Source organism: Plantibacter flavus (assembly GCF_900177615.1).
GTDB lineage: Bacteria > Actinomycetota > Actinomycetes > Actinomycetales > Microbacteriaceae > Plantibacter > Plantibacter flavus.
The window spans coordinates 860,635-918,305 of record NZ_FXAP01000001.1 but is presented as its reverse complement, the minus strand read 5'-3'; the positions used below and the strand labels follow the sequence as shown (position 1 = coordinate 918,305).

The 57,671-nt window shown below is 69.4% G+C and carries 52 protein-coding genes and 2 tRNA genes (2 of these 54 only partly in view); 14 read left to right on the top strand and 40 right to left on the bottom strand.

Annotation, left to right across the window (positions count from 1 at the left end; all coding sequences use genetic code 11):
- Positions 1–310, top strand: the final stretch of a protein-coding gene (locus B9Y95_RS04360; RefSeq protein WP_079705778.1) for a thymidylate synthase. Its footprint begins 500 nt before the window's first position; only the last 310 of its 810 coding nucleotides appear in the window; its start codon lies off the left edge, out of view; its stop codon occupies positions 308–310.
- Entirely contained in the window at positions 307–831 is a 525-nt protein-coding gene (locus B9Y95_RS04355) for a dihydrofolate reductase (protein WP_085510737.1), read from the top strand. Before B9Y95_RS04360 ends, B9Y95_RS04355 begins: the two co-directional genes overlap by 4 nt.
- A 38-nt stretch (positions 832–869) precedes the next feature.
- Here the strand turns inward: B9Y95_RS04355 and B9Y95_RS04350 are convergent, their stop codons facing one another.
- A complete protein-coding gene (locus B9Y95_RS04350; protein WP_064293656.1) occupies positions 870–1,340 on the bottom strand; it encodes a peroxiredoxin in 471 nt (156 codons plus the stop codon).
- A gap of 241 nt (positions 1,341–1,581) precedes the next feature.
- Here B9Y95_RS04350 and aceE point away from each other — a divergent pair, with 241 nt between their 5' ends.
- The 6 genes from aceE to B9Y95_RS04320 all read left to right on the top strand — a co-directional run bounded on the left by aceE (position 1,582) and on the right by B9Y95_RS04320 (position 9,316).
- Positions 1,582–4,308, top strand: coding sequence for a pyruvate dehydrogenase (acetyl-transferring), homodimeric type (aceE, locus tag B9Y95_RS04345; RefSeq protein ID WP_085510736.1), 2,727 nt, complete (start codon positions 1,582–1,584; stop codon positions 4,306–4,308).
- Positions 4,309–4,324: 16 nt separating this feature from the next.
- Positions 4,325–5,569: a PucR family transcriptional regulator gene (locus tag B9Y95_RS04340; RefSeq protein WP_175484370.1), complete on the top strand. Its 1,245-nt coding sequence runs from the start codon at positions 4,325–4,327 to the stop codon at positions 5,567–5,569.
- A gap of 112 nt (positions 5,570–5,681) precedes the next feature.
- On the top strand, positions 5,682–6,605 hold the full coding sequence (locus B9Y95_RS04335) for an ACP S-malonyltransferase (protein WP_085510735.1): 924 nt from the start codon (positions 5,682–5,684) through the stop codon (positions 6,603–6,605).
- Between the two features lie 20 nt (positions 6,606–6,625).
- Entirely contained in the window at positions 6,626–7,630 is a 1,005-nt protein-coding gene (locus B9Y95_RS04330; protein WP_079705772.1) for a beta-ketoacyl-ACP synthase III, read from the top strand.
- A 59-nt stretch (positions 7,631–7,689) separates the two neighbouring features.
- Positions 7,690–7,938 (top strand): acyl carrier protein, encoded by a 249-nt coding sequence (locus B9Y95_RS04325; RefSeq protein WP_056006457.1) that lies wholly within the window; start codon positions 7,690–7,692, stop codon positions 7,936–7,938.
- A gap of 139 nt (positions 7,939–8,077) precedes the next feature.
- Positions 8,078–9,316: a beta-ketoacyl-[acyl-carrier-protein] synthase family protein gene (locus B9Y95_RS04320; protein WP_071260783.1), complete on the top strand. Its 1,239-nt coding sequence runs from the start codon at positions 8,078–8,080 to the stop codon at positions 9,314–9,316.
- Positions 9,317–9,515: 199 nt separating this feature from the next.
- Here B9Y95_RS04320 and B9Y95_RS04315 read toward each other — a convergent pair whose 3' ends face one another.
- Positions 9,516–10,019 carry a DUF3145 domain-containing protein gene (locus B9Y95_RS04315; RefSeq protein WP_064293650.1) on the bottom strand — a complete coding sequence of 168 codons (504 nt, stop codon included), beginning with the start codon at positions 10,017–10,019 and terminating at the stop codon, positions 9,516–9,518.
- A gap of 216 nt (positions 10,020–10,235) precedes the next feature.
- Between B9Y95_RS04315 and B9Y95_RS04310 the strand changes: the two genes are divergently transcribed.
- A complete protein-coding gene (locus B9Y95_RS04310; protein WP_085510734.1) occupies positions 10,236–11,138 on the top strand; it encodes an ROK family protein in 903 nt (300 codons plus the stop codon).
- 231 nt (positions 11,139–11,369) lie between these two features.
- Here the strand turns inward: B9Y95_RS04310 and B9Y95_RS04305 are convergent.
- The 3 genes from B9Y95_RS04305 to B9Y95_RS04295 form a co-directional block, all read right to left on the bottom strand.
- Positions 11,370–11,444, bottom strand: a tRNA-Ile gene (locus tag B9Y95_RS04305).
- Between the two features lie 40 nt (positions 11,445–11,484).
- Entirely contained in the window at positions 11,485–12,765 is a 1,281-nt protein-coding gene (locus B9Y95_RS04300; protein WP_412458814.1) for a glycosyltransferase, read from the bottom strand.
- A 122-nt stretch (positions 12,766–12,887) separates the two neighbouring features.
- Positions 12,888–13,868: a DMT family transporter gene (locus B9Y95_RS04295; protein WP_085510732.1), complete on the bottom strand. Its 981-nt coding sequence runs from the start codon at positions 13,866–13,868 to the stop codon at positions 12,888–12,890.
- Positions 13,869–13,938: 70 nt separating this feature from the next.
- Between B9Y95_RS04295 and def the strand changes: the two genes are divergently transcribed.
- Positions 13,939–14,505 carry a peptide deformylase gene (gene def / locus B9Y95_RS04290; protein WP_064293647.1) on the top strand — a complete coding sequence of 189 codons (567 nt, stop codon included), beginning with the start codon at positions 13,939–13,941 and terminating at the stop codon, positions 14,503–14,505.
- Between the two features lie 199 nt (positions 14,506–14,704).
- Here the strand turns inward: def and B9Y95_RS04285 are convergent.
- From B9Y95_RS04285 to dusB, 5 genes are all read right to left on the bottom strand, one after another.
- Positions 14,705–14,777 (bottom strand) — tRNA-Asn (locus B9Y95_RS04285).
- Between the two features lie 94 nt (positions 14,778–14,871).
- Positions 14,872–15,720 carry an ATP-binding cassette domain-containing protein gene (locus tag B9Y95_RS04280; RefSeq protein WP_085510731.1) on the bottom strand — a complete coding sequence of 283 codons (849 nt, stop codon included), beginning with the start codon at positions 15,718–15,720 and terminating at the stop codon, positions 14,872–14,874.
- Positions 15,721–15,822: 102 nt separating this feature from the next.
- Complete coding sequence (dnaG, locus tag B9Y95_RS04275) at positions 15,823–17,697, bottom strand: DNA primase (protein WP_085510730.1); 1,875 nt, start codon at positions 17,695–17,697, stop codon at positions 15,823–15,825.
- An 88-nt stretch (positions 17,698–17,785) separates the two neighbouring features.
- Complete coding sequence (locus tag B9Y95_RS04270) at positions 17,786–19,033, bottom strand: deoxyguanosinetriphosphate triphosphohydrolase (protein ID WP_085511054.1); 1,248 nt, start codon at positions 19,031–19,033, stop codon at positions 17,786–17,788.
- Positions 19,034–19,058: 25 nt separating this feature from the next.
- Complete coding sequence (dusB, locus tag B9Y95_RS04265; protein WP_085510729.1) at positions 19,059–20,219, bottom strand: tRNA dihydrouridine synthase DusB; 1,161 nt, start codon at positions 20,217–20,219, stop codon at positions 19,059–19,061.
- A gap of 51 nt (positions 20,220–20,270) precedes the next feature.
- Between dusB and B9Y95_RS04260 the strand changes: the two genes are divergently transcribed.
- Positions 20,271–20,789, top strand: a complete 519-nt coding sequence (locus tag B9Y95_RS04260; protein WP_085511053.1) for an aminoacyl-tRNA deacylase — start codon at positions 20,271–20,273, stop codon at positions 20,787–20,789.
- Here the strand turns inward: B9Y95_RS04260 and B9Y95_RS20615 are convergent.
- The 4 genes from B9Y95_RS20615 to recO are packed head-to-tail and all read right to left on the bottom strand — an operon-like array spanning position 20,780 to position 23,190.
- Complete coding sequence (locus tag B9Y95_RS20615) at positions 20,780–20,929, bottom strand: hypothetical protein (protein WP_159453327.1); 150 nt, start codon at positions 20,927–20,929, stop codon at positions 20,780–20,782. The genes B9Y95_RS04260 and B9Y95_RS20615 overlap by 10 nt on opposite strands.
- A complete protein-coding gene (locus B9Y95_RS04255; protein WP_085510728.1) occupies positions 20,926–21,606 on the bottom strand; it encodes a DsbA family oxidoreductase in 681 nt (226 codons plus the stop codon). Before B9Y95_RS04255 ends, B9Y95_RS20615 begins: the two co-directional genes overlap by 4 nt.
- Positions 21,607–21,634: 28 nt before the next feature.
- The gene (locus B9Y95_RS04250) at positions 21,635–22,456 is read right to left on the bottom strand and encodes an isoprenyl transferase (RefSeq protein WP_085510727.1); all 822 of its coding nucleotides are present in this window, start codon (positions 22,454–22,456) and stop codon (positions 21,635–21,637) included.
- Positions 22,453–23,190, bottom strand: coding sequence for a DNA repair protein RecO (gene recO / locus B9Y95_RS04245; protein ID WP_085510726.1), 738 nt, complete (start codon positions 23,188–23,190; stop codon positions 22,453–22,455). The genes B9Y95_RS04250 and recO overlap by 4 nt, the downstream gene beginning before the upstream one ends.
- A gap of 83 nt (positions 23,191–23,273) precedes the next feature.
- On the opposite strand from recO, the gene B9Y95_RS04240 reads away from it, so the two are divergent.
- Positions 23,274–23,942 carry a trimeric intracellular cation channel family protein gene (locus B9Y95_RS04240; protein WP_079705760.1) on the top strand — a complete coding sequence of 223 codons (669 nt, stop codon included), beginning with the start codon at positions 23,274–23,276 and terminating at the stop codon, positions 23,940–23,942.
- Between the two features lie 6 nt (positions 23,943–23,948).
- On the opposite strand, the gene B9Y95_RS04235 is transcribed toward B9Y95_RS04240, so the two are convergent.
- The 15 genes from B9Y95_RS04235 to hrcA all read right to left on the bottom strand — a co-directional run bounded on the left by B9Y95_RS04235 (position 23,949) and on the right by hrcA (position 41,208).
- Positions 23,949–25,361, bottom strand: a complete 1,413-nt coding sequence (locus tag B9Y95_RS04235) for an ABC transporter permease (RefSeq protein WP_085510725.1) — start codon at positions 25,359–25,361, stop codon at positions 23,949–23,951.
- Positions 25,358–26,116 carry an ABC transporter ATP-binding protein gene (locus B9Y95_RS04230; protein ID WP_085510724.1) on the bottom strand — a complete coding sequence of 253 codons (759 nt, stop codon included), beginning with the start codon at positions 26,114–26,116 and terminating at the stop codon, positions 25,358–25,360. Before B9Y95_RS04230 ends, B9Y95_RS04235 begins: the two co-directional genes overlap by 4 nt.
- 109 nt (positions 26,117–26,225) lie before the next feature.
- On the bottom strand, positions 26,226–26,915 hold the full coding sequence (locus tag B9Y95_RS04225; RefSeq protein ID WP_079705757.1) for a response regulator: 690 nt from the start codon (positions 26,913–26,915) through the stop codon (positions 26,226–26,228).
- Positions 26,912–28,096 carry a sensor histidine kinase gene (locus tag B9Y95_RS04220; RefSeq protein ID WP_085510723.1) on the bottom strand — a complete coding sequence of 395 codons (1,185 nt, stop codon included), beginning with the start codon at positions 28,094–28,096 and terminating at the stop codon, positions 26,912–26,914. The genes B9Y95_RS04225 and B9Y95_RS04220 overlap by 4 nt, the downstream gene beginning before the upstream one ends.
- A 126-nt stretch (positions 28,097–28,222) precedes the next feature.
- Positions 28,223–29,983: a 2-isopropylmalate synthase gene (gene leuA, locus B9Y95_RS04215; RefSeq protein ID WP_079705755.1), complete on the bottom strand. Its 1,761-nt coding sequence runs from the start codon at positions 29,981–29,983 to the stop codon at positions 28,223–28,225.
- A 147-nt stretch (positions 29,984–30,130) separates the two neighbouring features.
- Positions 30,131–32,620 carry a bifunctional lysylphosphatidylglycerol flippase/synthetase MprF gene (locus B9Y95_RS04210; protein ID WP_159453326.1) on the bottom strand — a complete coding sequence of 830 codons (2,490 nt, stop codon included), beginning with the start codon at positions 32,618–32,620 and terminating at the stop codon, positions 30,131–30,133.
- A gap of 35 nt (positions 32,621–32,655) precedes the next feature.
- Positions 32,656–33,927 (bottom strand): alpha/beta hydrolase, encoded by a 1,272-nt coding sequence (locus tag B9Y95_RS04205; RefSeq protein ID WP_085510721.1) that lies wholly within the window; start codon positions 33,925–33,927, stop codon positions 32,656–32,658.
- A gap of 176 nt (positions 33,928–34,103) precedes the next feature.
- The gene (gene era, locus B9Y95_RS04200; protein WP_085510720.1) at positions 34,104–35,012 is read right to left on the bottom strand and encodes a GTPase Era; all 909 of its coding nucleotides are present in this window, start codon (positions 35,010–35,012) and stop codon (positions 34,104–34,106) included.
- Complete coding sequence (locus tag B9Y95_RS04195) at positions 35,009–36,313, bottom strand: hemolysin family protein (RefSeq protein ID WP_064293632.1); 1,305 nt, start codon at positions 36,311–36,313, stop codon at positions 35,009–35,011. The genes era and B9Y95_RS04195 overlap by 4 nt, the downstream gene beginning before the upstream one ends.
- Positions 36,313–36,780 carry an rRNA maturation RNase YbeY gene (gene ybeY, locus B9Y95_RS04190; RefSeq protein ID WP_079705750.1) on the bottom strand — a complete coding sequence of 156 codons (468 nt, stop codon included), beginning with the start codon at positions 36,778–36,780 and terminating at the stop codon, positions 36,313–36,315. The genes B9Y95_RS04195 and ybeY overlap by 1 nt, the downstream gene beginning before the upstream one ends.
- On the bottom strand, positions 36,777–37,790 hold the full coding sequence (locus B9Y95_RS04185) for a PhoH family protein (protein ID WP_234993996.1): 1,014 nt from the start codon (positions 37,788–37,790) through the stop codon (positions 36,777–36,779). Before B9Y95_RS04185 ends, ybeY begins: the two co-directional genes overlap by 4 nt.
- Positions 37,791–37,866: 76 nt before the next feature.
- Entirely contained in the window at positions 37,867–38,220 is a 354-nt protein-coding gene (locus B9Y95_RS04180) for an HIT domain-containing protein (RefSeq protein ID WP_064293856.1), read from the bottom strand.
- 50 nt (positions 38,221–38,270) lie between these two features.
- Positions 38,271–39,008, bottom strand: coding sequence for a 16S rRNA (uracil(1498)-N(3))-methyltransferase (locus tag B9Y95_RS04175; protein ID WP_085510718.1), 738 nt, complete (start codon positions 39,006–39,008; stop codon positions 38,271–38,273).
- Between the two features lies 1 nt (position 39,009).
- On the bottom strand, positions 39,010–40,131 hold the full coding sequence (dnaJ, locus tag B9Y95_RS04170) for a molecular chaperone DnaJ (RefSeq protein ID WP_064293629.1): 1,122 nt from the start codon (positions 40,129–40,131) through the stop codon (positions 39,010–39,012).
- Between the two features lie 54 nt (positions 40,132–40,185).
- Positions 40,186–41,208, bottom strand: coding sequence for a heat-inducible transcriptional repressor HrcA (gene hrcA, locus B9Y95_RS04165; RefSeq protein WP_085510717.1), 1,023 nt, complete (start codon positions 41,206–41,208; stop codon positions 40,186–40,188).
- A 216-nt stretch (positions 41,209–41,424) separates the two neighbouring features.
- Here hrcA and B9Y95_RS20970 point away from each other — a divergent pair, with 216 nt between their 5' ends.
- Positions 41,425–41,982 carry a DUF4870 domain-containing protein gene (locus B9Y95_RS20970; RefSeq protein ID WP_234993956.1) on the top strand — a complete coding sequence of 186 codons (558 nt, stop codon included), beginning with the start codon at positions 41,425–41,427 and terminating at the stop codon, positions 41,980–41,982.
- Between the two features lie 66 nt (positions 41,983–42,048).
- Here B9Y95_RS20970 and hemW read toward each other — a convergent pair whose 3' ends face one another.
- Genes hemW through lepA form a run of 3 tightly spaced genes read right to left on the bottom strand, consistent with a single transcriptional unit; the run spans position 42,049 to position 45,777 of the window.
- Positions 42,049–43,275: a radical SAM family heme chaperone HemW gene (hemW, locus tag B9Y95_RS04155; protein WP_085510716.1), complete on the bottom strand. Its 1,227-nt coding sequence runs from the start codon at positions 43,273–43,275 to the stop codon at positions 42,049–42,051.
- Between the two features lie 10 nt (positions 43,276–43,285).
- Complete coding sequence (locus tag B9Y95_RS04150) at positions 43,286–43,930, bottom strand: DUF1990 family protein (RefSeq protein ID WP_085510715.1); 645 nt, start codon at positions 43,928–43,930, stop codon at positions 43,286–43,288.
- Positions 43,927–45,777, bottom strand: coding sequence for a translation elongation factor 4 (gene lepA / locus B9Y95_RS04145; RefSeq protein ID WP_079705746.1), 1,851 nt, complete (start codon positions 45,775–45,777; stop codon positions 43,927–43,929). Before lepA ends, B9Y95_RS04150 begins: the two co-directional genes overlap by 4 nt.
- Positions 45,778–45,996: 219 nt before the next feature.
- On the opposite strand from lepA, the gene rpsT reads away from it, so the two are divergent.
- Positions 45,997–46,257: a 30S ribosomal protein S20 gene (gene rpsT / locus B9Y95_RS04140; RefSeq protein ID WP_064295571.1), complete on the top strand. Its 261-nt coding sequence runs from the start codon at positions 45,997–45,999 to the stop codon at positions 46,255–46,257.
- 119 nt (positions 46,258–46,376) lie between these two features.
- Here the strand turns inward: rpsT and holA are convergent, their stop codons facing one another.
- The 8 genes from holA to cydD form a co-directional block, all read right to left on the bottom strand.
- Entirely contained in the window at positions 46,377–47,432 is a 1,056-nt protein-coding gene (gene holA / locus B9Y95_RS04135) for a DNA polymerase III subunit delta (RefSeq protein ID WP_071260815.1), read from the bottom strand.
- A gap of 65 nt (positions 47,433–47,497) precedes the next feature.
- The gene (locus B9Y95_RS04130) at positions 47,498–49,870 is read right to left on the bottom strand and encodes a ComEC/Rec2 family competence protein (protein WP_085510714.1); all 2,373 of its coding nucleotides are present in this window, start codon (positions 49,868–49,870) and stop codon (positions 47,498–47,500) included.
- A 47-nt stretch (positions 49,871–49,917) separates the two neighbouring features.
- Complete coding sequence (locus tag B9Y95_RS04125; protein WP_085510713.1) at positions 49,918–50,619, bottom strand: ComEA family DNA-binding protein; 702 nt, start codon at positions 50,617–50,619, stop codon at positions 49,918–49,920.
- 164 nt (positions 50,620–50,783) lie between these two features.
- Positions 50,784–51,203 (bottom strand): hypothetical protein, encoded by a 420-nt coding sequence (locus tag B9Y95_RS04120; protein ID WP_143736322.1) that lies wholly within the window; start codon positions 51,201–51,203, stop codon positions 50,784–50,786.
- A 152-nt stretch (positions 51,204–51,355) separates the two neighbouring features.
- Positions 51,356–53,917: a leucine--tRNA ligase gene (gene leuS / locus B9Y95_RS04115; RefSeq protein ID WP_085510711.1), complete on the bottom strand. Its 2,562-nt coding sequence runs from the start codon at positions 53,915–53,917 to the stop codon at positions 51,356–51,358.
- Between the two features lie 116 nt (positions 53,918–54,033).
- Positions 54,034–55,386 (bottom strand): aminodeoxychorismate synthase component I, encoded by a 1,353-nt coding sequence (pabB, locus tag B9Y95_RS04110; protein ID WP_085510710.1) that lies wholly within the window; start codon positions 55,384–55,386, stop codon positions 54,034–54,036.
- On the bottom strand, positions 55,386–57,056 hold the full coding sequence (gene cydC, locus B9Y95_RS04105; RefSeq protein ID WP_085510709.1) for a thiol reductant ABC exporter subunit CydC: 1,671 nt from the start codon (positions 57,054–57,056) through the stop codon (positions 55,386–55,388). Before cydC ends, pabB begins: the two co-directional genes overlap by 1 nt.
- Positions 57,049–57,671 carry the final stretch of a thiol reductant ABC exporter subunit CydD gene (cydD, locus tag B9Y95_RS04100; RefSeq protein ID WP_085510708.1) on the bottom strand. The gene runs 1,084 nt beyond the window's last position, so the window shows 623 of its 1,707 coding nt (coding positions 1,085–1,707); the start codon falls outside the window, past its right edge — the gene reads right to left on this strand; it ends in the stop codon at positions 57,049–57,051. Before cydD ends, cydC begins: the two co-directional genes overlap by 8 nt.

The window sequence follows — 57,671 nt, the reverse complement described above, 5'->3', positions numbered from 1 at the left end:
GCTCTACCAGCGCAGCGCAGACCTCTTCCTCGGCGTCCCCTTCAACATCGCCAGCTACGCGCTTCTCACCCACCTCGTCGCCGAGCAGGTCGGCCTCGAGGTCGGCGACTTCGTGTGGACGGGCGGCGACTGCCACATCTACGACAACCACGTCGAGCAGGTGACGGAGCAGCTCACGCGTGCCCCGTTCCCTTACCCGAAGCTGCGTATCAACACGAAGCGCGACAGCATCTTCGACGTGGAGTACGACGACCTCGAGATCGTCGACTACCAGCACCACCCCGCCATCCGCGCGGCCGTCGCCGTATGAGCCTGGCGCTCATCTGGGCCCAGGCCCACGACGGCGTCATCGGCGCCGACGGCGACATGCCCTGGCACGTCCCCGAAGACCTCGCGCACTTCAAGGCGCTCACCGGGTCTGACGCGGTGATCATGGGACGCCGTACCTGGGATTCGCTCCCCCCACGGTTCCGTCCGCTCCCAGGACGCCCGAACATCGTCGTCACCCGCGACCACGCGTGGTCCGCCGGCGGCGCGATCGTCGCGCATTCCCTGGAAGACGCGTTCGAAGCGGCACAGCTCGCCGGCAACGGCCAGGCCTGGGTCACCGGCGGCGCGGGTCTCTTCACCGAGGCGCTCGCGATCGCGGACCGGCTCGAGGTGACCGAACTCGACCTCGACGTCGCGGGCGACACCTTCGCACCGACCATCGGCGAGGAGTGGGTGCCGGTCACGATCGATCCGGCGCACGGCTGGTCGGAGTCACGAACGGGAGTCCCGTACCGGTTCATCCGCTACGAGCGCGCACCCGAGGTAACGATCACCGGCTGAGACGCTCGGCGACCGGATCGACCAGCGCGAGCCGCGGCTCAGGCCGGCTGACGCAGCTCTTCGAGCGCGGCGCGATAGGCCGCGAGCGAGCGAGCCTCGCCCGGTGCCGTGATGAAGCTCTCACGGATGATGCCCTGCTGGTCGATGAGGAAGGTCGCACGGTTCGCGAACCCCTTCTCCTGCAGGAACACGCCGTACTCCTTGGCGACCTGGCCGTGCGGCCAGAAGTCGGCGAGCAGCTGGAAGCCGTACTGCTCCTGCTCCGCCCACGCGCGCAGCGTGTGCTTGGAGTCGACGGAGATGCCGACGAGCGTGACCTGGTCGTCCGTGAACAGGCTGAGGTTGTCGCGCAACTCGCACAGCTCCCCCGTGCAGGTACCGGAGAACGCCAGCGGGAAGAAGACGAGGGCGACAGCCGAACTGCCGCGGAACTGACTCAACCTGACGAGTTCACCGAACTGGTTCGCCAGTTCGAAGTCGGGTGCCAGGGTGTCGTTCTCGAGTGCCATGAGGGTCCTTTCAGGCGGGTTCGCCTGCTCCGGATCGCCCGAGCGGTGGACGGGTCCGATCCGGTCACACATCCTAACCCCGCACCGCAGCAGCACAAACCGGGAAGGGTGCGCCGCTCGGTCACCGTTCCCTGGGGTGACCGGATAGGGTGAAAGGTGGCGCCCGCGTCCATACCCATCAGGACGCATGGAGTTCACCATCACAACCCAGGCACGATCTGCCACGAGAGAAAGGTCGACGGTGACTGTTCACGACCAGGATCCATACTCGTCCAACCACGTAGACGCCGATCCTGAGGAGACGTCCGAGTGGAATGAGTCCCTCGACGCCCTCGTCGACGAACGTGGCCGCGGTCGCGGCCGCGACATCATGCTGAGCCTCCTGAAGCGCTCGAAGGAGCTGCACCTCGGCGTGCCGATGGTGCCGACCACCGACTACATCAACACCATCGCCTCGGAGAACGAGCCCGACTTCCCGGGCGACGAAGACATCGAGCGCCGCTACCGCGCCTGGATCCGCTGGAACGCGGCCATGACCGTGCACCGCGCGCAGCGCCCCGGCATCGGTGTCGGCGGACACATCTCCACCTACGCGTCGTCGGCCGCGCTCTACGAGGTCGGCTTCAACCACTTCTTCCGCGGCCAGGACGCCCCGGGCGGTGGCGACCAGATCTACATCCAGGGCCACGCCTCCCCCGGCACCTATGCCCGCGCCTTCCTCGAGGGCCGCCTCAGCACCGACCAGCTCGACGGCTTCCGTCAGGAGAAGTCGCACGCGCCGCACGGGCTCTCCTCGTACCCGCACCCGCGCCTCATGCCGGACTTCTGGCAGTTCCCGACGGTCTCCATGGGTCTCGGCCCGATCAACGCGATCTACCAGGCGCACCTCGCCAAGTACGTCACCAACCGTGGCATCAAGGACGCCAGCGACCAGCAGGTCTGGGCGTTCCTCGGCGACGGCGAGATGGACGAGGTCGAGAGCCGCGGTCAGCTCCAGGTCGCCGCGAACGAGGGCCTCGACAACCTCAACTTCGTGATCAACTGCAACCTGCAGCGCCTCGACGGCCCCGTCCGCGGCAACGGCAAGATCATCCAGGAGCTCGAGAGCTTCTTCCGCGGCGCCGGATGGAACGTCATCAAGGTCATCTGGGGCCGCGAGTGGGACGACCTCCTCAACCGCGACACCGACGGCGCGCTCCTCAACCTCATGAACGTCACGCCCGACGGCGACTTCCAGACGTACAAGACGGAGGACGGCGCCTACGTCCGCGAGAACTTCTTCGGCCGCGACGAGCGCGCCCTGAAGCTCGTCGAGGGCTACACCGACGACGAGGTCTGGAACCTCAAGCGCGGCGGCCACGACTACCGCAAGGTCTACGCGGCGTTCAAGGCGGCCAGTGAGCACAAGGGCCAGCCGACGGTCATCCTCGCGCACACCATCAAGGGCTACGGCCTCGGCCCGAGCTTCGAGGGCCGCAACGCGACCCACCAGATGAAGAAGATGACGCTCGACAACCTGAAGACCTTCAGGGACACGATGCGCATCCCGATCACCGACTCGCAGCTCGAAGAGAACCCCTACCTCCCGCCGTACTACCACCCGGGCGAGGACGACGAGGCGATCCAGTACCTGCACGAGCGTCGCCGCGCACTCGGCGGCTACGTCCCCGAGCGTCGCAGCAAGTACACGCAGCTGAACCTGCCCGACGACTCCGCGTACGCGGCAGCGAAGAAGGGCTCCGGAACGCAGGAGATCGCCACCACCATGGCGTTCGTCCGACTGCTGAAGGACCTCCTCCGCGCCAAGGACTTCGGCAACCGGATCGTCCCGATCATCCCCGACGAGGCACGTACCTTCGGTATGGACGCGTTCTTCCCGAGCGCGAAGATCTACAACCCGAACGGTCAGCACTACACCTCGGTGGACCGCGAACTGCTGCTCGCCTACAAGGAGAGCCCGCAGGGTCAGATCGTGCACGTGGGCATCAACGAGGCGGGCGCCGTCGCGGCCTTCTCCGCGATCGGAACCTCGTACTCGGTGCAGGGCGAGCCGCTCATCCCGGTCTACGTCTTCTACTCGATGTTCGGCTTCCAGCGCACCGCCGACGCCATCTGGGCGGCCGGCGACCAGATGACCCGTGGCTTCATGATCGGCGCGACCGCCGGTCGCACGACGCTCACGGGTGAGGGCCTCCAGCACGCGGACGGCCACTCGCTGCTGCTCTCGTCGTCGAACCCCGCGGTCGTCAGCTACGACCCGGCCTACGGCTACGAGATCGCGCACATCGTGCGCAGCGGTATCCAGCGCATGTACGGCGGTGAGCACGAGGACCCGAACGTCATGTACTACCTCACGGTGTACAACGAGCCGATGGTCATGCCGGTCGAGCCCGAGGGCGTGGACGTCGACGGCATCGTGCGCGGTATCCACCGCATCAGCACGAGCGACAAGCAGGGTCCGAAGGCTCAGCTCATGGCCTCCGGTGTCGCGGTCCCGTGGGCGATCGAGGCGCAGCAGCTGCTCGCCGACGACTGGGGTGTCTCCGCAGACGTCTGGAGCGTCACGAGCTGGACCGAGCTCCGTCGCGACGGGCTCGCCGCCGACCAGCACAACTTCCTGCACCCGCAGGAGGAGCGTCGTGTGCCCTACGTCACGGAGAAGCTGAGCGGTGCCGCAGGTCCGTTCGTCGCCGTGACCGACCACATGCACGCCGTGCCGGACCAGATCCGTCAGTTCGTGCCGGGCGACTTCGCGACGCTGGGGGCCGACGACTTCGGCTTCTCCGACACGCGCGCCGCCGCCCGTCGCTTCTTCAAGATCGACGGCCCGTCGCTCGTCGTCCGCACCCTCCAGCAGCTCGCTGCTCGGGGTGAGGTCGATGCGAGCCTCCCGCAGCAGGCGATCGACCGCTACCGCCTCCACGACGTGAACGCCGGCAACACCGGTAACGCGGGTGGCGAGAGCTGATTCCATCGCTACCACGGTGACGAAGACGAAGACGAAGGCCGAGACACTCGACTGGCTCCGCCGGATCTCGGGTGAGCTCGCGACCGCGACGCTCAAACGCCTCGAGGACACCCTTCCCTGGTACGCCGAGATGCCACCAGGCCGCCGCTCAGCGGTCGGCCTGGTGGCCCAGGCGGGCATCAGTTCGTTCATCTCGTGGTTCGACGATCCCCGGTCGACGCCGTGGATCGCCGCCGACGTGTTCGGGGCGGCTCCTCGCGAGCTGCTCCGTTCCGTCAGCCTGCAGCAGACGCTGCAACTCATCAAGGTCACCGTCGAGGTCGTCGAGGAACGCGTCGCGTCCGGCAGCGTCGACCTCCGCGAGGCGATCCTCCTCTACTCACGCGACATCGCATTCGCCTCGGCCGACGTGTACGCCCGTGCGGCCGAAGCCCGCGGACTCTGGGACGCCCGCCTCGAGGCCCTCGTCGTCGACTCGATCCTCAGTGGCGAAGCCGACGACGAGCTGCCCAGCCGGATCGCCGCCCTCGGGTGGCACGGTCACGGCGAGGCCTGCGTCCTGGTCGGGACGACCCCACGGGTGCTCGATGTCGACATGCTCCGCCGGACCGCCCGACACCTCGACGCCGACGTGCTCATCGGCGTCCAGGGCAACCGGCTCGTGCTCGTCCTGGGGCGCGCTGAGCTGCCCAGCACCGAGCCCGGAGACGGCGAGCCCGTCGACGAGGCCGAACAGGCCGCCGCAGACGCCCGCACCAGCTCACAACTGACCTTCCTCGACATCGCCGCCAAGCTCGAGCACGGTTTCGGGCCGGGGCACCTGGTGCTCGGTCACGCCGTGCCCTCCCTCATCGAGGCGTCGCGCAGCGCGAAGGCAGCCCTTGCCGGCTTCGCCGTGGCGAAGTCCTGGCGACACGCGCCACGTCCGGTCGCCGCGGACGACCTCCTTCCGGAGCGCGCCCTCGCCGGCGACAACCTCGCGAAGACCACGCTCATCGAGCGGGTCTACCGCCCGCTCAAGGACTACTCCGGCGAGCTCGTGACGACGCTCTGGTGCTACCTCGACAACGGCCGCTCGCTCGAAGCGACGGCGCGTGAGCTCTTCGTGCACCCCAACACGGTCCGGTACCGCCTCAAGCGGGTCTCCGAGGTCATCGGCTGGGACGCGACCGGGGCTCGCGAGTCGCTCATCCTGCAGGCGGCCCTCATCCTCGGCGCCATCGCTGAGCCTGAGCCGTCCCGACGTCGGCTGACCTCCTGACGCTCGCTGGGCCGCTCGACCGGTCGGTTTTGTGGACTCCACACAACACATTTTCCAAAGGTTCGTGGTGTTGCTCCACTGCTGGGCGTCCTCCGGTTGGCAGACTAGAGCGGTGATCGTCATCGCCTGCCCTGGACAGGGCTCCCAAACCCCCGGCTTCCTCGACCCCTGGTTGCAGGACGCCTCCGCGAAGGACGCGCTCGCGCGCTTCTCCGACGAAGCCGGACTCGACCTCGTCAAGCACGGCACCGTCTCCGACGCCGACACCATCCGCGACACCGCGGTGGCCCAGCCGCTCATCGTCGCGGCCGGCATCGTCGCCTTGGACGCCCTGCGGAAGGCCCTCCCCGCCGACGCCGCGCCGTTCGGCGGCATCGCCGGACACTCCGTCGGCGAGATCACCGCGGCCTACGGCGCCGGCATCCTCTCGGACAGCGACGCGATGAGCTTCGTGAGCGAACGCGCTGTAGCAATGGCCGAAGCCGCCGCCACCACCCCGACGGGCATGAGTGCCGTCCTCGGTGGCGACCAGGACGCCGTCGTCGCGCACGTCCGCTCCTTCGGGCTGGAGCCCGCAAACTACAACGGTGGCGGCCAGATCGTCGTCGCCGGTGCGCACGACGCCCTCGCCCGCCTCGCCGACGAGCCGCTCAAGGGCACGCGGGTGATCCCGCTGCAGGTCGCAGGCGCCTTCCACACGAGCTACATGCAGTCGGCCCGCGACTGGCTGGCCGGGGCGAGCCGCACGGTCGAGCCCCAGGACCCGACCCTCCGCATCTGGACGAACCACGACGGCACCGAGGTCACCTCGGGTACGGCGTTCTTCGACCTCCTCATCGGTCAGGTCGCCTCCCCGGTACGCTGGGACCTGTGCATGGACGCGTTCAGCGCCGCAGGGATCACCGGACTCATCGAGCTCGCCCCCGCCGGGGCGCTCACCGGACTCGCACGTCGCGGCCTGAAGGGCGTGCCGACGGTCGCCATCAAGACCCCCGACGACCTGCCGGCAGCCCTCGACCTCATCGCCCAGCAGTAGCGCAGACGGAGAACCAGTCAATGACCACCCCCACCCTCAAGCAGTCGCGCGGTCCCGAGTTCACCCGCATCCTCGGCCTCGGCGCAGCTCGCGGAGACCTCAGCGTCCCGAACGACGACCTCGTCGGTCCGATCAACTCGTCCGACGAGTGGATCCAACAGCGCACCGGCATCGTCACCCGCACGCGGGCGTCGGCCGACGTCAGTGCCGTCGACCTCGCAGCCGAAGCGGGTGCCGAGGCCATCGCGGCCGCGGGCATCTCGCCCGAGCAGGTCGACCTCGTCCTCATCGCGACGATCAGCAACGTCCAGCAGTCCCCGTCGATGGCGGCCGTCGTGGCCGACCGCGTCGGAGCGAACCCCGCTGCCGCCTACGACCTCAACGCCGCATGTGCCGGATACGCCTACGCGATCGCCCAGGCCGATGCCCTCATCCGATCGGGCGCGGCCCACTACGCGCTCGTCATCGGCGCCGAGAAACTGTCCGACATCGTCGACCCGACCGACCGGTCGATCTCGTTCCTCCTCGGCGACGGTGCAGGCGCGGCCGTCGTCGGTCCGAGCGACTTCCCCGGCATCTCCCCCACCGTGTGGGGGTCCGACGGCTCGAAGGCCGACGCCGTCGGCATGAGCGGCACGCTCACCGAGTTCCGCGACGGCACCGCCGCCTGGCCGACCCTGCGTCAGGAGGGCCAGACGGTCTTCCGGTGGGCGGTCTGGGAGATGGCCAAGGTCGCCAAGCAGGCCCTGGAGGAAGCGGGCGTCGAAGCCTCCGACCTCGCTGCTTTCATCCCCCACCAGGCCAACATGCGCATCGTCGACGAGTTCGCCAAGCAGCTCAAGCTGCCGGAGACCGTCGTCATCGCGCGCGACATCGAGACCACCGGCAACACCTCGGCGGCGTCCATCCCGCTCGCCACCCACCGGCTCCTCCAGGGGCACCCCGAGCTCAGCGGCGGCCTCGCCCTGCAGATCGGATTCGGTGCCGGACTGGTCTTCGGCGCTCAGGTCGTCGTCCTGCCGTAGCAGGACGCCCGACGCGACTACACTCGACTACGGTCAAACCTCACCCAAGGAGTAGAACAATGGCACTGTCCACCGAAGAAGTCCTCGCCGGCCTGGCCGAGCTGATCAACGACGAGACCGGCATCGCGACCGACACCGTCGAGCTGGACAAGTCGTTCACCGACGACCTCGACATCGACTCGATCTCCATGATGACCATCGTCGTCAACGCGGAGGAGAAGTTCGACGTGAAGATCCCGGACGAAGAAGTCAAGAACCTGAAGACCGTCGGCGACGCCGTCGACTTCATCGTCAAGGCTCAGGGCTAGTCCCAGCGCAGTGCTGAAGGGTCGGCCGGCAGTTGGCCGACCGGCCCTTCAGCGTTCGAGGCGGCTCGTCCGTCCGGACACGGGCTCGACCGCCGCAGCGCTCGGACCCCCTCGTCGTCTCCACAGAAGGTTTGACTGAATGACCACCAAACGCATCGTCATCACCGGCATCGGTGCCACCACTCCCCTCGGCGGGAACGCCACCGACTCCTGGGACAACCTCCTCGCCGGCAAGAGCGGTGCGAGCCGTCTCGAGCAGCCATGGGCCGAGGAGCTCGAGCTGCCCGTACGCTTCGCCGCGCAGGCCGCCGTCCCCACCGCCGACATCCTCGATCGTCGTGAGGTCAAGCGCCTCGACCCGTCGAGCCAGTTCGCTCTGATCGCCGCGCGCGAGGCCTGGCAGGACGCCGGCGCCCCCGAGGTCGACCCGGAGCGACTCCTCGTCGACTGGGCCACCGGTATCGGCGGCGTGTGGACGCTCCTCGACGCCTGGGACACCCTGCGCGAGAAGGGCCCCCGCCGCGTCCTCCCCATGACCGTCCCGATGCTCATGCCGAACGGCCCGGCAGCGGCGATCGGCATGGACCTCGGTGCCCGAGGCGGAGAGCGCACCGTCGTCTCCGCCTGCGCTTCCAGCACCGAGTCGCTTGCCAACGCCTACGACCACCTCCAGGCCGGCCTCGCCGACATCGTCGTGGCCGGTGGCTCCGAAGCCGCCATCCACCCGCTTCCGCTCGCATCCTTCGCAGCGATGCAGGCGTTGTCCAAGCGCAACGACGACCCCGCCATCGCCTCGCGTCCCTACGACGTCGACCGCGACGGATTCGTCCTCGGTGAGGGCGCCGCAGCGCTCATCGTCGAGACCGAGGAGCACGCCAAGGCCCGTGGCGCCCGCATCTACGCCGAGCTCCTCGGTGGTGCGGTGACGAGCGACGCGTACCACATCACCGCTCCCGACCCCGAGGGTTCGGCTGCGGCCCGCGCCATGCGTGCGGCCGTCGAGAACGGTGGAGCGTCGCTCGACGACGTCGTGCACGTCAACGCACACGCCACGAGCACCCCCGTCGGCGACATCGCCGAGTACAACGCGCTGCGTCGGGTCTTCGGTGCCCACCTCGACGACATCGCCGTGACGGCCACGAAGGCGTCGACAGGCCACCTCCTCGGTGGCGCGGGTGCCATCGAAGCGGCCTACACGGCGCTCGCCCTGCACCACCGGGTCATCCCGCCGACCATCAACCTCGACAATCAGGACCCGGAGATCCCGCTCGACGTCGTCACGACGCCGCGTGAGCTCGGGTCCGGCGACCTGCTCGCCATCAGCAACTCGTTCGGGTTCGGCGGCCACAACGCGGTCGTCGCGTTCCGGAGCTACTGAGCCGTCCGCGACGGAGACGACGACGGGTCGTGGTGCATGCACCACGACCCGTCGTCGTCTACTGACCAGGGTGCCACCGTTTCGTCACCTCATGTCTGCCGGGAGTGTCACCGACCTCGCACGGTCCACGCCACGTGGGCACCCTGTCGTCTGTGAAGTTGTCTCGCGTGCGCGGTGCCGCCGCGCCGGCGGGGCCGGATCAGCCCACGTTGTGCAGCCAGATGACGGAGGACCCGTCGCCGGCGTGACGGAACGGCTCGAGTTCGTCGTCCCATGGCTGGCCGAGCGCGACGCGGAGTTCGCGCTGGAGTTCGGCGGCGTTCCCGGCACCGACCTCCATGGCGTACCGGATGCGATCCTCCGGTACGACCACGTTGCCGATGCTGTCGGTCTGTGCGTAGAAGATCCCGAGGTCGGGCGTGTGCATCCACCGGGCACCGTCGACACCCTGGGCCGGGTCTTCGCTCACCTCGTAGCGGAGGTGCTCCCAGCCGCGCAGGGCTGAGGCGAGTGCGGCTCCGGTGCCGTGCGGGCCTTCCCAGAAGACCTCGGCACGCTGCGCACCGCGGAGGATCGGCTGGTCTTCCCAGTCGAAACTGATGGCACGACCAAGAGCGCGACCTGCCGCCCATTCGAGGTGCGGGCAGAGCGCGCGAGGCGACGAGTGCACGAACAGCACACCCTTCGTCATCGGTGTCGACATGATTCCTCCACTGCGTCCGGGTGCGTCTTCCCCAACGACCCATGCAGTGTGATCCATGTCGGTGTCCGGCTGACCGGACCTCCGTGTATGCAGTTGTTCGGCTCGCGCCGATACGAGCATTATGCCCCATGACCTGGAGGAATGACAACCGTGTCGTTCCCAGTACGCTGGATCGGGAGCCGGCCCGGATTGACGGCCCTCCAGGATGGAGCGGTGATGCACGAGGCCCTCGCGATCGACATCGGCGGCACGAAGGTCGAAGCGGCCGTCGTCGACGCCGAGGGACGGATCCTGCCCGGCACCCGGTTCCGCGGTCCGACGGGCGCCGCGGCCACCCGCGAGGAACTCGTGGCGTCGATCCTCCAGACCGCCGAACGGAGCGTCGCGGCCCATGGCGGGCCGGTGTCCGGTGTCGGGATCGGTTCGGCGGGCCCCATCGGCAGGGCCGACGGCACCGTCTCGCCGATCAACCTCCCCCGACTCGCCGACTTCCCCGTCGTGGCGGAGCTCCGGCGCTTCACGTCCGGTCCGGTGGAACTCCGACTCGACGGCACCTGCATCGCCCTGGCAGAACACTGGCAGGGCGCGCTCCGCGGAACCGAGAACAGCATGGGCATCGTCGTCTCGACCGGGATCGGTGGCGGGATCATCCTCGGATCCCGACTCGTCCCCGGCACCTCGGGCAACGCCGGCCACCTCGGACAGATGCAGCTCCGCAGGCGCGAACCGGATGCCGTCGGCACACCCTGGACGTTGGAAGGCATCGCGTCGGGAACCGCGACGGTCGCCTGGGCCAGCGCGCAGGGATGGACCGGCACGACGGGCGAACAGCTCGGGGCCGACTATGCGACCGGAACGGAGATCGCCGTCCGCGCCGTCCGGCGTTCCGCCGCCGCGGTCGGGGAAGCCCTCTGCAGCATCACGACTCTGCTCGACCTGGAACGCGTCGCGATCGGAGGCGGCTTCTCGCGGGTCTCCCCCGACTACCTCGACCTCGTCCAGGAGGCTGCGACCTCCGCCGCACTGCACGCCTACGCCCGGGAACTGCGCGTGGTCCCGGCCGGACTGGACGCCGACGGCCCTCTCATCGGTGCCGCCGCCCTCGTCCTCGCGGACTGAACGCGCCCATCCCGGTCCTGAGCCGACCCACCCGGTCCCCGAGCCCCACCCAGTCCCCGAGCCGCCCATCCCGGTCCCTGAGCCGCCCATCCCGGTCCCTGAGCCGCCCATCGCGGTCCCTGAGCCGCCCATCCCGGTCCCTGAGCCGCCCATCGCGGTCCCTGAGCCTGTCGAAGGGCGCCCTTCGACAAGCTCAGGGACCGGAACCAAGGCTCATGGGCCGGATCTCGGTAGGGCGGGTGGGACTTGAACCCACGCATCGTTCGGTTATGAGCCGAATGCCTTCACCAGCTTGGCTACCGCCCCGTGCGGAACCCAGTGTACCGAGTGGCCCGCCGGGCGGGAATCAGTCGCGCGATTCCTGGCGGTCTGCGGTCGCCGTGTGACGCTCGGTCGTCGGGTCGACGACCTGCTCCCCGCGGTAGAGCGCTTCGAAGGTGTCGAGCGTGCGCTCGATGTCGTGTGCGGAGACGAGCTCCAACGAGGCGTCCTGTAGCCGGCGGTACTCCTCGGGCGAGGCGCTGAGTACCGTCGCGAGCCGCTCGGCCAGGGCGTCGACGTTGCCCGGCTCGAACAGGTACCCGTTGACCTGATCGTGTACGAGGTGAGGCAGCGCCATGGCGTCGGCCGCGACCACCGGGAGACCGGAGGCCATGGCCTCCATCGTCGCGATGCTCTGCAGCTCGGCGATGGACGGCATCGCGAAGACGGTGGCGTTCGTGTAGGCCTGCTTCACCTCATCGTCGGACACCTTGCCGAGGAATCGGACGCGGTCGCCGATGCCGAGCTGCTGGGTCAGCTGCTCGAGGTTCTTCGCCTGGTCGCCGCCACCGATGACGTCGACGTGGGCGTCGAGTTCCTTCGGGAGTTTCGTGAGCGCGCGCAGGAGCACGTCGATCTGCTTCTCGCTCGTGATGCGACCCACGAAGAGGATGGTGTTGCGCTTCCGCGGTTCGAACGACGGCGTGTACTGCCCTGCCTCGATGCCGCAGGAGATCGCGTGCACGCCGGTCAACCCACTGAACTGCTCGAGGAAGTCGGCCGCCTTGCGTGTGGGCGTGGTTACGGCGAACGCCCGGTCGAACACCCGCCGTGCTGCTGCCCACTGCGTGCGGATGAGCCACTCCTGGGTGCGCTTGGGGATGACGGTGAAGTCGAGGATGTTGTCGGGCATGATGTGGTTCGTCGCCACCATGCGGATGCCGCGCTGCTCGGCCTCGATCGAGAGGCCACGACCCACCACGATGTGCGACTGCAGGTGCACGACGTCGGGCTTCACGCGGTCGAGGATCTTCCGGGCGTTCCGTCGCATCGACCACGGCATCGCGAAGCGCAGCCAGTCGTGCGGGTACCACCGGAGGCTGAAGAGGCGGTGCGCCGTCATCGTCTGACCCTCGTGGGTCTCCTTCCAGGTGCCGAACTTGCGCGAGCCCGCGGGCGCCACGATGTGGACGTCGTGGCCTCGGCGGACGAGTCCGGCTGCGAGGCGTTCGGCGAAGCGTGCGGCGCCGTTCACGTCGGGCGAGAAGGTGTCGGCACCGATGACCACCCGCAGCGGTTTGTGGGTGTCGGCGCTCGGCGTCGTGCTGGACGCCTTCGCGAGGTGCTGGTCGTCGGGAGAAGTCAAGGTATCGGTGATTCCTCTGTGCTTGGCCAGTGATGTGAGGGGTGCGGGCGGTCGCTCACGACCCTGATACGGCGCGGAACGCCATGCTCAAGCATACCTGCAGCCCGTTCGGGCTCCAGGGCTCAGGCGGGCGCGTCGCCGGTCGCGAGGGCCTTCGCGGCTGCTGCGGCCGCCGGCGTCTGGCTCACCTGCGGGTGATGGCGGGCGAGCTGGAAGACACCCCACACGGCGATCGCGCCGGCCACGACGAAGCCGAAGCCCGCCCAGAACGGCGCGTTGCTCGCCTCCCCCAGCACGATGATGCCGATGCCGACCGCGATCATCGGATCGATGACGGTGAGGCCTGCGATGACCAGGTCGGGAGGCCCAGAGGAGTAGGCGGTCTGCACGAAGTAGCCGCCGAGCGCACTCGCGGCGATGAGGCCGAGCCCGCAGAGGACCGTGAGCCAGTCGAACTCGCCCTGCTGCAGCCGTCCGATGATGACCTTGGCGAGCGTCGCGACGAAGCCGTAGAGCACCCCGGTCCCGACGATGTAGAAAATGGCCGTGAAGCGGGAGCGGAACACCATGAAGCCGAGTCCGAACACGATGAGCACGATGCCGAGCATCACCAGGATCGTGACGAGCTCGGCTTCGGTGATCCGGTGCTCGCCCGTGAAGACCGCCGCAATCGTGACGAACAGGCCGACGCCGCCGACGCAGGCGACGATCGCGATGACCGATCGACGGTTCAACCGGACGCCGCTGATCCTGCTGTTCACCACCGCCGTGATGACGAGCGCGACCGCGCCCAACGGTTGGACGAGGGTGATCGGTGCGAGTGACAGACTGCCGAGCTGGAGCACGATCGCGAGCCCGAGCATGACCGTTCCGGTCACCCAGGACGGCCGACTGAGCAGCGCCAGGAGCTGGACGACATTGAGCCCCGAGGTTGCGTCAGTGCCGCTCGACGACTCGACCTTCGCCACACCCCGGTGCTGCAGCTGCGCTCCGAGCGAGAGGAAGACGGCACCGAGGAGCGCGAACGGGATGCCGAGGAGCTGGGAGGGGTTGCGCGTGAAGTCGTCCGCGAGGTCGGCGATGTCGATGGCGGAAGGGATCACCCGTCGAGGCTACCCCGCGGCCCCGCCGATCCCGGCGCGCCAGGCCGAGCCCAGCGGATAGGCTCGAGCAATGGCAATTCTCGAGATCCACGTGACCGGTGACCCGGTGCTCCACTCCGTCGCCCGGCCGGTCACCACCGTGGACGACGACCTCCGGCGGCTCGTCGCCGACATGTACGAGACCATGGATCTCGCTCCCGGGGTCGGGCTCGCGGCCCCGCAGGTCGGCGTCCCGCTGCGCCTCTTCGTCTACAGCTACGAGGACGACGACGGCCAGCCGTGGCGTGGCGTCGCGATCAACCCGGTGCTGTGGATCAGTCCCCCGCCGGTGGGCGAGCTCGACGAGGAGGCCGAGTCGGAGGGCTGCCTCTCCGTCCCCGGCGAGCGGCACCCGCTCCGTCGCGCGGAAGCAGCCATGCTCATCGGGACCGACCTCGAGGGAGACCCCGTCGAGCTGCGGGTCGTCGGCTGGCGCGCACGCATCCTGCAGCACGAGTTCGACCACCTCAACGGCGTACTCTACGTGGACCGCCTCGAACTGCCGCACTCGCGCCGAGCGGCGAAGGCGATCCGCAAGGCTGGCTGGGGCGTGCCCGGGATCTCCTGGCTGCCGGGTCGCGACGACCTCGAGGGCTGAACCACCTCGACGGACACGACGCCAGCACGATCGGCACGGCATCACCTCGACCGACGCAGGGTGTCCGGACATGCAACGAGGCCCGAAGAGTGGAGTCTTCGGGCCTCGTGGTCCAGTCTACGGCGTCCCGGCCGGTTTCGTGAAACCGGCATCAAACGACGAATCCCTCGGTCCGTATGGACCGAGGGATTCTGTGCAGCTCCTCGAGTTGGACTCGAACCAACAACCTATCGATTAACAGTCGATTGCTCTGCCAATTGAGCTATCGAGGAATACGTGCTTCGACCGGCCGGACGAATCCGGCCTCTGCGTTGCAGCGCGTATCTACTGTAGCAAAGGATTCGCAGACTCCAAATCGACACGCGATCAATCGATGCCGACGGCCTCGGGCGTCTCGTACTGGGTCTCGGTGCCGCCCGACTGGGCGAGCGCCGCAAGGAACTCGTGCGGCGGATCGGCGAGCATCGCGTCGATCGGGCCGTAGCCCACGACCCGCGATTGGTGGAGCGCCAGAACGTCGTCGGTCACCTCGCGGAGCATCGCGAGGTCGTGTGTCACGACGATGACCGTGCCGCCGTCGCGTCGGAACCCGTCGAGCAACTCGGTCACCGTGTGCCGGACCGTGATGTCGATGCCGGCCATCGGTTCGTCGGCGATGAACACCTTCGGGCCGAGGACGAGGGCGCGTGCGATGGCGATGCGCTGTCGCTGACCGCCGCTCAGCTCATAGGGGTACTTGTCGAGGCTGGAGAGCGGCATCTGCACGGCGTCCAGCAGCGTGGCGACCCGGACGCCGAGCGCCCGCTCGCTGAACTTCTTGTCGCGCTCGAGGACCGGTTCCGAGATGAGCTCCGTGACGGTGAGCTCGGGCTTCAGATGCGCACCGGCCTCCTGCTCGAGCAGCGACACCTCGAACGTGAGCTTCGTGAGTTCCCTGCGGCCCACCTTGCGCATGGAGCGACCGAGCGTGCTCGCGTCGCCGCCGGACACGAACGGACGTGAATCCGCTCCGCTCAGGTGGCGACCGGACAGCACCCGCAGGAGCGTGCTCTTCCCCGAGCCCGAGCTGCCGATGACCCCGAGCGAGCCGCCGACGGGCAGCTCGAAGCTGATGCCGTCCAGCGCTCGATTGCTCGGACTCACGCCGTGCGCGGCGTAGTCGACGCTCAGATCACTCGCCCGGACCGCCGGTCCGTCCTGCTCTGGGTGCTTCATGAGACCTCTCCTTCCGGTGCACGGGGAGCCACCGGATCGCCATCGAGTGTATCCGGCGATCCCGGCGGCGCCACGTGCCACGCTCGGAGGAGGCCGTCCGCGTCAGGCCTCGGCGCGGAGCGCACGCCGTTCCGCCTCCACGTCCGCGAGCTGCCGGGTGATCTCCCGATGGGACTCGTCGCGGGGGTCGGTGCGACGCAACGACCCGAGCAGCGCCGCCTTGCGGCCGAGGAGGTCGCGGTCGATCAGCGCCCGCGCGATGTCCCGGACGTAGCTCGGCAGCTTCTCCTCGTTCGTCTCGGGGAGCGGGGACACCCCGAGCTCACGCACCAGTCCGTCGAAGCCGGGTGGGACCTGTGCGATGACGGTCTCGAGCCAGGCGTTCGTCCCGAGGTGGTCCAGGCTCACACTCATGGCGTCGCGCACCACGGCGAGGGAACTGTTGGCGACCGAGCTCTGGACCGCGCGCTCCAGCATGGGGCGTTCGAGGTGCTGGGGCAGCTGCAGGATCGCACGGAGCGCGTCTTGCTCGAGGCGCGTCGACGGATCCTTGGGCAGGTCGTTGAGCGAGGCCTGTCGCTCGCGCGGCGGCTCTGCAGCTGGTGCGCCAGGGCCCTGCTGGCGGGCGTCTCGTGCGGAGTTCTGCGAGCCACCTGCGGCGGCACCACCAGCGGCCCGCACGGCGCGGGCCACCTCGTCGAGTTCCATGCCGAGCTGCTTCGCGAGCACCCGGGTGTACCCGGGACGGAGCGAAGGGTCGCGGATCTCGGCGACGACCGGCGCGGCCGCGCGGAGTGCGCCGACGCGACCCTCGACCGTCTCGAGGTCGAAGCCCGCCAGCGTCCGCCGGATGATGAACTCGAACATCGGCTCGCGGCCGTCGACGAGCTTCCGGATGGCGCCGTCGCCGCGGTTGAGGCGGAGGTCGCAGGGATCGAGGCCGTCGGAGGACACGGCGACGTACGTCTGGGCGGAGAACCGCTTCTCCTCGCCGAACGCACGCGTCGCGGCCTTCTGCCCGGCCTCGTCAGGGTCGAACGTGAAGATGACCTCGCCGGTGGCGGAGTCGTCGCCCATGACGCGGCGGATCATCTTGATGTGGTCGACCCCGAACGAGGTCCCGCAGGTCGCCACCGCAGTGGTCTCCCCCGCCAGGTGGCAGGCCATGACGTCGGTGTACCCCTCGACGACGACGACGCGCTTGCCGCGCGAGATGTCGCGTTTGGCGAGGTCGAGTCCGTAGAGGACCTGCGCCTTGTGATAGATCGCCGTCTCGGGGGTGTTGAGGTACTTCGGCCCCTTGTCGTCGTCGCGGAGGCGCCGGGCGCCGAAGCCGAGCACCTGCCCGGTCGTGTCGCGGATGGGCCAGATGAGGCGTCCGCGGAACCGGTCGTAGACCCCGCGGTCGCCGCTCGACACGAGCCCGGCCGCGAGCATCTCCTCGTCGGAGAATCCGCGCGACCGCAGGGCCTTCATGAGATGGTCCCAGCCGGCAGGCGCGAACCCGATCCCGAAGTGGTCGGCGGCGGCGGCGTCGAAGCCGCGTTCGCCGAGGAACCGCCGCCCGAGGTCGGCGTCGCCGTCGTGGAGCTGCTGCTGGAAGTATTCGGCGGCAGCCTGGTTGGCGGCGAAGAGCCGCGCCCGGTTGCCGTGGTCGACCTTGCCGCCGCCCTCCTCGTAGCTGAGCGGGTACCCGATGCGCTGCGCGAGACGTTCCACCGACTCCGCGAACGTCACGTGGTCCATCTTCTGCAGGAAGCTGTAGACGTCGCCGCTCTCGCCACAGCCGAAGCAGTGGTACAGCCCGACCGTGGGGCGCACGTGGAAGCTCGGGCTGCGTTCGTCGTGGAAGGGGCACAAGCCCTTCAGCGAACCGACGCCGGCGGACTTCAGCGAGACGTAGTCGCCGACGACGTCGCCGATGTTGGTGCGTGCCTTGACCTCTTCAACATCGCTCTGTCGAATCCGTCCGGCCATGCTTCGATCCTAGTCTCGTGCGTCCATCGTCCATCCCTGAGAGCCTCCGCGCAGTGGAGTCGGAGACCCGCTCCCGTGTGGAGGAGCGTCAGGCGCCGACGTGCCGTTCGTGCCAGGAGAGGGCGCTCTGATCGGTCAGGCTCGCGATCTGGTCGACGACGACGCGACGGCGTTCCGCATCGGACCCGGCTGCCCGCCAGTCCGCCGCGAAGCCGACGTCGAGGGCCGACTCCCCGAGCGCGAACACCGCGTCCGACAGTTCGATGAGGATCTCCCGCTGCCGGACGTACAGCGGCTGGCGGGAGTCGCTGTACATCACGAACGCGGCCACGATCCCCTTGAGGAGGGCGATCTCGGCCTGGATGCCGTGAGGCACCACGACGTCAGCCCCGAAACGCACGAGGCTGGCCTGCGGGAACGCCTCCCGGGTGGCCGCGGTCGCCGCACCGGCGAACCGACCGATCATCTGGCTCGTGAAGTTCTTGAGCCGACCGAGGTCGCGCCGGGAGCCGTCCCAGGCGGTGATCCAGGTGTGCGAGGACTGCAGCCGGTCGAAGGCGGCGGCGAGGTCGTCGTGGGTGAAGTCGTCGCCGGCCCAGGACAGCGCGGTGTCGATGAGGCGGTCGTGTCCTGCGCGGGCGTTCAGGAACGCCGGGTCGATGTACTCCCCGACCACGGCGTCCTCGAAGTCGTGCACGGAGTAGGCGATGTCGTCCGCGAGGTCCATGACCTGCGCCTCGACGCAGCGGACGCGCTCGGGAGCACCGGCTCGCAACCAGCGGAAGGCCGCCGAGTCCTCGTCGAAGAACCCGAACTTGGCGCGACCACCGGGATCCGGCACCGACTGCGCGGCCGGCCACGGGTACTTGCAGCTGGCGTCGAGGCTCGCGCGGGTGAGGTTCAGACCGTACGGCTCGCCGTCGGGACCGAAGACCTTGGATTCGAGGCGCGTGAGGATCCGCAGGGTCTGCGCGTTGCCCTCGAACCCGCCGATCGCGGCGGACCAGTCGTTGAGGGCTCGTTCGCCGTTGTGACCGAACGGCGGGTGACCGAGGTCGTGTGCGAGGCACGCCGTGTCGACGACGTCCGGAGCGAGGTCGAGGCTGGCCGCCAGCTCGCGACCGACCTGAGCCACCTCGAGCGAGTGCGTCAGCCGGTTCCGGGCGAAGTCGACCCCACTCGTCGGGCTGAGCACCTGGGTCTTGGCGGCGAGTCGCCGGAGGGCACTGGAGTGCAAGAGCCGTGCACGATCGCGGGCGAAGTCGGAGCGTCGCGTCGAGTGGTGCTCGGGCATCCAGCGTTCTTCGTCGTGCAGGGTGTAGCCGTCCCGGTCCATGGAGACGCTCCCCTGCTCGATGATGCTATCCGCCACTGTGGTCCAGTTCCGCTCCCGCGATCTCGGTCTGCTCGTCGGCTCCCAGCGACTGCGAGTCGAGCCAGCCGTACGGTAGTGCCGGTCGTTTCGGCGTACCGGCGCGCCCGCGCTGGCCTTCGGCCGCGGCGCCCGGGTACGGGGCCGTCCAGTCGAGGGTCGCCAGCAGGTCGTCGAGCTGGTCGAGCGACTCCACGGTCGCGAGGCTCGCGCGGAGGTCGCCGCCGACCGGGTAGCCCTTGAAGTACCAGGCGACGTGCTTCCGGATGTCGCGGCAGCCGCGCTCCTCGCTCTCGAAGAACTCGGCCAAGAGCTCGGCATGACGCCGGAACGCGGCCGCGACGTCGCCGAGGGACGGCTCCGCCTTGCCGCCCTCGCCGGCGAACGCCGAGCTGAGGTCGCCGAAGAGCCAGGGGCGACCGAGGCAACCGCGGCCCACGACGACGCCGTCGCAGCCCGTCTCGTCGACCATCCGGAGCGCGTCCTCGCCCGACCAGATGTCGCCGTTCCCGAGGACCGGCACCGAGGTGACCGTCTCCTTGAGCTTGGTGATCGCCGACCAGTCCGCGTGGCCGGAGTAGAACTCGGCGGCGGTCCTGGCGTGCAGCGCGATCGACGCCACACCGGCGCCCTCGGCGATCCGGCCGGCCTCGAGGTAGGTGAGGTGGTCGGAGTCGATGCCCTTGCGCATCTTGATCGTGAGCGGGACGTCGCCGGCGGCACGGACAGCGCCCTCGACGATGTCGCGGAAGAGCCCGGTCTTCCAGGGCAGCGCCGCTCCCCCGCCCTTGCGGGTGACCTTGGGCACCGGGCAGCCGAAGTTGAGGTCGATGTGGTCGGCGCGATCCTCGGCGACGAGCATGGTGACGGCCTCGGCCACCGTCTTCGGGTCGACGCCGTAGAGCTGGATGGAGCGGAGCGTCTCGCTCTCGTGGTGCTGGATGAGCCGCATGGTCTCCGGCGTGCGTTCGACGAGCGCACGGGAGGTGATCATCTCGCTGACGTACAGTCCGGCTCCGTATTCACGGCACAGACGACGGAACGCCGTGTTGGTGATCCCGGCCATTGGGGCGAGCACGACCGGCGAGTCGAGCACGATGGGCCCGATCGCGAGGCTCGGGCGCTGCGAGAGCGTGGTAGGAAGAGACATCACCCTCGATTCTCCCAGATGATCGGCGCTCCCGCGCCCAGTGAGGACCACATGTCAGACGTCGTCCCGCCCGCCGACCTCCAGCCACCCGGCCGCGAGCGCGTCCGAGCAGCGGCCGCCGCACTCGGTCTCGACGTGGAGCTGGTCGAGCGACCGCCCGCGCGCAGTCTCCACGAGGCGGCGGAGCTACTCGGCATCGAGCCAGCGGACATCGTCAAGACGATCGTCGTGAAGCGTCGCAGCGGCGACTACCTCTTCGCCCTCGTGCCCGGCGGCCGCAAGATCTCCTGGCCGCCGTTCCGCACGCTGCTCGGTGTGAACAAGCTCGCGATGCCGGACGCGGCGACCGCGTTCCAGGCGACCGGCTATGAGCGCGGCACCATCACCGTCCTCGGTGCGAGCGCTCCACTCCCCGTCTACGCGGACGAGCGCATCCTCGAGCGCGGTGGGCGCATCTCGATCGGCGCCGGCGAGCACGGGTGGAGCGCCTTCGTCGACGCGGCGGAGTACCTCACCGCCGTCGGCGCCGTCACCGCGGACCTCACCGAGCCGGAGGACCCTCAGTCCTGAGCCTGCTCCGGCGGGAGCACGAGGCAACTGTCGCCCTCGCAGACGACGGCGTCGCCCCCGAGGAGTCGGAGCGCCGGCCGGACCGTCGCCGGCGGCTGATCACCGACGCTGCGCTCAGGGGACGTCGTCTCCGTGCTCACGCCTGCACCGGCTCGGTGCTCGCGCGTTCGGTCCAGACCTGCTCGAGGACCTGGGTGAACGCGGCCGCCTCCTGCGCCCCGGACACCCCGTAGGCGCCGTCGATGACGAAGAAGGGGACGCCCTGGATGCCGTACCCCTGTGCCGTCGCCTGGTCCTCGCGGACCGCCTGCGTGTACTGGCCGGATTCCAGCGCCGAGACCACGGCGGACCGGTCGAGCCCCACCTCGACGGCGAGGTCGGCGAGGTCCTCGATGCGACCGACATGGCGGCCCTCGGTGAAGTAGGCCCGCAGGAGGCGCTCGGTCATCTCGAGCTGCTTCCCCTCCGCCTTGGCGAGGTGCAGCAGTTCATGCGCCTTCACCGTGTTCGTGTGCTGGAGGATGCCGAAGTCGTACTCGAGACCGGCGTCCGAGGCGATCCCCGTCACCCGATCGAGCATCTGCTGCACCTGGTCGGCCGGCATGCCCTTGTGCTTCACGAGGAAGTCGATCTCGGTGCCGTCGAAGTCGACCGGGGTGTCGGGTGCCAGCTCGAAGGAGTGGTACTCGACCTCGACCTCGCGTCCGTCGCCGAGCTGTGCGAACTCCGCCGCACCCCGCTCGAACTTGCGCTTGCCGATGTAGCACCACGGGCAGGCGATGTCGGACCAGATGTCGATCTTGATGGGTTCACTCATGTCAGGGCCAACCACCGACACCTGCCGGTCATTCCCCCGAAGGCGTCGGGGCGTCGGGCACGTCGCGCGCCCCGCCGAAGCGGCGGTCGCGTCCGGCGTACCGCTCGACGGCCTCCCAGAGCTGACGCCGCCCGAAGTCGGGCCAGAGGGTGTCGAGGAAGACCATCTCCGCGTAGGCCGACTGCCACAGCTGGAAGTTGCTGGTGCGCTGCTCCCCGGAGCTCCGGACGAAGAGGTCGACATCCGGGAGGTCGGGTAGGTAGAGCCGGCTCTGGACGAGACGCTCCGAGACGGCCGACGGCTTGATGCGGCCGGCGGCGACGTCGTCGGCGATGCTGCGGACCGCGTCGACGATCTCGTTGCGCCCGCCGTAGTTGACGCACATGGTGAGCGTCAGGCGGTCGTTGCCGCGCGTCAGCTCTTCCGCCGTCTGGAGCTCCTTGATGACCGAGGTCCACAACCGCGGCCGACGCCCCGACCAGCGCACGCGCACGCCCCACTCGTTCAGTTGGTCGCGCCGTCGATGGAGCACCTCGCGGTTGAACCCCATGAGGAAGCGGACCTCGTCGGGCGAGCGCTTCCAGTTCTCCGTCGAGAACGCGTACACCGACAGGTGTTTGATGCCGAGTTGCAGGGCACCGGCCACGACGTCGAGGAGTGCGGCCTCGCCAGCCTTGTGCCCTTCGACGCGCGTGAGTCCGCGTCGGTTCGCCCACCGGCCGTTGCCGTCCATGACGATCGCGACGTGCGACGGCACCTCACCCTTCGCGAACTCGGGCGGGACCTCGCCCGTCCAATCGATCGGTTTGAACGGCACCGCGTCGCGGTGGGTGTAGGGCTTCGGGGTCATCCGCGGCTCCGATCCTGTTCGAGGTGCGCGAGCGACCGCAGGCCGCGCTCCAGATGCCACTGCGCGTAGGCGGCGGTGAACCCGCTCGCCCGTGAGGCCGTCTGCTCGGCGGCGCCCTCCGCGTACTCCCAGTCGCCGGAGAGCAGTGCTCCGAGGAGCGAGAGGGTGTCGGTGTCGAGGCGAGGGCTCCCCGAGGGCGCGCAGTCGTCGCACACGACCCCGCCGAGCTGCACGACCACGTGCGAGTACTCACCCTCCGTGCCGCACCTCGAGCAGGCGCCGAAGCTCGGTGCCCAACCGGCGAGCGAGAACGCCCGGAGCAGGTAGGAGTCGAGGGTGAGCCGCGGACCGTGCTCATGCTTCGAGAGCGACCGCAGAGCGCCGACGAGCAGCAGGTATTGCTGCAGGGAGCCCTCGGACTCCGTCAGGCGATCGGCCGCCTCGACCATCGCGCTGGCGGCCGTGTAGCTCCCGTAGTCGGCGCTGATCTCGGCGCCGTACGAACCGAGCGACTCGGCCTGGGTGATGGTGTCGAGGCTCCGGCCCTCGTAGAACTGGACGTCGGCGACCATGAACGGCTCGAGCCGGGACCCGAACTTCGAGCCGGTGCGACGGACACCCTTGGCGACCGCCCGGATCTTGCCCCTGCTGCGTGAGAGCATGGTGACGATGCGATCGGCCTCGCCGAGCTTGTGGGTCCGCAACACCACCACTTCGTCTCGATATACCGGCACGCATCGATTATCCCGCCTCGCACCGACAACGTGACCCGGGAACCGCCGTCGGGGATCGAAGGAGTGCCTGGAGAGATGAAGCCGTGAACGAGGTCCTCTTCGTCGTTCCGCTGTGGGTCGACCTCTCGGCGGTCGCGATCGGCGCTGTCCAGGGCGCGATGTTCGCGGCCAGATTCCAGGATCGTCAGCTCGACTGGCTCGGCGTCGCCATCATCGGCGTCGTCGTCGGACTCGGTGGCGGTCTGATCCGCGACATCCTCCTCGGACAGGTGCCGGCGTCCCTTCAGAACAACTGGTACCTCCCCGTCGCCTCGGGAGCCGCACTGCTCGGGATGTTCCTGCTGCGCACCATCACGAGGCTCGGGCCCGTCATCATCGGTCTCGACGCCCTGACGATCGGCATGTTCGGAGCGATCGGCTCCACCAAGGCTCTGGCAGCCGGCTTGCCGGTCATCCCGGCGATCTTCGTCGGAACGGTCTCAGCCGTCGGCGGATCGGTGCTCCGCGACGTCATGCTCGGTGTCCCCGTCGCCCTCATGCACGTCGGGTCGCTCTACGCCGTGGCGGCCGCGGTCGGGACCGCCCTCCTCGTCCTCGCCGTGACTTTCGGTGCGCCGCTCGGGATCGCGGCCATCGTCGGCGTCTCCTCGACCGCGGTGATCCGCCTCCTGGCCGTCCGGTTCGGGTGGACGTTGCCGGAGCAGCGCCAGATCGGCGGATGGCGGATCTGGCGCCGCTCGACCCGCGGCTGAGTCGTCTCACTCGACCGCGAGTGCCGCCACGGGTGCGATCCGGGTCGCCCGACGGGACGGTGCCACCGAGGCCACAGCCGTGAGGAGTGCGGCGAGCACGACGATCACGGCGACGATGGCCCACGGGATGACCGGGAAGATCAACCCGGGTGAACCGTTGATCGCGCCGAGCATCGACTGGGCACCGGCCCAGCCGTAGAACGTCCCGAGGACCAGGCCGACGACGACGGCCGCGATGGTCAGCTGCGCCGCCTCGATCACGATCATCCGACGGATCTGCGCCGCCGAGAATCCGAGTGCGCGAAGCAGTCCGAGTTCGCGGGTGCGCTGCAGGACGCTGAGCGAGAGGTTGTTGACCATCCCGACCGCGGCGATGAGCGCGCTCAGCCCGATGAGGGCGGAGAAGACGCCGACGGTCGTCGCGACCACGGCCTGCGTGCCCTCGTAGACCTCCGGATTCGCAGCCTGTGCGTTCAGCACGAACTCCTGGAAGTTGGTCGCTGCGACCGCGAACATGGTCACGAGGGTCACGCCGATCACGAGTCCGATCGTCGTGCGTGAACTGCGCTCCGGGTAGCGGACGGCGTTCTCGGCGGCGAGTCGAGCCGTCGCGGAGGTGCCGAACAGCCGGCCGACCAGCCGCAGTGCCGGCGGCATCACGAGGTGCGCACCGAGCACGAGGCCTGAGAAGGAGACGATCCCGCCGACGATGCCGATGAGCACGCCGAGCGGAGACACGAGCCCGACGCCGACACCGGCGAGCAGGAGCAGGACACCGACCACGAAGAGACCGATCGCGACCGCGTTCCGGGCGGGCCGCGCGGTGGCCTCCTCCCGGCTCAACTCCTGCGATCCTCCGATCGCCTGCATCGGGGTGACCGTCAGGACGCGACGTGCGCCGATCCAGGACGCGAGCCAGGTGGTCAGGACGACTGCGACGACGGGCAGGAGCACGGCCGGTTCGACGACCGCGTACGGCAGCTCGGGCAGCACACCGGTCGCGACCCCGATTCGCACGAGCGCGAAGGTCGCCAGGAGCCCGAGGATGAGCCCGGCTCCCCCGCCGAGCAGGCCGACGACGACGCCCTCCTTCGCGACGGCGCGACGCTGCGATCGCGCCGTCGAACCGATCAGGCGGAGCAGCGCGATCGTCCTCGTCCGCCCGGCGACGATCGTGGCGAACGTGTTCGCCGTGACGATCGCACCGACGTACACCGCCAACGAGACGAACACCGCGGCCGCGAGGATGAGCATGATGACCACGGTGCCGCTGGACCCCGTGACGTCATCGGCCAGGATGAAGGTCGAGAGCACACTCGTCACCATGAGCAACAGGACGCCGAACGAGGCGCTCAGCGTCGCGACGAGGAGGCTCGCGCGATGCTCGCGGGCCCGGGGCCCGAGATCCGCCCGGCTCATGCCGCACGCTCCATGCCGAGCATGAGCGCGGAGATCTGCTCGGCGGTCGATCGGGGCCGGTCCTCGACCACCCGGCCGTCCGCGAGGAACACGATCCGGTCCGCGTAGCTCGCGGCGATCGGGTCGTGTGTCACCATCGCGATGCTCTGCCCGTACTCGGTGCTGGCCGCCGCCAGCAGGGCCAGGACGCTCCGCCCGGTGCGGGAGTCGAGGTTGCCGGTCGGTTCGTCCGCGAACAGCAGCTCGGGTCGCGTCGCCAGGGCACGCGCGATCGCGACGCGCTGCTGTTGTCCGCCCGAGAGTTCGTGCGGGCGGTGCCCGAGTCGGGAGGCGAGTCCGAGCGTGCTCACGAGGACGTCGATCCAACTCTGCTCCTCACCGGTCGGACGGCGGGCGTCGAGTTCGAAGGGCAGTCGGATGTTGGCCGCGACGTCGAGGGTCGGGACCAGGTTGAAGGCCTGGAACACGAACCCGACACGACGCCGACGAAGGATGGTGAGCTGCCCGTCGTCGAGGTCCGTGATGTCCTGGTCGCCGAGGCGCACCCGCCCCGCGGTGGCCTGGTCGAGGCCGGCCATGATGTGCATGAGCGTCGACTTGCCCGAGCCGCTCGGGCCCATGATGGCGGTGAACCGGCCCCGCTCGATCTCGAGGTCGACGCCGTCGAGGGCGACGACCTGGTTCTCGGCGGGTCCGTAGCTCTTCCGGAGTCCGTGGACGCTGGCGACGACGGACGGCTGTGCTGAAGTGGTCATACTCCGAAGCTACGGAGAGAGCTGCCGGGTGCGCGTCGGGCGCACGAGCGACCCGGGTACATCGCGGGGATGATCCTCGATCACTCCGCGGGTGCGTGCCGAACCGCGGTCAGACCAACCCGTGCTCGAAGGCGAACACGACGAGCTGGACCCGGTCGCGCACCTCGAGCTTCGCGAAGATCCGGCTGATGTGGGTCTTCACGGTCGCCTCGCTGAGGAACTCGGCGGCGGCGATCTCGGAGTTGCTCAGCCCGCGCGCCGCGAGGAGGAAGATCTCGCGCTCGCGCGCAGTGAGCTCGGCATAGCGCTGCGGTGCGGCCGGAGCGGCCGGCGCCTGCTGGAAGTGCTCGAACAGCTCGCGGGTGGCCGACGCGGCGATGACCGCGTTCCCGGCGTGGACGGTGCGGATCGCTGCGAGCAGGAACTCCGGCTCCGCGTCCTTGAGCAGGAACCCGCTCGCGCCTGCTCGGATGGCCGTCGCGGCCGCCTCGTCGAGGTCGAAGGTGGTCAGTACGACGATCCGAGGACGCTCGCCCCCGCGCGCGTCCGCCTCCGCCAGGATCGTCTTCGTCGCCTCGATCCCGTCCATGACCGGCATCCGGACGTCCATGAGGATGACCTGCGGACGTGTCCGTGCGGCCAGCTCGACCGCTTGACGCCCGTCGGAGGCCTCGCCGACGACGCGGAGGTCCGGCTGCGAACCGATGAGCATGCGGATCCCGCCTCGGAACAGCGCCTGGTCGTCGACCAGCGCGATCGTGATCGCCCCCGCTGCCGTCGCGTCACTCGGATCGGTCATCTCGTCACTCCCACCGTCGCGTACGGGATCGATGCGTAGACGGTGAAGAGACCGTCCACCAGGGTCGTCCCGAACCTGCCGCCTGCCAGCGTAGCGCGCTCGTTCATCCCGGCGAGTCCGTGCCCCGTGCCGGCCTTCGGCGGTTCGACCTTCGCCCGGTTGACGACCCAGAGCTGCAGCTCGGGTCCGGTCCAGTCGAGATGGACGTCGATCGGCCCACGATGGTCGCCGTGTCGGAGCGCGTTCGTGAGCGCTTCCTGGATGATCCGGTACACGGCCAGCTGCGCGCCGGTCGCGACCGGTCGTTCCTGGCCGTGACTCTGGACCACCACGTCCAGTCCGGCTCCTCGCAGCTGCTCGTAGAGCCGGTCGAGGTCGGCCATGACCGGCTGCGGGCCCTCGGTCTGTTGGAACCGCAATTGCGCGAGCAACACCCGGACGTCCGCGAGGGCCTCGCGGGAGATGCTCGAGATCGTCCGCAACGCCTGGTCGGCTGAGTCCGGGTCTGCGGCCAGCGCATATCGGGCACCGTCGGCCTGCGCGATGACGACGGCGAGGGAGTGCGCGACCACGTCGTGCATGTCGCGCGCGATCCGGTTGCGCTCCTGCTCGACGGCGACGTCGCGCTCGGCCAGCAGCTGCGCCTGTCGGCTCTCGCGGGCGAGCCGCCAGGTGCGCATGAGCACACCTGCGGTCCAAGCGAGGCCGAAGAAGGCGGCGAACGCGAGGAACATGAACAGCCCGACCGTCACCTGCGCGACCGGTGTCATGTCGTTCGCCAGACCGAAGGTGCTGATCTCAGCGGAGAGGTTGGAGGTCCAGCTCGGGACGACGATCACATAGAACGCGATGAGCGCGGCTCCGACGAACGCGGAGGCGAAGGAGATCCAGCGCAGGGCCCGTCCGCCGTAACTCGCCGCGGCGTAGAGCACGACCGGGATCGCGAAGTTCGCGGGGTCGGGTGCCAGGAGGAGCAGCATCTGCGCCAGCGCCGTGACCCAGGCGACGGCGAGGGATATCCCGGGAGCCAGGCGGCGGAGGGCGAGCGCCACGCACATGCCGAGCAGGACGATGACGTACTGGGTCGGCCGAGCGGCGTATGCCGCGAACGTGACGAGGAACAGCACCGAGGGCAGCGCGATGTCGAGGGCAAGTTGGCCGGGTCGGAGCGAGCGGAGCATCCCCCAACCGTACGACCTGGCGGTCGCTCACCCCGTCCTGACGCGGGAAGATCATCCTCCGGGTGTACGCCGGAGGACAGCGCTGCGCCGGATCGACCCGAAGGCCGACCCGGCGCAGTGGGTTCGTCAGATGGAGGCCAGTTCCCGGGCCTCGACCTGCGTGCGCACGGCGCGATTGACTGCCGAGACGACGGCCTTGAGCGAGGCGGTCGCGATGTCGCCGTCGATGCCGACGCCCCAGAGGCGCTGGTCGTTGACCTGGAGCTCGACGTAGGCGGCCGCCTCGGCGTCGCCTCCGGCGCTCAGTGTGTGCTCGACGTAGTCGTACAGCGTGACCTCGATGCCGCGGCCGGAGAGCAGGTTGAGGAAGGCCGCGATCGGGCCGTTGCCGGTCGACGTGCGCTCCTCGACCTGCTCGCCGTCGCGAAGGGCGACCTCTAGGACCACGGTGCCGGCGAGGTCGCTCGACGTCTTCGTGGACTGCAGTTCGAACCGACCCCACTTGGCGTCCGCGACCGCTGCCGGAAGGTACTCGTCCTGGAAGATCGACCAGATCTGGCCGCTCGTCACCTCGCCGCCCTCGGCGTCGGTCTTCGCCTGGACGACGCCGGAGAACTCGATCTGCAGGCGACGCGGCAGGTCGATCGCGTGATCGGTCTTGAGCAGGTAGGCGACGCCGCCCTTGCCCGACTGCGAGTTCACCCGGATGACCGCCTCGTAGCTGCGCCCCAGGTCCTGCGGATCGACCGGCAGGTACGGCACGGCCCACTCGAGGTCGGCGACGTCCTTGCCCTGCGAGACGGCGTCGACGGACATCGCCTCGAAGCCCTTCTTGATCGCGTCCTGGTGCGAACCGCTGAACGCGGTGAAGACGAGGTCGCCCGCCCACGGGCTCCGCTCGTGCACCGGCAGCTGGTTGCAGTGCTCGGCCGTCCGCTTGACCTCGTCGATGTCGCTGAAGTCGATCTGTGGGTCGACACCCTGCGTGAACATGTTGATGCCGAGCGCGACGAGGTCGACGTTGCCGGTCCGCTCGCCGTTCCCGAAGAGGCACCCCTCGATCCGGTCGGCGCCGGCCAGGTAGCCGAGCTCGGCCGCCGCGATCGCGGTCCCACGGTCGTTGTGCGGGTGCAGCGAGATGATGATGTTCTCGCGGTTGGCCAGGTTGCGGCTCATCCACTCGATCGAGTCCGCGTAGACGTTCGGCGAGGCCATCTCGACCGTCGACGGCAGGTTGATGATGACCTTGCGGTCGGGGGTCGCCTCGAGGACCTCGACCACCTGGTTGCAGATGTCGACGGCGAACTCGAGCTCGGTACCGGTGTAGCTCTCCGGCGAGTACTCGTAGTAGATCTGCGTCCCGGGGACCGTCGACTCCATCTCGCGACACTTCCGGGCGCCGTGGAGGGCGAGGTCGATGATGCCCTGCTTGTCACTGCGGAACACGACGTCTCGCTGCAGGATGCTCGTCGAGTTGTACAGGTGCACGATCGCCTGCTTCGCGCCGCGCAGCGACTCGTAGGTGCGTTCGATGAGGTGGTCGCGGGCCTGGGTCAGCACCTGGATGGTGACGTCCTCGGGGATCGCACCCTCGTCGATGAGGCTGCGGACGAAGTCGAAGTCGGTCTGGCTCGCGCTCGGGAACCCGACCTCGATCTCCTTGTAGCCCATCTTCACGAGCAGGTCGAACATGATGCGCTTGCGCTCCGGGCTCATCGGGTCGATGAGGGCCTGGTTGCCGTCGCGGAGGTCGACGGCGCACCAGCGCGGGGCCTCGGTGATCCGACGGTCAGGCCACGTGCGATCGGGCAGCGAGACGTCGAACTGGTCCTGGTAGGCGCGGTAGCGATGGACCGGCATGCCTGATGGTGTCTGGGTGTTCTTCATGATCCTGGGATCTCCTCGTGGGATTGGGGGTGAGCCAATGACGAACTCCGCGACGAGGGAGGCCTGGAACTAGGACTCGTCGCGGCAGCTAAGGAGGAGCAGACCGGAGAACACGTCGTCAGCATAGCACTCCCCCGGCGCGGTCGATCAGGTGACCAGCGAGGCGAGGTCTCGCACGGACACGTCGGGGAGGTACGCGCGCCCGACCGCGATGCCGATCGCCGGCAGGGTCAGCGGGTCCGCGTAGCCGAGGACGAGGGGACGCTCCTCCGGCTGGAACTTCCCCTTGAAGGCGAGGAGCGAGCGGAACCCGTAGACGGGTTCGAGCACGTTCCCGAGGTAGGTCAGGACCCGGTCGATCCCGTCCGTCTCCGGCTGCTCGGTGCTCTTCGAGCGCGCGAGTGGAGCCCCGGAGAGGCTCATCTCCTCGATGCCATCCTCCTTGAACCGCGCTGCGGCCTCGGCGATGAGGAACTCCATGACGCCGTTCACACCGTCCGTCCGACGCCGCATGAAGTCGAGGGTCCAACCGACCAGCTCACCACCGCGCCGCACCGGGAGCCAGCTCGTGACGCCGTGCAGCCGTCCTTGCTCGTCGACCGCGAGCAGGAGCCGGACCTCCTCGTCGACGAGCTCGTCGATCCCGCCGAGGGTGAACCCCATCTCGGGCAGCTTCCGCTCGGCGACCCACTCCTCGGAGATCTCGGCGATCTGCGCCGCGAGCCCGACGCCGAGCGCCCCGTAGGTCGACCAGACGGCGGTGATCCCCGCGCGGTCGGCCCGGTTGACGGAGGATCTGATGTCCTGCCAGCGCTTGCCGACCATGCTCCAGCCCTGCGGGTGCAGGACCGTCTCCTCGGCGACCTGGATGGTGCGCCAACCGATCCGGTGGAGCGCTCCTGCGGTCTCCTCGTCCACGCTGTACAACGCCACCGTCAGGCCCGAGTCCTCGCAGTGCTCGATGAACCGCTCGAGGACCCCCTGCTCGTGCCGGTCCCTCCCGAAGAAGCCGCCCGTCGTGACCGCGACCCCGGCGACGATCCGGTAGGCGACACCCGCGCTGCGCTCCGGATCGAACCAGGTGAGGTTGCCCGGCCAGGTGGCCATGTGCCCGATGGAGTCGCTGCCCTCGGCCAGGAGCTCGCGCAGGCGGCGCTCGTCTGCCGGCGCGATGGCGTTCGCGACCCGGCTCAGCGGCCAGACCGCGCCGAGCAGGATGATGCTCCACCAGACGGGTCCGACGGCGTGGAACACCACGCCGGTGAGCGGGGCGACCGGCACGAAGCCCGGGAGGACGTTCCGCAGGTACGCGGCGGGGACGAAACGCTCCGGCGCCGCGCGGAGGACCTCCCACACGTCGGGCCGCGGCGAGAATCCTCCGGGTTGCAGCAGTGCGACGACCACGAAGAGCGCGGCGAGCACGATCCATGACACGCCGACCAGGGCGAGGTACCCCCAGGCACTGCGCCGGGTGGCCCGCACGGGGAACCCACGACGGAGCACGACCAGGAGCGCCGCCACGACGAGCGGGAGGAGGATCGCCGCCCACAGCGCTATCGCGATCTCGACAGACCGCTGCTGCGCGCCGTGCCCCGTCCCGAGCAACGGCGAGGGGTGCCCCGTCGGGTGGAGCCGCACCCCCGCCCCGAGCGACAGCGCACTCAGGACGGCGAAGGACACCATGATCGCCGTGGCGAACCAGACCGCGAAGCGTCTGCCGCGGAGCAGGCCCCATGCAGCGAAGAGCAGGGCGATCATGGGAACCACCGACAGGAGCACCGCTCCGAAGCCGTCGACGCGAACCAGCGTGAGGTCGCGCAGGCACTGTGCTGACACGCCGACCGTACGGCATTGGCCGATGACCCGTCCGGCGTCCGGGATGTTCTGTTCGAGCAGGAGCACGAGCGGCGCGAGCGGACCGAGGTGCCGGCCGGACAGGAAGGTGATGAGCGGTCCGACGCCCATCATCGCGACCACCGATGCCAGGAGCACCCGGGTCTCGTGGTGCGAGCTCCGCACGCGTCGGACCGACGGGGTCACCCCGGCGAGCACGATCCCGAGCAGGACGCCGACCAGCGCTGCGAACAGCCGCGCGAGATCCTGCGGGAGTCCCGAATACAGCAGCACGATCAGGGCACCGACGACGACGAACGCGCGGATCCGTCGACGCCAGAGCGGCCCGTGGAACGCACTCGACGCGGCGAGGGCGCCGAGCGCGCCGGCCACGGGGTCGAATGCCACGATGCGGGCGACCTCGCCGCTCCAGAACTCGCCACCGAGCGTGCCGAGGACTTGGAGCCCGATGGCGAGCGCGTTCCCGGCGACCGCGGTCACGAGCACCGCCAGGAGCGTCTTGACCGCGCCGAACCGTCGCTCGGCGAGCACCAGTGCGGGGACACCGATCAGCAGGAATGCGAGGAGCCCGAGCACCCCGTCGGTTCCCAGAGCACCGGTCAGGAGCGCCCACCAGTGTCCGTCGACCACGACCTGCTCGTACCCCACGCCGGCCGCCTCGCGGATCGCCGACCGCCAGGCGGGCGTCGCCACGGGCGGCGTGCGCCACACGAACGCACTGACCACGAGCACCAGCGCCGTGATCCCGATGCTCATCGGCACCGACCGGATCACGCCGGTCACGAGTCGACCGAACGGCGTCGCCCTCCCCGCGCGCATCAGGCGAGCCCGAATCGTGCTGCGATCACGGGGAGCGCTCGCTCGAACACCGTGTGGACGGTGTGCCAGTCGTGCGCCGTCCCGTCGGAGACGAAGGTCGTCGTCCGCATGCCGGCTGCCGAAGCCATCGCGGCGACGCGCCGGACGCCGGGACCGTAGCGGCTGTCGTCGCTGCCGTAGCCGAAGACGCCGACGGTGTCCGCGTACGGGGTGTGTGCGGCGAGGATCGCGGAGGGGGCCGCGGCCTCGTACGCCGTCGCCGACCCGCCGAAGCCCTGTGCGATCGTCGTCGGTCCGATGGACGGGACGACCTCCCCCGAGATGTCGAGGATGCCGCCGTAGCGTTCGGGGTGCGCGGCGCCGAGCTGGATGGAACAGGTCCCTCCCTGCGAGAACCCGGCGATGAACCAGTCCGTCCGCGAGGCGGACACCGGGAGGTGCGCCGAGATCCACGCGGGGACGTCGACCGTGAGGTAGCTCGCCGAGTTGCCGAGCGGCCCGTCGACGCACATCGGGTTGCGGTCCGGAGCGCCGAGCTGATCGGGCACGACCACGATCGGTGCGAGACCCGCATGCGAGGCGGCGAAGCGGTCGAGGATCCCCGCGATGCCCGCCGAGGCGAACAGGTCGGCGGGCTCTCCCGGCTGACCGCTGAACGCCTCGATGACCGGCAGTGCCGGCGGGTGTGCGGTCAGGGCGGCCGGTGGCAGGTAGACGAGCGCGTCCCGGTGGGCGAACCCGGAGGTCGTCGCCGGGATGTCCACGTGTTCGACCCGCCCGCCGCTCGGCAGGTCGGCGGGTCGCTGCCACGCCGTCGTCGTCCCTCGGGCGGCCGGCAGGGCCGAGAACGACTGGTACGGGCTGATCCCCAGCGCCGCCCGCACCGTCGCGAACTCACCGAAGTCCTGGTTCACGCCGATCGCCCCGATGAGCAGGAAGACCGGGACCGCGAGGCTCGCCACGACGACCCGCCACGCCCGGGTCCGCACGATCGCGGCGATCGCGAGGGCGGCACCGGCGAACCCGACCGCCGCCCACGCACGGGTGACCGGCGTCAGTTCGATCCCGAAGACGTCGAGCACGTCACCGAGCAACCAGGCCGTGGCATAGGCGAGGAGCGCCCCGCCGCTCGCCACGAGCAGCATCGTCAGCCAACCGCGAACCGTTCGGCGCCCGGTCAACAGGATGATCGCCAGGACGACGGCAGCACCGCTGACCCAGACGAGGAGCTCCGGACGATCCAGCCTGATGGCCAGCAACCAGTCGAACACTCGGACTCCTTCTCGCGACCCCGAGGACCAGTATGTCCGTGCGCTCGCGAGCCTGTCGGCCAGACGTCGGGTTCCACAGCGGGCCCAAAGCGGACACGCAAGTCACGTTCAGGTAACGGAGGACTCCCGCACGGATCCGCGCGGGCCCGCAGCGCCGACGATCGACCGGATCCGGGTCAGAATCCCAGGCGACCGAGCAGTTTCGGGTCGCGCTGCCAGTCCTTCGCGACCTTGACGCGGATGGAGAGGAAAACCCTCGATCCGACGAGTGGCTCGATCCCGGCGCGGGCCCGGGCCCCGACGTCGCGAAGCCTGGAGCCGCCCTTCCCGATGATGATCGCCTTCTGGCTGTCGCGCTCCACGAACACGTTCGCGTAGATGTCGAGCAGGTCGGTCCCCTCGCGCGGGATCATGTCGTCGATGGTCACCGCGAGCGAGTGAGGCAGCTCGTCCTGGACACCCTCGAGCGCGGCTTCACGGATGAGCTCCGACACGCGGTCGACGACCGTCTCGTCAGTGGTGGCCTCGGCCGGGTAGAGGCGTTCCGAGAGCGGCATGAGCTTCGTCACCTCGGTGACGAGGATGTCGAGCTGGTCGTCGGTCACCGCTGACAGCGGGATGACGGCGTCCCAGTCCCGGAGCTCCGAGATCGCGAGCAGCTGCTCGGCGATCGTCGTCCGGCTGGCGGTGTCGGTCTTCGTGACGATCGCCACCTTCTTGGCGCGCGGGAAGCCGTCGAGCGACTCGTTGATGAAGCGGTCGCCGGGGCCGAGCTTCTCATTGGCGGGGATGCAGAACCCGATGACGTCGACGTCGGAAAGAGTGGACTGCACGAGGTCGTTCAGCCGTTGGCCGAGCAGGGTGCGGGGGCGGTGGATGCCGGGGGTGTCGACGACGATGAGCTGGCCGTGGTCGCGGTGCACGACTCCGCGGATCGCGCGACGTGTGGTCTGCGGCTTCGAGCTCGTTATCGCGACCTTCTCGCCGACGAGGGCGTTGGTCAGCGTGGACTTGCCGACGTTCGGACGCCCGACGAAGGACAGGAACCCCGCTCGGAAGTCGGACGGAGGGGTGGTGTCGCTCATGGGTGCTCCCGGTGGTCGGTGGACGCCTGCTGGGCGTCCTGCAGCTGGTCGTCGCGCTGGGCGATGACGGTGAGGATGCGTCCCCGCCGCCCCTCGACGCGCTCGGCGGTGAGTTCGAGGCCGTTGGTCGACACCGTCGATCCGACGACGGGCAGCCGACCGAGGGCCTTCGCGAGAAGGCCGCCGACGGAGTCGACGTCGTCGTCGTCGAGTTCGAGGCCGAACAACTCCCCCAGCTCGTCGACCGGCAGGCGGGCGTCGACCCGGAACCGTCCGTCGTGCAGATCGGTGATCTCGGGGGTGTCGGTGTCGTACTCGTCGGAGATGTCGCCGACGAGTTCCTCGATGAGGTCCTCGAGGGTGACGAGACCGGAGATGCCGCCGTATTCGTCGACGACCATCGCGATGTGGTTGGACTCCTTCTGCATCTGCTGCAGGAGCGAATCGGCCTTCTTGGACTCGGGGACGAAGCTCGCCGGCCGCAGAAGCGGCTCGATCGAGCCCACCTCGGTGACGCCGTCGCCACCGAACATCGCCCGCACCAGGTCCTTCAGGTACAGGATGCCGACCAGGTCGTCGATGTCGCCGTCGCTGACGGGCGCCCTTGAGATCCCCGTCTCCAGGAACACCTCGAGCGCCTCGCGGACGCTGAGATCGCGCTGCAGGCTCACGAGGTCGGTGCGCGGGATCATCACCTCGCGGACGAGCGTCTCGTTGAACTCGAAGATCGAGTGGATGAGCTCGCGGTCGTCCTCTTCGAGGACCGAGTGCGCGGCGGCCTCGTCGACCATGCTCAGCAGTTGCTCCTCCGAGGTGAAGGAGACCGAACGGGGCAGCCCCGGGGTCACCCGGTTGCCCAGGGAGACGAGGACGTTCGCGACCGGGCCGAGGACCACGCGTGCGGCACGGATGGCGGGGGCACTGAAGCGCAGCACTCCGCTCGCGTGGGTCCGCCCGACGCCTCGCGGGCTCGCACCGACGAGCACGAAGGAGGTGCCGGTCATGATGACGACCGCGAGGACGAGGACGAGCCACAACTCGTCGATCGACGAGGCCAGTGCGAGGGTGACGAGGACGGCGGCCGTGGTCTCGGCCAGGATCCGGATGAAGTTGATCGCGTTGACGTGCGCACCCGGATCGGCTGCGATGGCGCGGAGCGCGGATCCCGAGCGGGCGCCCTCTGCCAGGTCGAGGATGTCCGCGCCCGACTGGACGCCGATCGCGGCGTCGGCTGCGGCCATGAGACCCGCGAACGCGACGAGCAGGAACGCGACGATGACGAAGACGGCGACGAGGGACATCAGCTGGTGCGTCGTCTCTCCTGGAGCGCGAAGGCGAGGAGGATGTCCCGCTGGATGCCGAACATCTCCTTCTCCTCGTCGGGCTCCGCGTGGTCGTACCCGAGCAGGTGGAGCACACCGTGGCAGGTGAGGAGCTGGAGTTCGTCCATCGTCGAGTGCTTCGCGGCGGCCGCCTGGGTCTCGGCGACCTGCGGGCAGAGCACGATGTCGCCGAGCAGCCCGGGTGGCGTCGGGTTCTCCTCGGTGCCGGGACGGAGCTCGTCCATGGGGAAGCTCAGGACGTCGGTCGGTCCGGGCTCGTCCATCCACTGGACGTGCAACTGCTCCATGGCGCCCTCGTCGACCAGGACGATGGCGAGCTCGGCATCGGGGCTCACGTGCATCGCGTCGAGCGCGAACGACGCCAGGGCGAGGATGCGCGATTCGTCGACGGCGACGCCGGACTCGTTGTTGATCTCGATGGTCATGAGCGTCCTCGCTTCGGCTGGTGGTCTCTGGCTGCGCCGCGACGCTCGGCACGGTTGGCGAACTCGGCGGCCTGCTCGCGCTCGAACCGCTGCGCCTGTCGGACGGCGTCGTACTCGCCGTACGCGTCGACGATCCGGCCGACGAGGGTGTGGCGGACGACGTCCTCGCTCGTGAGGTGGGCGAAGTGGATGTCGTCGACGTCCTTGAGCACGCGGGTCACGAGTCGCAGACCGGACGCACCGGTCGGCAGGTCGATCTGCGTGACGTCGCCGGTGACGACGATCTTGGATCCGAACCCGAGCCGGGTGAGGAACATCTTCATCTGCTCGGGCGTGGTGTTCTGCGCTTCGTCGAGGACGATGAACGAGTCGTTGAGGGTCCGGCCGCGCATGTAGGCGAGCGGTGCGACCTCGATCGTGCCGGCCGCGAGCAGCTTCGGGACGATCTCCGGGTCCATCATCTCGTTGAGCGCGTCGTAGAGCGGACGCAGGTACGGGTCGATCTTGTCCGTCAACGTGCCCGGGAGGTACCCGAGTCGCTCGCCGGCCTCGACGGCCGGGCGCGTCAGGATGATCCGGTTGACCTCCTTGCGCTGCAGAGCCTGCACCGCCTTCGCCATCGCGAGGTACGTCTTGCCGGTACCGGCGGGGCCGATACCGAACACGATCGTGTTCTCGTCGATCGCGTCGACGTACGCCCGCTGCCCGACGGTCTTCGCCTTGATCGTCTTGCCACGCGAGGTGAGGATGACCTGCCCGAGCACCTCCGACGGGGATGCCGAGCCGTCCTGCCCGAGCATGCGGGCGGAGGTGCTGACCTCCGCCGGCCCCGGGTCGTGTCCTTCTCGGACCATGGTGATGAGTTCCTCTACGAGTCGTCTGGCGGCGGCGGCCTGCGGCGCCGGGCCGGTGATGGTGATCTCATTGCCGCGCACGTGCACCGAGACACCGGGGTGTTCGCGCTCGACGGTCGTCAGGAGTCGATCCTGTGGGCCGAGCAGACGGACCATGGCGAGCCCGTCCACCAGTAGGACGTGCTCGACCTCCTCCGGCCGCGCGGCGGCGGGGCGGTCCGGGTTCGAGGACTCAGGCTCCGCCAAGGGTGCCCTCCTGCAGGGAACCGCCGAGGACATGCGCGTGCACGTGGAAGACCGTCTGCCCGGCGGACTCGCCGGTGTTGAAGACGAGTCGGAACTCGCCACCGGTGTGCTCCTTCGCAAGCGACGACGCCACCTCGACCATCTCAGCGAGCAAGGAGGGGTCGCCAGCGGCCAACTCCACCACGTCGCGGTACTCGGCGGTCTTCGGGACGACGAGGAGGTGCACGGGCGCCTGCGGTGCGATGTCGGCGAACGCGATCACCCGATCGGTCTCGGCGAGGAGGGTCGTCGGGATCTCCCCCGACACGATGCGGCTGAATACCGACGGTGCTTCACTCATGTCCACCAGTCTAAGGTTCGTGGCGGCCTCATGCGCGGGCTGGTGGATCGTCACCACCGACCGAGCAGCACGTTGAGCGCGGCGATCGCCGCCGGTCCTGCCGTCGAGGTGCGCAGGACGCCCGAGCCGATCCGGACCTCGATCGCGCCGGCCGCTTCGAGCCGCTCGCGCTCCGCCGGCGAGATACCGCCCTCCGGACCCACGACGAGCACGAGCTCCTCGGCGAGCAGTGCCGACGGGTCGAGCTCCGAGAGGGCGAGTGCCGCACTCGGTTCGAGCACGAGGACGGTCCGGCCGGCGACGATCGACGCGAGTCCACGGGTGTCGACGACCTCGGCCACCTCGGGCACCCGTGCGCGGATCGACTGCTTCGACGCCTCGCGCACGATGAGCTGCCAGCGCGCACGGCCCTTGACCGCTTTGTCGCCCTGCCATCTGGAGATGCTGCGCTCGGCGCCCCACGGGACGATCCGGTCGACGCCCAGCTCGGTCGCCGCCTGGATGGCGAGTTCGTCGCGATCACCCTTGGCGAGCGCCTGCACGAGGACGAGCCCGGGACGGTTCTCCGGGTGCACCACGACCGATTCGACGCGGATCTCCAACTCGCCCGGCTCGCTTCGCACGACCGGTCCGGTCGCGATCAGGCCCCGACCGTTGCCGATCGAGGTCATCTCGCCGACCCGCAACCTGCTCACGGCGACGGCGTGCTTCGCCTCGGGCCCGCGGAGGGTCACCGAGTCGCCGACACCGGTCGATTCGAGATCCTCGCGGAGGTACAGCGAACTCATCTCAACCGACGCCGTGGAAGCGGTCGCGGATCTTCGCGAACAGGCCCTGCTGGAACTGCGCGAGCGCCGGAGCACCCTGACGTCGTCCTGAGGCGAAGCTCTTGATCAGCTCGCGTTCGCGGTGGTCGAGCTTCGTCGGGGTGACGACCTGGACGCCGATCTTGAGGTCGCCCCGGCTGTTCCCACGGAGACGGGTGACGCCGCGGTCCTTGACCGTGATGACCTCCGAGCTCTGCACGCCCGGCCGCAGCTCGACCTCGACGTCGCCGTCGAGCGCGTGGACGGTGACCTGGCGGCCGAGGATGGCGTCGGTCATCGGGACTTCGAGCGTGCACAGCAGGTCGTCGCCGTCGCGGCTGAAGACGTCGTGGTGCTTGACCTTCATCTCGAGGTAGAGGTCGCCGTTCGGGCCGCCGGCCGGGCCGACCTCGCCGCTCCCCGGCATCTGCAGACGCAGACCGGTGTCGACACCGGCCGGGATGTCGACCGAGACGGTGCGGCGGGCACGGAGCCGACCCTGACCCTGGCAGGTGACGCACGGGGTCGCGATGATCGTGCCGTAGCCGCGGCAGGTGCCGCAGGGCGCCGAGGTCATGACGTTGCCGAGCAGCGAGCGGACGGCCCGCTGGATGGAGCCGGTGCCGTGACAGATGTCGCAGGTCACCGGTGAGGTGCCGGGCTGGCAGCAGGAGCCGTTGCAGGTGCTGCAGAGCACGGCGGTGTCGACCTCGAGGTCGCGGTGGGTGCCGAAGATGACCTCGTCGAGGTCGAGCTCGACGCGCAACAGGGCGTCCTCGCCGCGTGCGCGGCGGGACTTGGGTCCGCGCTGCTGGCCGCCCCCGCCGAAGAAGGTGTCGAAGATGTCGCCGAAGCCGCCGAACCCGGCGTCGCCGCCACCGAACCCACCCGCCTGCGGACCGAGGTCGTACTGCTGGCGCTGCTTGGGGTCGCTCAGCACGTCGTAGGCGTGGGTGACCTCCTTGAACCGCTCCGAGGCGTCGGAACCCGGGTTCACGTCGGGGTGCAGTTCGCGTGCGAGGCGGCGGTACGCCTTCTTGATCTCTTCGGGCGTCGCCTCCTTGGCGACACCGAGTGCTGCGTAGTGGTCGGGGTAGTCAGCCACTGAGGGCCTTTCGTTCGAGGTGCGGAAGGTGTTGGGGGACGCGACGAGGATGCGTCACTCGGCGTCGAGGATGCGCGAGAGGTACCTGGCGACGGCGCGGACCGCAGCCATGTTGCTCGCGTAGTCCATTCTCGTGGGGCCGAGGACGCCGAGCCGGGCGATTTCGCCACCAGAGGAACGGTAGTTCCCGGCGAGGACACTCGTGGTCTCGAGGCCGAACGACGCGTTCTCCCGCCCGATGCTGGCGACCACGCTGTCGCGCTCGGACTCCATCTCGCCGAAGAGCCGGAGCAGCACGACCTGCTGCTCGATGGCGTCCAGGACCGGATAGATGCTGCCGGGGAAGTCGTCTTCAGTGCGGGCGAGGTTGGCGGCGCCGGCCATGACGAGGCGGTCCTGGCGCTGCGCCGACAGCTGCTCGCGCACCGCGTCGACGATGCGGACGGCCGCCGCGCGGTCGAGGTCGGCGATGTCGGCGGGGACGTCGCCGATCGCGTCGTGGGCGTCGAGGAGTGGACGGCCTGCGACCGCCTCGTTGCACAGCGAGCGGAGACGCGAGATGAGGTCGTCGTCGACCGGGCTCTCCGTCTCGATGAGCCGCTGCTCGACGCGGCCGTTGTCGAGGATGATGACCGCGAGCACACGGTTCGGGGTGACGCTCACCAACTCGAGATGCCGGACGCGTGCCCGGGAGAACATCGGGTACTGGACGAGCGCGACCTGGTTCGTCAGCTGCGAGAGCAGCCGCACCGTGCGGTGCAGGACCTCGTCGAGGTCGCCGGACGCGCCGAGGAAGGTCTCGATCGCCGTCCGTTGGGCGTTGTTCAGCGGACGGCGATCGGCCAGGTGGTCGACGAACATCCGGTAGCCCTTGTCGGTGGGCACCCGGCCAGAGGAGGTGTGGGGGGCGGCGATGAGCTCTTCGTCCTCGAGCTGCGCCATGTCGTTGCGGATGGTGGCTGCGGAGACGCCGAAGGAGTGGCGGTCGACGATCGTCTTGGAACCGACGGGCTCACGCGAGGCGACGTAGTCCTGCACGATGACGCGAAGCACTTCGAGACCGCGATCCGACACCATCTCGATCTCCTCCCGTCATCCACCTCGGAGCACCGACCATCAGCACTCGAAGACCCTGACTGCCAATCATATCGTGGCGCCCGCGCAGCGGTCCCTTGCGCGGCCCCGTGCCGCGGGAATACCGTTGGCCGCAGGCGTGGGTCCCTGATCAGCAACACCTGGTGCGATACGCTCAGCTGGACCAATTGAATATCACTCTCCGTGAAAGGTGCGAAGATGTCCGATCCGAACGCTCAGCCGCCCGTCGACCCAGCGAAGGGCGGGTCGGTTCCGCCTGCAGGAGACGGCGCGACGCCCCCTCCCGCAGCTCCGCAGCAGCCGCCCGCAGGCGCCTACCCGCCCCCGCCCGCCGGTGGCTACGCGCCGCCGCCGCCCGCTGCCGGCTCCTACCCGCCACCGCCCGCAGGCGCCCCGCAGTACCAGCAGCCGTACGCCGCCGCTCAGCCCATGAGCCCGTCGGACGAGAAGCTCTGGTCGACGCTCATCCACATCGGTGGGATCTTCTTCGGATTCATCCCGCCGCTGATCGGCTACCTGGTCCTCAAGGACCGCGGCCCGTTCATCAAGGCGCACACGCTCACCGCGCTGAACTTCCAGCTGACGATGCTGATCGCACTCGTGGTCGGCTCGATCCTGACGATCGTCGTCGTGGGTCTGTTCATCATCATCGCCGTCTACGTCGTCGTGATCGTGTTCAGCATCATCGCCGCGATCAAGGCGAACAAGGGCGAGCTGTACAGCTACCCGCTCACGATCCAGTTCATCAAGGCCTGATCCGTCGAGTACGACCACAGCCCCGTCCGGTCCGCCGGGCGGGGCTGTCGCATGTCTCCGGCGGGATCAGTCGCCGACCAGGCGGCGGACGACCGCGTCGGCGAGGAGCCGTCCGCGGCGCGTGAGCTCCAGCCGTCCGAGCAGGGCCTGCCGTGCGTCGACCAGTTCCTCGGCGATGAGCCCGGCGACCGCCGTGCGAGCCTCGGGGGCGAGCGTCCGGATCGGGATGCCGTCCCGCGTACGGGTGAGCAGCAGGATGCGTTCGAGCTCCCGGGTCTCGTCGTCCAGGGTCTCCCGGCCGGCGGCCGGGGACTCCCCCGCCGCGATCCGCTGGGCGTACGCCGCCGGGTGCTTGACGTTCCACCAGCGCACCCCGCCGACGTGACTGTGCGAGCCCGGGCCGACACCCCACCAGTCCTCGCCGGTCCAGTAGGAGAGGTTGTGCCGGGAGCGGTGCCTGTCGTCCGTCGCCCAGTTGCTGACCTCGTACCAGCCGTAGCCGGCCTCGGTGAGGAGATCGTCGGCGAGCTCGTACATGTCGGCCTGCAGGTCTTCGTCGGGGGTCCCCACCACGCCTGAGCGGATCTGGCGCGCGAGTTTCGTTCCGGGTTCGACGATGAGCGAATAAGCCGACACGTGATCCGGCGCGCAGGCGATCGCCGTCTCGAGCGAGACGCGCCAGTCTGCCAGGGTCTCCCCCGGCGTCCCGTAGATGAGGTCCAGGCTGACGCCGAGGCCGGCCTCGCGAGCCCACTGGACGACGAGCGGCACCCGAGCCGGATCGTGCGTGCGCTCGAGGGTGGCGAGCACGCTCGGCACCGCGGACTGCATCCCGAAGGACACGCGGGTGAATCCGGCTTCGGCGAGCGTGCGGAGGTAGGCGGCGTCGACGGAGTCGGGGTTCGCCTCGGTCGTCACTTCGGCGCCGGGCGCGAGGTCGAAGTTGTCCGTCACGCCACGGAGCATCCGGACCAGGTCGTCAGCGGGCAGGAGGGTCGGCGTCCCGCCTCCGAAGAACACGGTCGAGACCGGCCGATCGGGGACGGTCGATGACGCCAGGACGGACTTGCCGAAGCGGAGTTCCGCGACCGCCTCGTCGGCGTAGTCCGATTGCTTCGCGCCGCGGAGCTCGGTCGCCGTGTAGGTGTTGAAATCGCAGTAGCCGCACCTGACCCGGCAGAACGGGACGTGCAGGTAGACCCCGAAGTTGCGCTCGTGGGCGCCAACGGCCGCCGTCTCCGGGAGGAGTCCGTCGGACGGGGCCGGATCGGCGAGTGGGAGGGCGCTCGGCACGGTCCGTCGCTCAGACGCCGCGCGACGGCAGGAGTGCGCGGAGGTAGGCGTCGTTCATGGTCTTGCGGCGACGCTTGGAGCCGACGAGCTTCGCCGCACCCTTCGTCGGGCGGAAGAACGAGCGCACGACGATCCAGACCGAGTCGTCCTCGCGCTGCTCGATCGTGAAGGACTGCTCGCCGCTCTCCGGATCGCCCTCCATCGTGCCGATGGCGAGGCTCACGTGGCCCGGCTCCTCGGTGACGGAGATGACGCGATGCGGTCCGACGAGCGGTTCCCCACCGACGGTGCCGGCGAAGACGACCGTCGTGCCCGGCGTGATGAACGGTGTACCGTCCTCGGCGAAGCGCTGCTCCTCGTGCGTCTCGATGGGTTCCAGCGGTGTACCGTCCTCGGCGAACGCGATGCCGCCGTACTGCACACCCGTGCCGGGGTGCACCTCGGAGATCTCCACGCCGCTCGAGCGGTGCAGCCCCCAGGTGAGGAGGGCGCTGCTCGCGAGGGCGAACCGCTCCTCGCCGCTTCCGAGGCGGAACGCGTCCTCCGACGGCACGTAGCCCTCCGGCGGGTACTGCAGGAGGTCGGTCCGCTGGGTGGCACCGACGGCCGCGTAGTCGACCGCTTCGTCCTCGAATGAACTGCGTCGTGCGTTCACTTCTTGTCCTTCGTCTCCACGTCCCCGGAGAGCGCTGCGATGAACGCCTCCTGAGGCACCTCGACCTTGCCGACCATCTTCATCCGCTTCTTGCCCTCCTTCTGCTTCTCGAGGAGCTTGCGCTTGCGGGTGATGTCACCGCCGTAGCACTTGGCCAGGACGTCCTTGCGCATGGCACGGACCGACTCGCGGGCGATGATCCGCGCACCGATGGCGGCCTGGATCGGCACCTCGAACTGCTGGCGCGGGATGAGCTTCTTCAGGCGCTCGGTCATGAGCACACCGTAGGCGTACGCCTTCTCGCGGTGGACGATGGCGCTGAACGCGTCGACCTGGTCGCCCTGCAGCAGGATGTCGACCTTCACGAGGTCGGCTGCCTGCTGGCCGGAGGGCTCGTAGTCGAGCGACGCGTACCCCTGCGTACGGCTCTTCAGATGGTCGAAGAAGTCGAAGACGATCTCACCGAGCGGCATCGTGTACCGCAGTTCGACGCGGTCCTCGCCGAGGTACTCCATGCCGAGCAGCGCACCTCGACGGCTCTGGCAGAGCTCCATGATGGTGCCCACGTAGTCCTTGGGGGCGAGGATGCCCACCTTGACCATCGGCTCCGACACCTCGAGGATCTTGCCGGAGGGGAACTCGCTCGGGTTCGTGACGGTGACGACCTGCTTGTCCTCCGTCTTCACCTCGTAGGTGACCGACGGTGCCGTGGCGATGAGGTCGAGGTCGAACTCGCGCTGCAACCGCTCGGTCACGATCTCGAGGTGGAGCAGGCCGAGGAAGCCGACGCGGAAGCCGAATCCGAGGGCGACGGAGGTCTCCGGCTCGTAGTTGAGCGAGGCATCGGAGAGCTTCAGCTTGTCGAGCGCGTCGCGGAGGATCGGGTAGTCGCTGCCGTCGATCGGGTACAGACCGGAGAAGACCATCGGCTTCGGGTCGGTGTAACCCGGGAGTGCGTCGGTCGCCGGCTTCACCGCGGTCGTGACGGTGTCGCCGACCTTCGACTGCCGGACGTCCTTCACACCCGTGATGAGGTAGCCCACCTCACCGACGCCGAGGCCCTTCGTGGGCGTCGGTTCCGGCGAGCTGACGCCGATCTCGAGGAGGTCGTGCACCGCGCGCGTCGACATCATCTGGATACGCTCACGCGGACTCAGCTGGCCGTCGATCATGCGGACGTAGGTGACGACGCCACGGTAGGTGTCGTAGACGGAGTCGAAGATCATGGCGCGCGTGGGTGCGTCCGGGTCGCCCACGGGGTTCGGGATGCGCCCGACGACGCGGTCGAGGAGTTCCTCGACACCCATACCGGTCTTGCCGGACACCCGCAGGACGTCTTCGGGCTTGCCGCCGATGAGGCTCGCGAGCTCCTTCGCGTACTTGTCGGGGTCGGCCGCCGGGAGGTCGATCTTGTTGAGCACCGGGATGATCTCGAGGTCGTTCTCGAGCGCGAGGTAGAGGTTCGCGAGCGTCTGCGCCTCGATACCCTGTGCGGCGTCGACGAGGAGGATCGCGCCCTCGCACGCGGCGAGCGACCGCGAGACCTCGTAGGTGAAGTCGACGTGCCCGGGGGTGTCGATCATGTTGAGCGCGAAGGTCTCGCCGTTGAGCGACCACGGCATGCGCACGGCCTGGCTCTTGATGGTGATGCCGCGCTCGCGCTCGATGTCCATGCGGTCGAGGTACTGCGCCCGCATGTCGCGGTCCGAGACGACGCCGGTGATCTGCAGCATGCGGTCCGCCAGGGTCGACTTGCCGTGGTCGATGTGGGCGATGATGCAGAAGTTCCGGATGAACGCCGGGTCGGTCGATGCCGGCTCGAGGGCCTTCACTGCTTGGGGGCTCACGCGTTCCTCGGGGTCAGGGGTGGAATCGGGCAACCCTCATTGTCCCACGGCGGGGAGCACCCGTGCTGCGGTACCCTGGATTGCCAGAACTCAGCCCGACTGGTAATGTTGCCTGTTGGCTTGCGTGTGAGTTGAGACCACACGAGAACTCGCTTGAAGACGCCCTCTTCCGTCCGACGGCACCGAACATCATTTCCTCGAACCGAAAGTTGACCCAACGTGGCAAACATCAAGTCGCAGATCAAGCGCATCGGCACCAACAAGAAGGCCAACGAGCGCAACAAGGCCGTCAAGAGCCAGCTGAAGACCGCCATCCGCGCAACCCGTGAGGCCGTCGTCGCCGGCGACAAGGCCCAGGCCGAGTCCGCACTCAAGCTCGCCTCGAAGAAGCTCGACAAGGCCGTGAGCAAGGGCGTCATCCACGAGAACCAGGCAGCGAACCGCAAGTCGGCCATCGCCAAGCAGGTCAACGCGCTCTAAGCGACACCAGCTGCAAGGCCCCGGCGTTCCTCGGAACGTGCGGGGCCTTTCGCGTTGCCCGCTCGGTTCCTGAGCTTGTCGAAGGGCATCCCGCCCGCCACCACGGCCCGCTCGGCCGGCTACCGCTCCGACAGATCGACCCCGCGTGCCGCGATGACGCCGACGAGCCGCTCGAGCGCGAACACCGGGTCGCGGCTCGCGCCCTTCACTCCGGCGTCGGTCTCGGCGAGCATCTGCACCACACGGCCGATGCCGGCGTCCGTCCAGCCGGACAGGTCCCGACGGGCGCGGTCGACCTGCCACGGTGCGAGGCCGAACTGCTGCGCGATCTGCCCGGACCCGCCGCGCGCCGACGACACCTTGGCCATCGTGCGGATCTTCATCGCGAAGGCGGCGACGATCGGCACGGGGTCGGCACCGGAGTCGAGCGCTTGCCGCAGGGCGAGCAGCGCTTCCCCATGTCGTCCGGCGATCGCGGCGTCGGCGACGTCGAACGCACTCGTCTCGAGTCGACCGCCGTAGTACTTGTTGACCGTCTGTTCGGTGATCTCCTCCGACGCGTCGGCCATGAGCTGACTGCACGCGGCTGCGAGCTCGGCGAGGTCGTCGGAGAAGGCGCCGACGAGTGCCCGGAGCGCCTGGGGCGTGATGCGACGACCCGCGGTCTTGAACTCCGCCGCGGCGAAGTCGGCCTTGTCGCTGTCCCGCTTGAGTTCGGTGCAGACGATCTCGACACCGCCACCGGTGCCCGAGCGGATGGCGTCGAGCAACTTCTTGCCGCGCACGCCTCCGTTGTGCCGCAGCACGAGGTAGGCGCCCTCCGGCGGTGCTTCGAGGTACCGGATGGCTTCGGTGAGGAACTGATCGGAGCACTTCTCGACCTGGCTGACGCGGACGAGCCGGGGCTCACCGAAGAGCGACGGGCTCGCGACCGTGAGCAGCTCGCCCGGGGCGTAGCTGTCGGCGGCGACATCGTTGACCTCGAGCGAGGGGTCTTCGGAGACGAGGAAGTCGCGAAGTCGGCGGATCGCCCGGTCGGCGAGGAAGGACTCCGTGCCGGACACCAACACGATCGGCGCCGGGCGGATCTCGGACCAGCCGAGCTGCGGGATCGCCGCCGAGGCCTTGGCCGCCGTCTTGGCCTTGCCGCGACCGGCGGAACGTGGTGCAGCCACAGCGGCTCCTCTCGACCGTCCGAGTCTACCGGCGACCGCCGACACCAGGCGGGGCGGTCGGCGGCTCACCCGCCACGTTCCGACCACACGCGGAACCCGCCGCCGTCGCCCGGGCCGAGGACGATGATCCCCGACTCGTCCGTGCGGAGGACCTCGGCCCCGGTGGCCTCGTAGAACTCGAGCGCTGAGCGCGTCGGATGCCCGTAGCCGTTGTCGGCCCCGACGGAGACGAGCGCCACCGTCGCGCCCACCCGGCGCGCCAAGCGATCGCTCTGATCGGCGGAACCGTGATGCGACACCTTGACGATGTCGACCGGATCCCCGAGCGCGTGCCGTCCGAGCAGCCGGTCCTGTGCTTGCTCACCGAGGTCGCCGAGCAGCAGCACCGATGCGGCGAGGAGGTCGAACCGGACCACCACGCTCGCGTCGTTCCCCGGTTCGACGCCATCTGCCGCGGGGTCCGGCCACAGGACGCGCCACCGCGCCGCGCTCTCCGGATCCCCCAGCACCCCCTCGTCCCCGGCGCCGGCCTGTCGCACCTCGGCACCGGCCGCTCGGAGCACTCGGGCGATGCGCTCGTCCTCCGGGTCGTCGACCGGCCCGAGCAGCACCTCGTCGACCCTGCCGACGACCGCGTCGAGGCCTCCGACGTGGTCGAGGTCGTAATGGGTGAGGACGAGCAGCTCGATGCGGGACACCCCGAGTTCGTCCAAGCACGCGCGGAGCGGTTCGGGGTCGGGCCCGACGTCGACCAAGGCGATGGCGGCGCCCTGTCGCAGGAGGACCGCGTCGCCCTGACCGACGTCGCAGGCGGCCACGACCCAGTCGCCCGGCCGATTGAGGGCCGGACCGAGTCCGTCCCCGACCGCCCGACCGCACAGTGCCACGAGCGCCACGACAACCGCCACCCCGATCGTCCTCGACCACCTCGAGGGCAGGTCCCGACCGAACAGCAGGAGCGTGGCGATCAGGGCCGTCGGCACGGTGACGAGCACGACGCCGAGCGGCCCCTCCGGCCACGGCACCCTCGCAGCAGGAACGCCCTCGAACCACCGGGCCACTGCGGCGATCCACGTCGCGGGCACCCAACCGAGCCATGCGACGAGCAGCGCGAGTTGGGGTGCGAACGGGACGAGCAGGCAGGCGAGCAGCCCGAGCATGGTCGCGGGCGCGGCGGCAGGACCTGCGAGCAGATTCGCGGGGACGCCGCCGAGCTGGATCGCGGGGTCGAGGAGGACGAGCATCGGCTGGCAGGCGAGCTGGGCGGCTGCCGGGATCGCGATGAGGGCCGCGATCCCTCGCGGCAGCCACCTGCCCAGCAGGTCCGTGAGGGGTCCACTCAGGAGCAGCAGACCGCTGGTGGCGAGCACCGAGAGCCCGAACCCGTACTGCCCGGCCAGCCAGGGGTCGGCGACGAGGAGGACGACCACCGCCAACGACAGCGCGGCGAGGCCCCTGATCGGCCGCCCGAAGCCGCCCATCACCAGGACGAAGGCCGCCATGAGCGCCGCCCGTTGCACGCTCGGTTGGGGCGTCACGAGGACCACGAAGGCGACGAGACACAACAGGGCGCCCGAGATCCTGAGCTTCCGTCCACCGCCGAGTGCCGCGACCGCGGTGCTGACGAGCCACACGATGACCGCACAGTTCGCGCCCGACACGGCCGTCAGATGCGAGAGTGAACTGCGCTGCATCGACTCCGTGACCGCGTCACTCACCTGGCTGACGTCGCCGATCGCGAGGCCGGGCAGCAGTTCCCCGCCCGGTCCGGGCAAGGTGGACGCGAGCCCGACGAGGCCGGAACGAAGCGAGGCCGACCAGTCCAGGATCGCCGGCGGCTCCCCCAGCAGCTCGGGTTCCTCCCGTGCGAACAGCAGCGCTGCCCGCGCATCACCCGGCGCGTTCCATCGGAGGGGGCCGCCGACGTGCCAGCGCTCGCCGATCCTCGGCGCACGACCGGCCGGCACCGGCGCGAAGACGAGGACCGGGACCGAGAGGCCCTCGAGGGCTCCCCCGTCGTCCGAGACCGTCACAAGGTCAGCTGCGAACCGAACCGTGGGTTCAGCCGTGACCGAACCGGTAGGGACCGCGTCACCGGTCACCGCGACCTCGGCATGCACGGGAGCGTTCCCGAGCGCTTGCAGGGCCTCCGGCTGCCGGTCAGGCGCGCGTGCGCCGATCGACGCGGCGACCATGCCGAACAGCGCCGCGGAGCACGCGCAGAGCAAGAGCGTCGTGACGACGACAGACCCTGTGCGACGCTCCCCCAGGCGAAGCTCCACACGGCGACGCCGGACGACCGTGCTGCACCCGAGGCAGGCGGAGGCAACGAGGAACGCGACCAGTACCCCAACCCAGGCCAGCGTTGGAGCCGCGCTGCAGACGGCCGCACCGACCCAGGTGACCGCCGCCGGGATGAGCAGACGTGGGAACCGCATCGCGCTCTCACCTCGCCCGGATCTCGGTCCGGTGGCCGCGTCTGTGGTCACACCGTCGCCGCCGCGCGAAGCCCCTCGAGGGTCTTCGCGCCGATGCCTTCGACCGCGCTGAGGTCGTCGAGGGTGGCGAACGGGCCGTTCGCCTCCCGCCAGGCGACGATGCGTGCGGCCAGGGCCTCTCCGATCCGTGGGAGTGCGGTGAGTTCGGCCGCGGACGCCGTGTTCACGTTGACGAGCTGCGAGCCGGACGGACTCCCGGCAGCCGACCCGTTCGCGCCTCCACCAGTTGGCACCTCGCCGACCACAGGGACGTATAGCTGCTCGCCGTCGTTCACGAACCGTGCGAGGTTCACTGCACTGGTGTCCGCTTCCGGCAGGAGGCCGCCGGCGGATGCCACCGCATCGAACGCCCGTGACCCCTCCGGCAGCCGGTAGACACCAGGGGCCGCGACCGCTCCGAGCACGTGGATGAACAGCTCCCCCGTCGCCGCGCCGGCGGGTGCGGTCGCTCCCGGTGTCGCGACAGGCACGGGACTCCCGTCAGCCGACAACTCCGCCCCACCGATGGTCCGCACCGCCCCGCCTGAGCTGAACAGCGAGACGAGGATGGCGACCACGAGCGCCGCGATCACCAACACGACGACGGCGCCGGCACGGAACTCTGGGCGCGGTAGCTCACCGAGCAGACGGCGCGTCGACGAACGCCTGGACGGTACCGGGCGGGACGTGGGTTCCGGTTCGATGGTCATCCTCGAACGCTACGAGCCCGGACGCCCCGAACCACACGCTCACCGTCGTCACAGGCGCTGAACGCACCGCGTCCGCCCCTGTGAAGCGCGTTCACGTGGGATGCAGGATCAGTCAGCTGAACGAGCGCCTTGTTGTTGACCGGTCGCCTTCCGATCGAGGGTGATCAAGCCGCTCTGGCTGGCTCGGCCCGCTCTCGCGTCGAAGATCGCCCGAACCAGATCCACAGGGGGCGAGCCGTGGCGAGGATGAGCACCGCGAACAGGCTCTGATTGATGACGCCGAACCACGAGAGTCCGCCGAGCAGAACGAAGACGGTCCAGTTCACCGCGATGTCTGCGACGATCACCGCGATGCCGAGCACGATTCCGGCGCGCCGTCGAAGCATGATCAGCACAGCGGTGATGGGGTCCAAGACCGTGAGCGTCACCCAGAACAGCCGGACGCCGGGCGGGAAGCCGCCGTAGACGTCCGACCCGCCGAGGATCAGATCCGCCGTGTGCGTGGTCGTTCCGATCAGGAAGCCGATCACCCACAGGATCTGGAACACGCGGAGCGTTCGTACTGCTGGGGCGAGAGCGGTCACCCGGTCATGCTACCGAGCAAGCACAGGCAACCGGGCGGGACGCGATCCGAGAACCCCCTGCCGTCGGATGGGACACGGGGTCCGACTCGATGGTCGTCCCCGAGCGCTCCGAGCGTGTTCGGGACGGGCCACCGGGCCCGCCCCGAACCGCATCAACCCTTCGTGGCGATGCTCACCACGCGCGGTGCACGCACCACGACGTTGACGATCTCGCGGTCGCCCACGGAACGCTGCACAGCCGCACTCGCGCGTGCGAGCTGCTCGAGCTCCTCGCCGGAGATCTTCGGCGACACCTCGAGCCGGTCGCGGACCTTGCCGTCGACCTGGACGACCGCGGTCACCTGGTCCTCGACCAACAGCGACCGGTCGGCCTTCCGCCACGGCACCAGCGAGATCGACGGCTGGTAGCCGAGCTTGGCCCACATGTCCTCGGCGGTGAACGGTGCGAAGAGGTCGAGCGCCATGGCCGTCACCTCGGCGGACTCGCGCACGGCGGGGTCGCCCGCGCCGGGCCCGGCGTCGATCGCCTTCCGCGTCGCGTTGACGAGTTCCATGAGCCGTGCCACGACGACGTTGAACTTGCCCGCCTCGATGAGGCCGGGAGCCTCCGCGAGGAAGTGATGCGTGACCTTCCGCAGCTTCTCGTCGCCGTCTTTCCAAGCGACGTCGGGCGAGCTGGTGACGTCGTGCGCGACCCGCCAGGCGCGAGCCAGGAACTTTGCCGACCCGGCAGGCGAGACGTCCGCCCAGTCGATGTCGTCCTCCGGAGGACCGGCGAACGCCATCGTGACGCGCAGGGCGTCGGCGCCGTACGACCGCAGCTCCTGGGCGAACTCCACCAGGTTGCCCTTGCTCTTGCTCATCTTCGAACCGTCGAGGATGACCATGCCCTGGTTGAGGAGCGCGCTGAAGGGCTCGGTGAAGCCGACCTTGCCGAGGTCGAACAGGACCTTCGTGATGAACCGCGAGTAGAGCAGGTGCAGGATCGCGTGCTCGACACCGCCGACGTACTGGTCGACCGGGGCCCACTTGTCGGCCTCCTTCGGGTCGAACGCGATCTCGTCGGAGGTCGGGTTCAGGAACCGGAGGAAGTACCACGAGCTGTCGACGAAGGTGTCCATCGTGTCGGAGTCCCGCTTCGCAGGCTTCCCGCACGAGGGGCAGTCCACGTTGATCCAGTCCTCAGCCGCTGCGAGCGGGCTCATACCCTTCGGACGCAGGTCGAGACCCGCAGCATCCGGCAGCCGCACGGGGAGCTGGTCCTCGGGGACCGGTACCTCGCCACAGGCGTCGCAGTGGATGATCGGGATCGGCGTGCCCCAGTAACGCTGTCGCGAGATGAGCCAGTCGCGGAGGCGGTAGTTCTTCGTCTTCGCGCCGAGGCCGCTCGATGCGAGCGCAGCCGTGACCTTCGGGATCGCGTTCGCCTTGCTCAGGCCGTCGAAGGGGCCGGAGTTCGTCAGGCGACCGTCGCCGGTCAGCGCGACACCCGTCTTGGCAGGATCGATCGACGGGAGGTCCTCCGGCAGCTCACCGTCGACGATGATCGGGATGGCACCGGTGACGGGCTGCGTGGTGTCCACCACGACGCGCACGGGCAGGTCGAACGCCCGCGCGAAGTCGAGGTCGCGCTGGTCGTGCGCGGGAACCGCCATGATCGCCCCGTGACCGTAGTCGGCCAGGACGTAGTCGGCCGCCCAGATCGGCAGGCGCTCACCGCTCAGCGGGTTGATCGCGTAGCGCTCGAGGAACACGCCGGTCTTCTGGCGGTCGGTCGCGAGCCGCGCGATCTCGCTCTCACCCTTCACGCTGTCGAGGTAGGCCTGGAAGCGACCCTTGACCTCGTCGGAGGTGTCGGCGACGAGCTCGGCTGCGAGCTCGGAGTCGGGCGCCACGACCATGAACGTCACGCCGTACAGCGTGTCGGGGCGGGTCGTGTACACGGAGACCGGCTCGGCACGACCCTCGATGGAGAACGAGACGTCCGCGCCGTTGGATCGACCGATCCAGTTCCGCTGCATGCTGAGGACCTTGGCCGGCCAGGTGCCCTCCAGCTGGTTGAGGTCGTCGATCAGGCGGTCCGCGTAGTCGGTGATGCGGAAGTACCACTGGGTGAGCTTCTTCTTCGTCACCTCGGCGCCGCAGCGCTCGCAGTGTCCGTCGACGACCTGCTCGTTCGCGAGCACGGTCTGGTCGTTCGGGCACCAGTTGACGGGGCTCGCCTTGCGGTACGCGAGGCCCTTCTCGAACAGCTGGAGGAACAGCCACTGGTTCCACCGGTAGTACTCGGGGTCGCTCGTGTGGAGTTCGCGGTCCCAGTCGAACGAGGGGCCGTACTGACGGAAGCTGGCCTTCTGCTGCGCGATGTTCGCGTAGGTCCACTCGCGCGGGTCGACACCGCGCTGGATGGCCGCGTTCTCGGCGGGGAGACCGAACGAGTCCCAGCCGATCGGGTGCAGGACGTTGAAACCCTGGTGACGCCAGTACCGCGCGACGATGTCGCCGAAACCGAACGCCTCGGCGTGACCCATGTGCAGGTCGCCCGAGGGGTACGGGAACATATCGAGCACGTACTTGCGCGGACGTTTGTCGGCAGGGTCGCCTGCCGCGAAGGGCTTCAGCTCGTCCCAGACGGGAAGCCACTTCTCCTGGATAGCCTGGAAGTCGTACCGCTCGCCGTCTCGGCGGTCGTCGGTGTTGCGCTCGTCTGACACGTCACTCTCAATCACTGCAGGTGCTGGGGGTGGAATCCCGTGGGTTGCTCGCACGGCGCTCGGCCGCAGGATGGACGGGCTGGAGCGCACGACGGCGCTCCGTCCAACGGTCAAGCCTACCGGGATTCGGCAGGCGGACGTCCGACGCCGAGTGCCGCCAGCGGGGCCGCCGCCTTGGTCCACGTCTCCTCGAGCTCCTCCCGGGCGTCGGACAGCGCCGTGATGCCACCACCCGTGCCGATCGACGCACCCTGCGGATCGATCACGATCGAGCGGATGACCATGGCGAGGTCCATCGATCCGTCCGCGGACAGCAGGCCGAAGGCGCCGGCGTACACCCCGCGCGGTCCCCCTTCGAGGTCGTACAGCAGCTCCATCGCCCGGCGTTTCGGGGCCCCGGTCATCGATCCGGCCGGGAACGCGACCTCGACGACGTCGAGCGCGTCCAGCCCTGCGCGCAACCGTCCTTCGACGGTGCTGACGAGTTGGTGCACCTGCGGGTAGCTCTCGACGTGATGGAGCGCCGTGACCGCCACGGAACCCAGCTCGCAGACTCTGGAGAGGTCGTTCCGCATCAGATCGACGATCATGAGGTTCTCCGCGCGCTCCTTGGGACTCGCGAGCAGATCAGCGCGCTGACGGGCGTCCTCCTCGGGATCGGCACCTCTCGGCCGGGTCCCCTTGATCGGCTTCGTCCTGACGCGGCCGTCGGCCGAGACCTCGAGGAACTGCTCCGGTGACGCGCTCGCGAGACTGATCGAACCGAACCGGAGGAAGCCTCCGTGGTGCGTGGGACTCGTCCTGCGCAGCCGCAGATAGGTCGCGAGCGGGTCGTGGACGCCGTCGACGTGCAGGTGGTTCGTCAGGCACAGCTGGTAGGCGTCCCCACGGGTGATGTGCTCCTGGCACCGCTCGACGAGCCGCACGTATGCGGCATCGCTGTGACGGGGCGCGCAGACCCCGCCGGCCGCCTCGGCCACGGGGGGAGGCTCGGCCGCCGTGCTGAGCCGCTCGACGACCGCCGCGATCCAGTCGGGATCGTCCGACGAGACCGTGACCGTCCGCGCCGCATGGTCGAACCGCACCTGGTCGTCGAGGCGCAGGAAGAGCGCATCCGGGGAGGCGGCCGCGTGTGCCGGAACGCCGACGAGCCCTGCCCCCGACTCGTAGCCGAACCACCCGACCCAATCACCCGGGCCGTCCTCCGCGCGCACGGCGCGGAGGGCGTCGAGGATCGTCGTCCGGTCGAACGAGGCAGCGACCGGGGTGACGCGCTCCACCGTGCCGAGCTGGACGTCCGCCACGAGGCGTTCCGTCCCGCGTCCGATGAGGCTGACGCCGGTCCGGGCGCCCTGGCCCGAATCCAACCAGGCCGCCCAGGGCTCGTCAGCGAACACCCGTCGGTACACGTCCTCCGGTTCGGACCAGGCCGGGAGGACGACCTGCCGGCGTGCTCCGGTGGATCGCATCAGCCGACGGCCGCGATCGGCGGCGCGACGATCCGGAGGCGACCGGTCACGAGGCTGTCGGGAACCGGCGTGTGCGAGATCACGATGACCGCACGACCCTCGGATCCCGCGACACCGAGCAGGTCCTCGAGCAGGGCGGTCGCGCGCTCGGGATCGACGTTGGCGGTCGGCTCGTCGAGCACGAGCACGGGGAACTCGCGGAGGAGCGCACGGGCGAGGGCGATGCGTTGCGCCTGCCCCCCGGAGACGAGCGCGCCGTGCTCCCCCACCGGGCGGTCGAGTCCGCCGCGTTCGGCGAGCCAGGACGAGAGCCCGACCCGCTCCAGTACGGCCTTGAGCTCAGCATCGTCGGCCGTGTCCCTGGCGAAGAGGAGGTTCTGGCGGATGTCGGCGTCGAAGAGGAACGGACGCTGCTCGACGAGCCCGACCGACTCGCGCAGCGTATCCGGGCGGAGGTCGCGTGCCTCGACACCGCCGACGCGGTACCCACCCTCGTACTCGAGGAAGCGGACGAGGGCGTGCGCCAGGGTGGTCTTCCCGGCTCCGCTGTCACCTTCGACGAGCAGCCGGTCGCCGGCCGACAGCCGGAAGCTGATCGGTGCGAGCGCCGCCGCCGTACTCCCGGGCCACCGTGCGCTGAGGTGCTCCGCCTCGAGCATGACGCCGTCGAAGGTCGGCGTGAGGATGCTGCCGGTGTCCTCGTCCGGGATCTCGCGTGGGCGCTCGCTCGGGACCGCGTCCGCCACACGCTCGGCACTCGCGACCGCTTCCCGCCAGGCCCCGAACGCGAGCGGCACCATCGCGCAGACCTCGAACACGGCGAGCGGGACGAGGACGATCACGGTGAGCGCCGGGCCGCCGATCGTTCCCAAGGCCGGCATGCCTGCCCACAGCGCCGCGACGACGGACGCCCCGGAAGCCAGGGAGAGGACGGCGCCGGCAATCCCGGCGCCCGCCGCCCGCCGCACCATCGCGCGCGTGAGCGCCGCGTCGGCATGTTCGATCCGTGCCCGCGCAGCGTCGACCGCGCCGTAGGCCGTCAGCACGTCGAGACCGGTCACGAGTTCGAGCAGGGCCTCCGACAGCGCACCGCGCAGCGGCGCGAGTTCGCGTTCAGCGCGGGCCGCCACCCGGCTCACGAGCAACCACGAGACGAGGAACGCCGCGACGAGGCAGACCGCGAGCGCGATCCCGGCGGCCGGGAGCAGCGCGGTCGTGAGGATGACGGAGGCTCCGGCGACGACACCCGAGACCACCAGCGGTTGGACGACCCGCAACGGCACGTTCTGCAGCTCGTCCACATCGGTCACCAGGCGGGTGAGGAGGTCGCCCCGGCCGGTCAGCTGCAGTCCGTCGGGAGCCACCGGGATGACGCGTTCGATCATGCCGGCGCGCAGCTGCGCCAATTGACGGAATGCAGCATCGTGGCTGAGCAGGCGTTCGAGGTAGCGGAAGGACGCCCGGGCCAGCGCGAACGCGCGCACCCCGACGACGGCGACACCCAGCTCGACGATCGAGGGCTGCTCGGCTGCCTTCGTGATGAGGAACGCGCTCGAAGCGAGGAGGGCGACGGCGGCCCCCGCGGAGAGGATCCCGGCCAGGAGTCCAGGGACGAAGCGGCGAGCCGGCGGCTGCGCCAGCCGGATGATCTGTCGGACGCGCTCATCCATGGAGCATCACCTCGTCGCCCTGGACGCGTTCCGACCGCAGACGGATCTCGAGCACGGCATCCGCGTGTTCGACGATCGACGGTCGGTGGGTGATGACGATGACGGCCGCCCCGGACCGAGCGGCGTCGCGCGCGGCGTCGATGACGAGCGCCTCGGACGCGGCGTCGAGCGCCGAGCTCGGTTCGTCGAGCAGCAGCACCGGCGTTCCGGCATCCGCCGGGGTGCGCCGCAGTCGGTACAGGGCCCTGGCGATCGCGATCCGTTGCGCCTGCCCACCGCTCACGCCGTCGCCGACCGCGCCGATGGGGTGTCCGAGCGGCAGCGCGGACAGCCCGAGTGCCGACAACGCCTCGACGATGAGCGCCTCGTCAGGGGCGTCGTCGCCCAGCGCGACGTTGCTGCCGACCGTCCCCGCGATGAGGACCGGACGCTGCGGCGCCCACGACAGCCAGCGTCGTCCGCCGGGCGTGGGCGGCACGCGTCCGCCGTCGTGCAGGATCGATCCGGTGGCGTCCACGAATCCGAGGATCGCCGACGCCATGCTCGTCTTCCCGGCTCCGCTGGCGCCGACGACAGCCGTCACCACGCCGGCCGGGAACGTCGCGTCGAGGTCGT

Bases quoted from the DNA above. Each gene is read 5' to 3' on its own strand.
- era (WP_085510720.1), bottom strand. From the start codon at position 35,012: ATGAGCGACACCACCCCTCCGTCCGACTTCCGAGCGGGGTTCCTGTCC.
- B9Y95_RS04330 (WP_079705772.1), top strand. From the start codon at position 6,626: ATGACCACCCCCACCCTCAAGCAGTCGCGCGGTCCCGAGTTCACCCGC.
- B9Y95_RS04130 (WP_085510714.1), bottom strand. From the start codon at position 49,870: ATGCGGTTCCCACGTCTGCTCATCCCGGCGGCGGTCACCTGGGTCGGT.
- B9Y95_RS04175 (WP_085510718.1), bottom strand. From the start codon at position 39,008: ATGAGTTCGCTGTACCTCCGCGAGGATCTCGAATCGACCGGTGTCGGC.
- B9Y95_RS04225 (WP_079705757.1), bottom strand. From the start codon at position 26,915: ATGACCGATCCGAGTGACGCGACGGCAGCGGGGGCGATCACGATCGCG.
- cydC (WP_085510709.1), bottom strand. From the start codon at position 57,056: ATGGATGAGCGCGTCCGACAGATCATCCGGCTGGCGCAGCCGCCGGCT.
- B9Y95_RS04255 (WP_085510728.1), bottom strand. From the start codon at position 21,606: ATGAGTGAACCCATCAAGATCGACATCTGGTCCGACATCGCCTGCCCG.
- B9Y95_RS04185 (WP_234993996.1), bottom strand. From the start codon at position 37,790: ATGGTCCGTCTGCTCGGCCCACAGGATCGACTCCTGACGACCGTCGAG.
- dnaG (WP_085510730.1), bottom strand. From the start codon at position 17,697: ATGGCCGGACGGATTCGACAGAGCGATGTTGAAGAGGTCAAGGCACGC.
- B9Y95_RS04125 (WP_085510713.1), bottom strand. From the start codon at position 50,619: ATGACCATCGAACCGGAACCCACGTCCCGCCCGGTACCGTCCAGGCGT.
- B9Y95_RS04195 (WP_064293632.1), bottom strand. From the start codon at position 36,313: ATGTCCCTCGTCGCCGTCTTCGTCATCGTCGCGTTCCTGCTCGTCGCG.
- B9Y95_RS04235 (WP_085510725.1), bottom strand. From the start codon at position 25,361: ATGAGCCGGGCGGATCTCGGGCCCCGGGCCCGCGAGCATCGCGCGAGC.
- B9Y95_RS04325 (WP_056006457.1), top strand. From the start codon at position 7,690: ATGGCACTGTCCACCGAAGAAGTCCTCGCCGGCCTGGCCGAGCTGATC.
- dusB (WP_085510729.1), bottom strand. From the start codon at position 20,219: ATGTCTCTTCCTACCACGCTCTCGCAGCGCCCGAGCCTCGCGATCGGG.
- B9Y95_RS04320 (WP_071260783.1), top strand. From the start codon at position 8,078: ATGACCACCAAACGCATCGTCATCACCGGCATCGGTGCCACCACTCCC.
- B9Y95_RS04250 (WP_085510727.1), bottom strand. From the start codon at position 22,456: ATGACCCCGAAGCCCTACACCCACCGCGACGCGGTGCCGTTCAAACCG.
- B9Y95_RS20970 (WP_234993956.1), top strand. From the start codon at position 41,425: ATGTCCGATCCGAACGCTCAGCCGCCCGTCGACCCAGCGAAGGGCGGG.
- B9Y95_RS04350 (WP_064293656.1), bottom strand. From the start codon at position 1,340: ATGGCACTCGAGAACGACACCCTGGCACCCGACTTCGAACTGGCGAAC.
- hrcA (WP_085510717.1), bottom strand. From the start codon at position 41,208: ATGGTGTCGGATCGCGGTCTCGAAGTGCTTCGCGTCATCGTGCAGGAC.
- B9Y95_RS04280 (WP_085510731.1), bottom strand. From the start codon at position 15,720: ATGAAGCACCCAGAGCAGGACGGACCGGCGGTCCGGGCGAGTGATCTG.
- B9Y95_RS04355 (WP_085510737.1), top strand. From the start codon at position 307: ATGAGCCTGGCGCTCATCTGGGCCCAGGCCCACGACGGCGTCATCGGC.
- B9Y95_RS04230 (WP_085510724.1), bottom strand. From the start codon at position 26,116: ATGACCACTTCAGCACAGCCGTCCGTCGTCGCCAGCGTCCACGGACTC.
- B9Y95_RS04310 (WP_085510734.1), top strand. From the start codon at position 10,236: ATGCACGAGGCCCTCGCGATCGACATCGGCGGCACGAAGGTCGAAGCG.
- B9Y95_RS04260 (WP_085511053.1), top strand. From the start codon at position 20,271: ATGTCAGACGTCGTCCCGCCCGCCGACCTCCAGCCACCCGGCCGCGAG.
- def (WP_064293647.1), top strand. From the start codon at position 13,939: ATGGCAATTCTCGAGATCCACGTGACCGGTGACCCGGTGCTCCACTCC.
- B9Y95_RS04270 (WP_085511054.1), bottom strand. From the start codon at position 19,033: ATGGACCGGGACGGCTACACCCTGCACGACGAAGAACGCTGGATGCCC.
- B9Y95_RS04220 (WP_085510723.1), bottom strand. From the start codon at position 28,096: ATGCTCCGCTCGCTCCGACCCGGCCAACTTGCCCTCGACATCGCGCTG.
- pabB (WP_085510710.1), bottom strand. From the start codon at position 55,386: ATGCGATCCACCGGAGCACGCCGGCAGGTCGTCCTCCCGGCCTGGTCC.
- B9Y95_RS04180 (WP_064293856.1), bottom strand. From the start codon at position 38,220: ATGAGTGAAGCACCGTCGGTATTCAGCCGCATCGTGTCGGGGGAGATC.
- leuA (WP_079705755.1), bottom strand. From the start codon at position 29,983: ATGAAGAACACCCAGACACCATCAGGCATGCCGGTCCATCGCTACCGC.
- B9Y95_RS04315 (WP_064293650.1), bottom strand. From the start codon at position 10,019: ATGTCGACACCGATGACGAAGGGTGTGCTGTTCGTGCACTCGTCGCCT.
- ybeY (WP_079705750.1), bottom strand. From the start codon at position 36,780: ATGACCATCGAGATCAACAACGAGTCCGGCGTCGCCGTCGACGAATCG.